Annotated in this window: 41 protein-coding genes, 2 tRNA genes and 2 pseudogenes; 24 read left to right on the top strand and 21 right to left on the bottom strand. The window is 63.3% G+C overall.

Translation table 11 applies throughout. The features are described from left to right. Positions 1–234: 234 nt before the first annotated feature. The 3 genes and pseudogenes from ACSVIK_RS22375 to ACSVIK_RS22365 form a co-directional block, all read right to left on the bottom strand. A pseudogene (locus ACSVIK_RS22375) lies at positions 235–375 on the bottom strand (LysE family translocator); the annotation flags it as partial. A 43-nt stretch (positions 376–418) separates the two neighbouring features. Next, complete coding sequence (locus ACSVIK_RS22370; RefSeq protein ID WP_442446358.1) at positions 419–787, bottom strand: DUF5064 family protein; 369 nt, start codon at positions 785–787, stop codon at positions 419–421. 79 nt (positions 788–866) lie between these two features. Further along, positions 867–1184: a DUF2288 domain-containing protein gene (locus tag ACSVIK_RS22365; protein ID WP_442446357.1), complete on the bottom strand. Its 318-nt coding sequence runs from the start codon at positions 1182–1184 to the stop codon at positions 867–869. 292 nt (positions 1185–1476) lie between these two features. On the opposite strand from ACSVIK_RS22365, the gene ACSVIK_RS22360 reads away from it, so the two are divergent. From ACSVIK_RS22360 to ACSVIK_RS22340, 5 genes are all read left to right on the top strand, one after another. Then, positions 1477–2598 (top strand): branched-chain amino acid ABC transporter substrate-binding protein, encoded by a 1122-nt coding sequence (locus ACSVIK_RS22360; RefSeq protein ID WP_442446356.1) that lies wholly within the window; start codon positions 1477–1479, stop codon positions 2596–2598. A gap of 120 nt (positions 2599–2718) precedes the next feature. Next, complete coding sequence (gene livH / locus ACSVIK_RS22355; protein WP_442446355.1) at positions 2719–3642, top strand: high-affinity branched-chain amino acid ABC transporter permease LivH; 924 nt, start codon at positions 2719–2721, stop codon at positions 3640–3642. After that, positions 3639–4898, top strand: a complete 1260-nt coding sequence (locus tag ACSVIK_RS22350; RefSeq protein ID WP_442446354.1) for a high-affinity branched-chain amino acid ABC transporter permease LivM — start codon at positions 3639–3641, stop codon at positions 4896–4898. The genes livH and ACSVIK_RS22350 overlap by 4 nt, the downstream gene beginning before the upstream one ends. Next, positions 4895–5662 (top strand): high-affinity branched-chain amino acid ABC transporter ATP-binding protein LivG, encoded by a 768-nt coding sequence (livG, locus tag ACSVIK_RS22345; protein WP_442446353.1) that lies wholly within the window; start codon positions 4895–4897, stop codon positions 5660–5662. The genes ACSVIK_RS22350 and livG overlap by 4 nt, the downstream gene beginning before the upstream one ends. Positions 5663–5665: 3 nt before the next feature. Next, positions 5666–6367: an ABC transporter ATP-binding protein gene (locus tag ACSVIK_RS22340; protein WP_442446352.1), complete on the top strand. Its 702-nt coding sequence runs from the start codon at positions 5666–5668 to the stop codon at positions 6365–6367. Positions 6368–6524: 157 nt separating this feature from the next. Here the strand turns inward: ACSVIK_RS22340 and ACSVIK_RS22335 are convergent, their stop codons facing one another. Continuing rightward, positions 6525–7241, bottom strand: a complete 717-nt coding sequence (locus tag ACSVIK_RS22335; RefSeq protein ID WP_442446351.1) for a UTRA domain-containing protein — start codon at positions 7239–7241, stop codon at positions 6525–6527. A 305-nt stretch (positions 7242–7546) separates the two neighbouring features. On the opposite strand from ACSVIK_RS22335, the gene ACSVIK_RS22330 reads away from it, so the two are divergent. The 6 genes from ACSVIK_RS22330 (at position 7547) to ACSVIK_RS22305 (ending at position 12853) form a co-directional block, all read left to right on the top strand. Then, positions 7547–8605, top strand: coding sequence for an ABC transporter substrate-binding protein (locus ACSVIK_RS22330; RefSeq protein WP_442446350.1), 1059 nt, complete (start codon positions 7547–7549; stop codon positions 8603–8605). Positions 8606–8793: 188 nt separating this feature from the next. Continuing rightward, a complete protein-coding gene (locus ACSVIK_RS22325) occupies positions 8794–9600 on the top strand; it encodes an alkaline phosphatase family protein (RefSeq protein WP_442446349.1) in 807 nt (268 codons plus the stop codon). Then, positions 9597–10442 carry an ABC transporter permease gene (locus tag ACSVIK_RS22320; RefSeq protein WP_442446348.1) on the top strand — a complete coding sequence of 282 codons (846 nt, stop codon included), beginning with the start codon at positions 9597–9599 and terminating at the stop codon, positions 10440–10442. The genes ACSVIK_RS22325 and ACSVIK_RS22320 overlap by 4 nt, the downstream gene beginning before the upstream one ends. Continuing rightward, the gene (locus ACSVIK_RS22315) at positions 10429–11217 is read left to right on the top strand and encodes an ABC transporter permease (protein ID WP_442446347.1); all 789 of its coding nucleotides are present in this window, start codon (positions 10429–10431) and stop codon (positions 11215–11217) included. The genes ACSVIK_RS22320 and ACSVIK_RS22315 overlap by 14 nt, the downstream gene beginning before the upstream one ends. Further along, on the top strand, positions 11214–12200 hold the full coding sequence (locus tag ACSVIK_RS22310) for an ABC transporter ATP-binding protein (RefSeq protein ID WP_442446346.1): 987 nt from the start codon (positions 11214–11216) through the stop codon (positions 12198–12200). Before ACSVIK_RS22315 ends, ACSVIK_RS22310 begins: the two co-directional genes overlap by 4 nt. Then, complete coding sequence (locus ACSVIK_RS22305) at positions 12200–12853, top strand: HAD family hydrolase (protein WP_442446345.1); 654 nt, start codon at positions 12200–12202, stop codon at positions 12851–12853. Before ACSVIK_RS22310 ends, ACSVIK_RS22305 begins: the two co-directional genes overlap by 1 nt. Positions 12854–13923: 1070 nt before the next feature. On the opposite strand, the gene ACSVIK_RS22300 is transcribed toward ACSVIK_RS22305, so the two are convergent. After that, positions 13924–14778, bottom strand: a complete 855-nt coding sequence (locus ACSVIK_RS22300; protein WP_442446360.1) for a LysR substrate-binding domain-containing protein — start codon at positions 14776–14778, stop codon at positions 13924–13926. A gap of 140 nt (positions 14779–14918) precedes the next feature. Between ACSVIK_RS22300 and ACSVIK_RS22295 the strand changes: the two genes are divergently transcribed. After that, positions 14919–15761: a bifunctional allantoicase/(S)-ureidoglycine aminohydrolase gene (locus ACSVIK_RS22295; RefSeq protein WP_442446344.1), complete on the top strand. Its 843-nt coding sequence runs from the start codon at positions 14919–14921 to the stop codon at positions 15759–15761. A gap of 168 nt (positions 15762–15929) precedes the next feature. Here ACSVIK_RS22295 and ahpF read toward each other — a convergent pair whose 3' ends face one another. The 3 genes from ahpF to ACSVIK_RS22280 form a co-directional block, all read right to left on the bottom strand. Beyond that, positions 15930–17486, bottom strand: a complete 1557-nt coding sequence (gene ahpF, locus ACSVIK_RS22290) for an alkyl hydroperoxide reductase subunit F (protein ID WP_442446343.1) — start codon at positions 17484–17486, stop codon at positions 15930–15932. A 246-nt stretch (positions 17487–17732) separates the two neighbouring features. Further along, entirely contained in the window at positions 17733–18296 is a 564-nt protein-coding gene (gene ahpC, locus ACSVIK_RS22285; RefSeq protein WP_442446342.1) for an alkyl hydroperoxide reductase subunit C, read from the bottom strand. Positions 18297–18588: 292 nt separating this feature from the next. Beyond that, positions 18589–19554: an NAD(P)H-quinone oxidoreductase gene (locus ACSVIK_RS22280; RefSeq protein WP_442446341.1), complete on the bottom strand. Its 966-nt coding sequence runs from the start codon at positions 19552–19554 to the stop codon at positions 18589–18591. A gap of 104 nt (positions 19555–19658) precedes the next feature. Between ACSVIK_RS22280 and ACSVIK_RS22275 the strand changes: the two genes are divergently transcribed. Both ACSVIK_RS22275 and ACSVIK_RS22270 read left to right on the top strand, forming a co-directional pair. Continuing rightward, the gene (locus ACSVIK_RS22275) at positions 19659–21737 is read left to right on the top strand and encodes a carboxy terminal-processing peptidase (protein WP_442446340.1); all 2079 of its coding nucleotides are present in this window, start codon (positions 19659–19661) and stop codon (positions 21735–21737) included. Positions 21738–21841: 104 nt separating this feature from the next. Continuing rightward, positions 21842–23599, top strand: a complete 1758-nt coding sequence (locus tag ACSVIK_RS22270; protein ID WP_442446339.1) for a bifunctional diguanylate cyclase/phosphodiesterase — start codon at positions 21842–21844, stop codon at positions 23597–23599. On the opposite strand, the gene ACSVIK_RS22265 is transcribed toward ACSVIK_RS22270, so the two are convergent. The 7 genes from ACSVIK_RS22265 to ACSVIK_RS22235 all read right to left on the bottom strand — a co-directional run bounded on the left by ACSVIK_RS22265 (position 23587) and on the right by ACSVIK_RS22235 (position 26720). Continuing rightward, complete coding sequence (locus tag ACSVIK_RS22265; RefSeq protein ID WP_442446338.1) at positions 23587–24060, bottom strand: sel1 repeat family protein; 474 nt, start codon at positions 24058–24060, stop codon at positions 23587–23589. The two genes, ACSVIK_RS22270 and ACSVIK_RS22265, sit on opposite strands and share 13 nt — an antisense overlap. Beyond that, positions 24053–24418 (bottom strand): hypothetical protein, encoded by a 366-nt coding sequence (locus tag ACSVIK_RS22260; protein WP_442446337.1) that lies wholly within the window; start codon positions 24416–24418, stop codon positions 24053–24055. Before ACSVIK_RS22260 ends, ACSVIK_RS22265 begins: the two co-directional genes overlap by 8 nt. Continuing rightward, positions 24415–24741: a helix-turn-helix domain-containing protein gene (locus tag ACSVIK_RS22255; RefSeq protein WP_442446336.1), complete on the bottom strand. Its 327-nt coding sequence runs from the start codon at positions 24739–24741 to the stop codon at positions 24415–24417. Before ACSVIK_RS22255 ends, ACSVIK_RS22260 begins: the two co-directional genes overlap by 4 nt. A gap of 57 nt (positions 24742–24798) precedes the next feature. Then, positions 24799–25254, bottom strand: coding sequence for a YkvA family protein (locus ACSVIK_RS22250; RefSeq protein ID WP_442446335.1), 456 nt, complete (start codon positions 25252–25254; stop codon positions 24799–24801). Between the two features lie 340 nt (positions 25255–25594). Next, positions 25595–26317: an FKBP-type peptidyl-prolyl cis-trans isomerase gene (locus ACSVIK_RS22245; protein ID WP_442446334.1), complete on the bottom strand. Its 723-nt coding sequence runs from the start codon at positions 26315–26317 to the stop codon at positions 25595–25597. A gap of 235 nt (positions 26318–26552) precedes the next feature. Beyond that, a tRNA-Asp gene (locus ACSVIK_RS22240) sits at positions 26553–26629 on the bottom strand. A gap of 15 nt (positions 26630–26644) precedes the next feature. Continuing rightward, positions 26645–26720, bottom strand: a tRNA-Val gene (locus tag ACSVIK_RS22235). A 255-nt stretch (positions 26721–26975) separates the two neighbouring features. On the opposite strand from ACSVIK_RS22235, the gene rdgC reads away from it, so the two are divergent. The 3 genes and pseudogenes from rdgC to ACSVIK_RS22220 all read left to right on the top strand — a co-directional run bounded on the left by rdgC (position 26976) and on the right by ACSVIK_RS22220 (position 29775). Beyond that, the gene (rdgC, locus tag ACSVIK_RS22230) at positions 26976–27896 is read left to right on the top strand and encodes a recombination-associated protein RdgC (protein ID WP_442446333.1); all 921 of its coding nucleotides are present in this window, start codon (positions 26976–26978) and stop codon (positions 27894–27896) included. 244 nt (positions 27897–28140) lie between these two features. Continuing rightward, positions 28141–28653, top strand: a pseudogene (locus ACSVIK_RS22225) (MCP four helix bundle domain-containing protein); the annotation flags it as partial. Between the two features lie 66 nt (positions 28654–28719). Then, complete coding sequence (locus ACSVIK_RS22220; protein ID WP_442446359.1) at positions 28720–29775, top strand: methyl-accepting chemotaxis protein; 1056 nt, start codon at positions 28720–28722, stop codon at positions 29773–29775. 1061 nt (positions 29776–30836) lie between these two features. On the opposite strand, the gene arfB is transcribed toward ACSVIK_RS22220, so the two are convergent. Continuing rightward, entirely contained in the window at positions 30837–31250 is a 414-nt protein-coding gene (gene arfB, locus ACSVIK_RS22215; RefSeq protein ID WP_442446332.1) for an alternative ribosome rescue aminoacyl-tRNA hydrolase ArfB, read from the bottom strand. A 114-nt stretch (positions 31251–31364) separates the two neighbouring features. On the opposite strand from arfB, the gene ACSVIK_RS22210 reads away from it, so the two are divergent. Together ACSVIK_RS22210 and ACSVIK_RS22205 are read left to right on the top strand one after the other, a co-directional pair. Next, positions 31365–32429: a metal-dependent hydrolase gene (locus ACSVIK_RS22210; RefSeq protein ID WP_442446331.1), complete on the top strand. Its 1065-nt coding sequence runs from the start codon at positions 31365–31367 to the stop codon at positions 32427–32429. A 36-nt stretch (positions 32430–32465) separates the two neighbouring features. Beyond that, positions 32466–34301, top strand: coding sequence for an ABC transporter ATP-binding protein (locus tag ACSVIK_RS22205; RefSeq protein WP_442446330.1), 1836 nt, complete (start codon positions 32466–32468; stop codon positions 34299–34301). Positions 34302–34464: 163 nt separating this feature from the next. Here ACSVIK_RS22205 and ACSVIK_RS22200 read toward each other — a convergent pair whose 3' ends face one another. Next, positions 34465–35790 carry a DEAD/DEAH box helicase gene (locus tag ACSVIK_RS22200; RefSeq protein ID WP_442446329.1) on the bottom strand — a complete coding sequence of 442 codons (1326 nt, stop codon included), beginning with the start codon at positions 35788–35790 and terminating at the stop codon, positions 34465–34467. A gap of 175 nt (positions 35791–35965) precedes the next feature. Here ACSVIK_RS22200 and ACSVIK_RS22195 point away from each other — a divergent pair, with 175 nt between their 5' ends. Both ACSVIK_RS22195 and ACSVIK_RS22190 read left to right on the top strand, forming a co-directional pair. Continuing rightward, complete coding sequence (locus ACSVIK_RS22195) at positions 35966–36376, top strand: anti-virulence regulator CigR family protein (protein ID WP_442446328.1); 411 nt, start codon at positions 35966–35968, stop codon at positions 36374–36376. A 93-nt stretch (positions 36377–36469) separates the two neighbouring features. Continuing rightward, positions 36470–37048: a dihydrofolate reductase family protein gene (locus tag ACSVIK_RS22190; protein WP_442446327.1), complete on the top strand. Its 579-nt coding sequence runs from the start codon at positions 36470–36472 to the stop codon at positions 37046–37048. Here ACSVIK_RS22190 and rarD read toward each other — a convergent pair whose 3' ends face one another. The 4 genes from rarD to ACSVIK_RS22170 form a co-directional block, all read right to left on the bottom strand. Further along, positions 37049–37939, bottom strand: a complete 891-nt coding sequence (gene rarD / locus ACSVIK_RS22185) for an EamA family transporter RarD (RefSeq protein WP_442446326.1) — start codon at positions 37937–37939, stop codon at positions 37049–37051. Next, positions 37939–38811: a carboxylate/amino acid/amine transporter gene (locus tag ACSVIK_RS22180; RefSeq protein WP_442446325.1), complete on the bottom strand. Its 873-nt coding sequence runs from the start codon at positions 38809–38811 to the stop codon at positions 37939–37941. The genes rarD and ACSVIK_RS22180 overlap by 1 nt, the downstream gene beginning before the upstream one ends. A gap of 271 nt (positions 38812–39082) precedes the next feature. After that, the gene (locus ACSVIK_RS22175) at positions 39083–39682 is read right to left on the bottom strand and encodes an FMN-dependent NADH-azoreductase (protein WP_442446324.1); all 600 of its coding nucleotides are present in this window, start codon (positions 39680–39682) and stop codon (positions 39083–39085) included. Positions 39683–39817: 135 nt separating this feature from the next. Next, positions 39818–40135, bottom strand: coding sequence for a 3-phosphoglycerate kinase (locus tag ACSVIK_RS22170; protein ID WP_277372550.1), 318 nt, complete (start codon positions 40133–40135; stop codon positions 39818–39820). A gap of 209 nt (positions 40136–40344) precedes the next feature. Between ACSVIK_RS22170 and ACSVIK_RS22165 the strand changes: the two genes are divergently transcribed. From ACSVIK_RS22165 to ACSVIK_RS22155, 3 genes are read left to right on the top strand one after another with little or no spacing between them, the layout of a single operon-like run. Then, on the top strand, positions 40345–41271 hold the full coding sequence (locus tag ACSVIK_RS22165; RefSeq protein ID WP_442446323.1) for a LysR family transcriptional regulator: 927 nt from the start codon (positions 40345–40347) through the stop codon (positions 41269–41271). Positions 41272–41279: 8 nt separating this feature from the next. Beyond that, positions 41280–42086: an alpha/beta fold hydrolase gene (locus ACSVIK_RS22160; protein WP_442446322.1), complete on the top strand. Its 807-nt coding sequence runs from the start codon at positions 41280–41282 to the stop codon at positions 42084–42086. 5 nt (positions 42087–42091) lie between these two features. Then, the gene (locus ACSVIK_RS22155; RefSeq protein WP_442446321.1) at positions 42092–42646 is read left to right on the top strand and encodes a peptidylprolyl isomerase; all 555 of its coding nucleotides are present in this window, start codon (positions 42092–42094) and stop codon (positions 42644–42646) included. The last annotated feature ends 290 nt before the right edge of the window (positions 42647–42936 follow it).

Genomic DNA, 42936 nt, shown 5'->3' with positions numbered 1-42936 from the left:
CTCTGGAGCGGCGATGGAGTGAGCGAACCCTCGCGTAGCGAGGGCCGGATGACCGGGCGGAGGGTTTTGGTTACTTTGCCCGCAAAGTGACTCGCCCGGGAGGGCGAAACGAGAGACATCAGCAGACGCCGATAAGCAGCTTGAGTACTTAAAACCACCGAGCACTCACACAAACTTGCCAGTCCGGTGTCAACCAAGCATTCCCCCCTAAAATGCGAAGAACCCAGGATAAAGCATGCCGGTGGCAGCACTCAGCGCCTGCGGCCGCCCCTCGATGGCAGCGGTGCGCAATACAAGCGCGGTGTCGATACCTGGCGTTAAGGTCATCAGGATGGCGGCCAGGGTGAAGGCGATGAGGAGTTCAGCAAAGGGCATGAGGCGCCTCGAAGACGATGCAAACGGACGGCAACCCTGCTGCTCAGAGGCCATCCTCTTCCAGGTGGTCGAAATTCACCGACTCTCCAGGCTTGGCGTGCAGCTTGGCGCGAATGTCCTCGAAGATCGCGTCGTACTCCTTGTGCTCGCGCATGATCGGGCTGTGGTTGGGATGCAGGCCATGCTTGGCGACCAGACGCGAGATCACGCTGGCGAAGTTGAAGGCAGTGTCGCGGTGCATCTCGAAGGTCTCCTCGAACGGCTTGCCCTCGATCTCGCCGACGAGGCGCCCGTGCAGCATCGGGCCCTCCTTGGCGTCCTGGCGCACCTCGTAATAGAAGTCGATGCGATATTCGGGCTGACCGGCGAGGCCTGGCAGATTGTCACGGTGCAAATGGCCGGGTTCGAACATGTACCCGCTCCTTCAGGTGTTCACGATTGCATGAGTCAAGCAGTCTAGAACGGGCATTTGCACCCTGCACTGCACCTCGTCAGTGCAGCGAAACGGCCTGCGCTCGTTCCTGCACCAGCACCCAGGGCGCCACCACCACGGCCCAGAGCTGCGGGTCACGCGCCAACAGATCCTCGGCCTGGCCATCTTCGAGCTTGCCCAGCACCCCCTGCGCCATCCACTGCGCGACCTTGGCCTGGTCATTACTGGCCACGGCCTCGGCCACCGCCACCAGATCCTGCCCGCCTTCGACCCAGAGCAATGCGCCACGGGCGAAGAAGGGTTGCAGCTCCTGCCAGGTGATGGCGGCGGTCTCGCCAAGCAGCTTGGCATAGAGGGTGCTAGTGTGTTCCGTCATGGCATGCCCTTTGTCGGTCGGCGTATGGAAGCGCGCAATGATAGCGCCGACCTACCCGCTGGCAAGCCGTGAGGTGCTCAGCGCCTGCAACGGGGCACGCCGTGTTTCTATACGTTCCTTGCAATTTAGCGACACCCCTCCTGCTGCCTCCAACTGCTGGCTTTTCAAGGCGCAAATTGGCGCTCTACACTGTTCCGGTACAGTTGCCGGTGGCCTGGACGGGTTTTCCAACCCGGTTCTGCTGCCAAGGCTGCAAGAACTAAAACAACGAAGATATAAAGAGTGGAGCACTATGAAAAAGGCTACTAAGCAGATTTCCAAGCTGTTCGCCGCAATGGCACTGGCTGGGGCGGCCAGCTATTCGATGGCAGCCGACACCATCAAGATCGCCCTCGCCGGCCCGGTCACCGGCGCCGTCGCGCAGTACGGTGAAATGCAGTTCATCGGCGCCAAGATGGCCATCGAGCAGATCAACAAGGCCGGCGGCGTCGACGGTGCCCAGCTCGAAGGCGTGGTCTACGACGACGCTTGCGATCCCAAGCAGGCCGTGGCCGTGGCCAACAAGATCGTCAACGACGGCGTCAAGTTCGTGGTCGGTCACCTGTGCTCCAGCTCCACTCAGCCGGCCTCCGACATCTACGAAGACGAAGGCATCCTGATGATCACCGCGGCCTCCACCAGCCCGGAAATCACTGCCCGTGGCTACAACCTGGTGTTCCGCACCATCGGTCTGGACAGCCTGCAAGGCCCGACCGCCGGTAACTTCATCGCCGACCACGTCAAGCCCAAGACCGTTGCCGTGATCCACGACAAGCAGCAGTACGGCGAAGGCATCGCCACTGCGGTCAAGCAGACCCTGGAAGCCAAGGGCGTCAAGGTCGCCATGTTCGAGGGCATCAACGCCGGCGACAAGGACTTCTCCGCCCTGATCGCCAAGCTCAACCAGGCCGGTGTCGACTTCGTCTACTACGGCGGCTACCACCCGGAACTGGGCCTGCTGCTGCGCCAGACCAAAGAGCGCGGCCTGAACATCAAGTTCATGGGCCCGGAAGGCGTGGGTAACAAGGAAATCTCCGCCATCGCCGGCCCGGCCTCCGAAGGCCTGCTGGTGACCCTGCCGAAGTCCTTCGACCAGGATCCCAAGAACAAGGCGCTGGTCGAGGCCTTCAAGGCCAAGAACGAAGACCCGAGCGGCCCGTTCGTGTTCCCGGCTTACGCCGCCGTACAGGTCATCGCCGAAGGCATCGAGAAAGCCGGCAGCACCGACACCGACAAAGTGGCCGCCGCCCTGCGCGCCAACAGCTTCGACACCCCCACCGGCACCCTGGCCTTCGACGAGAAGGGCGACCTGAAGAACTTCAGCTTCGTGGTATACGAGTGGCACCAGGACGGCACCAAGTCCGAAGCCAAGTAAGCGACCTGTCTGAACTCAAAGCCCACTGCGCTTCCCGCAGTGGGCTTTCGTCTATTGGAAGAATTCCGGCCTCGCGCTGCGCCACAAGCGCCGCTTTACGCGCTGCCCAGGAGTTAGGCTATGCCTGATCTTTATCATTACCTGCAACAGTTGCTCAATGGCCTGACCATTGGCAGCACCTATGCCCTGATCGCCATTGGCTACACCATGGTCTACGGCATCATCGGCATGATCAACTTCGCTCATGGCGAGGTGTACATGATCGGCGCGTACGTCGCCTTCATGGTCATCACAGGGCTTACCATGTTCGGCATCGATGCCGTGCCCGTGCTCATGATCGCCGCCTTCGTGATCACCATGATCGTTACCAGCGCCTATGGTTACAGCATCGAACGGGTGGCCTACCGCCCGCTGCGCGGCGGCAACCGCCTGATTCCGCTGATCTCCGCGATCGGCATGTCTTTGTTCCTGCAAAATGCCGTGCTGCTTTCCCAGGACTCCAAGGACAAGGCCATTCCCAACCTGCTGCCGGGCAACTTCGTGTTCGGTGAAAGCGCCGCCAATGGCGTGGTGATTTCCTACATGCAGGTGCTGATCTTCATCGTCACCTTCATCACCATGGTCGGCCTGACCCTGTTCATCTCCCGCTCGCGCCTGGGCCGCGCCTGCCGCGCCTGCGCCGAAGACCTGAAGATGGCCAACCTGCTGGGCATCAACACCAACAACATCATCGCCCTGACCTTCGTCATCGGTGCGGCCCTGGCGGCCATCGCCTCGGTGCTGCTGGGCATGAACTACGGCGTGATCAACCCGCATCTGGGCTTCCTCGCCGGCATCAAGGCCTTCACCGCTGCCGTGCTCGGCGGCATCGGCAGCATCCCCGGCGCCGTGCTCGGTGGCCTGGTACTGGGTGTGGCCGAAGCCTTCGGCGCCGACATCTTCGGCGATCAATACAAGGACGTGGTGGCGTTCAGCCTGCTGGTGCTGGTGCTGCTGTTCCGCCCCACCGGCATCCTTGGCCGTCCGGAGGTTGAAAAGGTATGACGCGCAATCTCAAACCCGCCATTCTCGGCGCCCTGCTGGTACTCCTCGTGGCGTACCCGCTACTCGGCCTGAAACTGACCACCGTCGGCATCAACCTGGAAATCCATGGCGCCACGCCGTTCGAGCTGTGGTGCATCGCCGGTGCAGCCGCGCTGGTGTTCGTCTGGCAACTGCTGCGTGATCAGCTCACCCCGGCCTGGGCCAAGCTGCCCAAACTACCGAGCGGTTCCGCCCAGCTCGGCAACTTCCTCACCCTGCCCTCCACCCAGCGCTGGATCATCCTGGCCATGGTCATGGTGGCGCTGGTCTGGCCATTCTTCGCCAGCCGCGGCGCAGTGGACATCGCCACGCTGATCCTGATCTACGTGATGCTCGGCCTCGGTCTGAACATCGTGGTCGGCCTGGCTGGCCTGCTCGACCTGGGTTATGTCGGCTTCTACGCGGTCGGCGCCTACAGCTATGCGATTCTCTCGCACTACTTCGGCCTGGGCTTCTGGATCTGCCTGCCGATCGCCGGGATGATGGCCGCGCTGTTCGGCTTCCTCCTGGGTTTCCCGGTGCTGCGCCTGCGTGGTGACTACCTGGCCATCGTCACCCTCGGCTTCGGCGAGATCATCCGCATTCTGCTACGCAACCTCACCGATCTCACCGGCGGGCCCAACGGCCTGAGCATCGCCAACGAATACAAGCCGACCCTGTTCGGCCTGTCCTTCGAGCGCCGCGTGCCGGCGGACATGCCCACCTTCCATGGCTTCTTCGACATTGCCTACAACTCGCAGTACAAGGTGATCTTCCTCTACCTGATCGCCCTGCTGCTGGTGCTGCTGACCCTGTTCCTGGTCAACCGTCTACTGCGCATGCCCATCGGTCGTGCCTGGGAAGCGCTGCGCGAAGACGAGATCGCTTGCCGCGCGCTGGGCCTGAACCCCACGGTGATCAAACTCTCGGCCTTCACCATCGGTGCCAGCCTGGCCGGTTTCGCCGGCAGCTTCTTCGCCGCGCGCCAGGGCCTGGTGACACCGGAGTCGTTCACCTTCTTCGAGTCGGCGATGATCCTCGCCATCGTGGTACTCGGCGGCATGGGCTCGCAGCTCGGCGTGATCCTCGCCGCCATCGCACTGGTAATGCTGCAGGAGATGCGTGAGCTGAGCGAGTACCGCATGCTGATCTTCGGTCTGGTCATGATCTATATGATGATCTGGCGCCCGCAAGGGTTCCTGCCGATGCAACGTCCCCACCTGGAGCTGAAACGATGAGCCGCACGATTCTCGAAGTAAGCGGCCTGACCATGCGTTTCGGCGGCCTCCTGGCCGTCAACGGGGTGGGCCTGAACGTCAAGGAAAAGCAGGTGGTGTCGATGATCGGCCCGAACGGCGCCGGCAAGACCACCGTGTTCAACTGCCTGACCGGTTTCTACCAACCGAGTTCGGGCAGCATCCGCCTCAATGGCGAGGCCATCGAGGGCCTGCCGGGGCACAAGATCGCCCGCAAGGGCGTGGTGCGGACCTTCCAGAACGTGCGTCTGTTCAAGGACATGACCGCGGTGGAAAACCTGCTGATCGCCCAGCACCGCCACCTCAACACCAGCTATCTGGCCGGCTTGTTCAAGACTCCCGCGTTCCGCCGCAGCGAGCGCGAGGCCATGGACTACGCCGCGCACTGGCTGGAGCAGGTCGACCTGCTGGAGTTCGCCAACCGTGAAGCGGGCACCCTGGCCTACGGTCAGCAACGCCGCCTGGAAATCGCCCGCTGCATGATGACCCGCCCGAGCATCCTCATGCTCGACGAGCCGGCCGCCGGCCTCAACCCGCGCGAAACCGAAGACCTCAAGGCGCTGATCGCCATGCTGCGTGACCAGCACGATGTCACCGTGCTGCTGATCGAGCACGACATGAAGCTGGTGATGAGCATTTCCGACCACATCTACGTGATCAACCAGGGCACGCCCCTGGCCGATGGCACGCCGGAGCAGATCCGCAACAACCCGGACGTGATCAAAGCCTATCTGGGGGAGGCGTAATCCATGCTCAGCTTCAACAACGTCTCCACCTTCTACGGCAAGATCCAGGCGCTACACGACGTCAGCATCGAAGTGCAGAAAGGCGAGATCGTCACCCTGATCGGCGCCAACGGCGCCGGCAAGTCCACCCTGCTCATGACCCTGTGCGGCAACCCGCGCGCCACCAGCGGCAGCATCCGTTACCTGGGTGAAGAGCTGGTGGGCATGGACACCCCGGAGATCATGCGCAAGAGCATCGCCATCGTGCCGGAAGGCCGTCGCGTGTTCGCCCGCCTGACAGTCGAGGAAAACCTGGCCATGGGTGGCTTCTTCGGTAACAAGGCGGACAACCAGGAGCAACTGGACAAGGTGCTGCACCTGTTCCCACGCCTCAAGGAACGCTTCGCCCAGCGCGCCGGCACCATGAGCGGCGGCGAGCAGCAGATGCTCGCCATCGGTCGCGCGCTGATGAGCAAGCCCAACCTGCTGCTGCTCGACGAGCCGTCGCTGGGTCTGGCGCCGATCATCATTCAGCAGATCTTCGACATCATCGAGCAACTGCGGCAGGACGGCGTGACCGTGTTCCTGGTCGAGCAGAACGCCAACCAGGCGCTCAAACTGGCCGACCGTGGCTATGTGCTGGAGAACGGCCATATCGTCATGCGCGGCAGTGGTGAAGAACTGCTCAACGACCCGAAAGTGCGCGACGCCTACCTCGGCGGTTGATCTACCCCATGCAACCGGCCAGCAATGACCGGACTCTCCTGCAGAGAGGAACCGTGGGAGGGGCTTTAGCCGCGACAAAAGCTCGCCGCTGAAGCGCCTCCCACGGTTATTTATCCTGCAACCGACATTCCCGGATTGCATCCGGGCTACAACTCTTCTACTCCGGCACCTCGACACTGACGTGAATGGCGTCGTGTCGCCAGAACTCCACATCGCAATCGATGATGCGCCCGTGCTGATCGCGGTTGACCCGGGTGATGCGCAAGGCCGGGCTGCCCGGCGCCACCCGCAGACTGGCCGCCGCCTCGACGTGCAGCGCGGTGGGCACCATATCGAAACGCACCCGGCCGTAATGAATGTCGTACTCGCTGGCATACAGATCGGTGAGCGAGCGGGTCAGGTCGAAGTCGAGAATCCCCGGAAAATACGCCGGATTCAGGTAGTGCTCGACGTACAGCACCAGGCGCCCGTCGATACGCCGTGCCCGGCACACCTGATAAACGCTGGACAGCGCCGGCAATTCGAGAATCTGGCAGACCTGCGCCGACGCCGGAATCAGCCGCGCACTCAGCACCTCGGTGGCCGGCACCCGCCCCTGCCCCGCCACCATGGCATGGAAATGGGTGCGCACTAGCGGGTTGTAGGCAATGCGCGTCGGTGACACGAACCAGCCACGGCGCTCCTCGCGGTAGACCAGCCCCTGCGCCTCCAACTGGCCCAGCGCCTCACGCAGGGTGATGCGGGTGGTGTCGAACAATTCACTGAGTTTGCGCTCGGCGGGCAACTTGCTGCCCGAGGGCAACAGGCCGCGGTCGATCTGTTCCTGCAAGGCACGGCAGATGGTGGTGACGGCACGCGGCGCTTCTATACGCATCAATTTTTCCCTTTTGGACTAGTCCAGCCTCATTACAGGGCAAGGACTTGCAGCTCATGCTTGTGACAAGCCTAGGCAAAGTAGATGACCAAGCGATGACAGCGAAGCTACAAGCATCGCCCATGCCAGGCTTCACCCCAGATAAATCAAGGGTCTGGCCATGGTCTACGCTTGCTGGGCACACCTCGCTGGCGACACTCGACATCCGCTCACGAGGCCCGGACACAAAACTGTCATCGAAGACGCCTAAATTGGCTCAGGTATTGCTGATCTAGACCAACACTCACACCGCAAAGGAGTTTCCAATGAAACAACTGCTGCTGGCTTCTCTGATGGGCTCGGCCATTGCCCTGGCCACTTCCGCCATGGCCGCAGGCCCCGACCTGCAGGCTCTGGAAAAGGCCGCACGCGCCGAAGGCACGGTGAACAGCGTGGGCATGCCCGACAGTTGGGCCAACTGGAAGGACACCTGGAACGACCTGAGTACCAAGTACGGGCTCAAGCACAGCGACACCGACATGAGTTCGGCGCAGGAAATCGCCAAGTTCGCTGCCGAGAAGGACAATGCCACCGCCGATATCGGCGACGTCGGCGCCGCCTTCGGCCCCATCGCCGTGCAGCAGGGCGTAACCCAGCCCTACAAGCCGAGCACCTGGGAGCAGATTCCGGACTGGGCCAAGGACAAGGATGGCCACTGGATGCTGGCTTACACCGGCTCAATCGCCTTCATCGTCAACAAGCAACTGGTCAAGGACATCCCGCACTCCTGGGCTGACCTGAAGAAGGGCAAGTACCGCGTCGCCATCGGTGACGTCAGCGCCGCCGCCCAGGCGGTCAATGGCGTGCTGGCCGCCGCCATCGCCAATGGTGGCGACGAGAAGAACATCCAGCCGGGCCTGGACTTCTTCGCCACTATCGCCGAGCAGGGCCGCCTGTCGCTGTCCAACCCGACCATCCAGACCCTGGAGAAGGGTGAAGTGGAAGTTGGCATCGTCTGGGACTTCAACGGTCTGTCCTACCGCGACCAGATCGACCCGAGCCGCTTCGAGGTGCTGATCCCGTCCGACGGTTCGGTGATCTCCGGCTACACCACCATCATCAACAAGTACGCCAAGCACCCCAACGCGGCCAAGCTGGCGCGTGAATACATCCTCTCCGACGCCGGCCAGATCAACCTGGCCAAGGGCAATGCCCGGCCGATCCGCGCCGAGCACCTGACCCTGCCGGCCGAGGTACAGGCCAAGCTGCTGCCCAACGAGCAGTACGCCAAGGTGCAACCGATCAAGGACGCCGCAGCCTGGGAAGCCACCTCCAAGGCCCTGCCGCAACTGTGGCAGGAGAACGTGATTATCAATATGGAATAACCCACGCTCGGTGGGAGGCGCTGCAGCAGCGACAGTCGCGGCTGAAGCCCCTCCCACAAGCCGTAGGAGCGCGTAGGGTGGATCGGGGCGCGTAGCTGACGCTTCACTCGTCCACCTTGCCGTTTTGGCATTTGCCCATGTGGTGGATCGATGAAGCGCGATCCACCCTACGCTTTTCAGGATTCCCCATGCCTTCCAAGGTCATCCTCGTCGTGCTCGACGGCCTCAGCCACTCGGTGGCGCAACACGCCATGGGCCATCTGCATGCCTGGTGCGACGCCGGGCGTGCCGCTTTCTACCGTCTCGACTGCGAGCTGCCGGCGCTGTCGCGCCCGCTGTACGAGGCCATCCTCACCGGCGTGCGCCCCATCGACAGCGGCATCGTGCATAACGATGTCTCGCGCCTGTCGCGCGAGCGCAGCATTTTTCACTGCGCCCGCGACGCCGGCCTGAGCACCGCCGCCGCGGCCTATCACTGGGTCAGCGAGCTGTACAACCGCTCGCCCTTCGTCGCCGTGCGCGACCGCCATACCTGCGATGAGTCGCTGCCGATCCAGTACGGCCACTTCTATTACGCCGACCACTACCCGGACTCGCACCTGTTCGTCGACGCCGAGAGCCTGCGCCTGCAGCACGCCCCCGACCTGTTGCTGGTGCACCCGATGAACGTCGACGACGCCGGGCACAAGCACGGCCTGGACAGCGCGCAATACCGCAACAGCGCGCGCATGGCCGACGTGCTGCTGGCCGACCACCTGCAGAACTGGGTCGATGCCGGCTATCAGGTGCTGGTCACCGCCGACCACGGCATGAATGTCGACCGCTCGCACAATGGTCTGCTGCCGGAAGAGCGTCAGGTGCCGCTGTTCGTCATCGGCGACGCCTTCAGCCTCGATGCCAACGCGCAGCCACGCCAGCTCGAACTGTGCGGCAGCATCTGCCAGTTGCTCGGCGTGCCCCACGACAAACCCCATTGCGCGGAGTTGCTGAAATGAGCACGCCCTCCTCCCTGCGGCGCTGGCTGCCGCTGCTGTTCGTGCTGCCCTTCGCTGCGTTCTTCCTGGTGTTTCAGGTGGCGCCGCTGGTGTGGGTGGCGATCAACAGCCTGAACAGCCCCACTGGCTGGGGCCTGGGCAATTTCGAGAAGATCTTCGCCTCGCGCTTCTACCGGCAGGCGATCCAGCACAGCCTGGAAATCGCCTTCTGGTCGAGCCTGTTCGGCATGACCATCGCCATCCTCGGCAGCTACTCGCTGCGCCAGGTGGACTCCAAGCTGCGCGACTTCGTCATCGCCTTCTCCAACATGACCAGCAACTTCTCCGGGGTGCCGCTGGCCTTCGCCTTCATCATTCTGCTCGGCTTCAACGGCGCACTGACCCTGCTGCTGATCCAGCTTGGCCTGATCGAGAGCTTCAACCTCTACTCGAAGAATGGCCTGATCGTGCTCTACACCTACTTCCAGATCCCCCTCGGTGTGCTCCTGCTCTACCCCGCCTTCGACGCCCTGCGTCAGGACTGGCGCGAGTCTGCCGCGCTGCTCGGCGCCGGCACCTGGGACTTCTGGCGGCATATCGGCCTGCCGGTGCTGACCCCGGCGCTGCTCGGCACCTTCGTCATCCTCCTGGCCAACGCCCTGGGCGCCTACGCCACGGTGTACTACCTGACCACCGGCAACTTCAACGTCATGCCCATTCGCATCGCGGCACTGGTTTCCGGTGACATCTCGCTGGATCCGAACCTGGCCAGCGCCCTGTCGATGGTTCTGGTCGGGCTGATGGTGCTGATCACCGTCGTCCACCAGTTGCTGCTGAAAAGGAGCCAGCATGTCACGCGCTGATGTCAGCCTCTACCACCGCATCGTGGTCTGGTTGCTGTTTCTCATCCTGCTGCTGCCCCTGGCCGGCACCCTGCTCTACTCGCTGGCCACCACCTGGTCGGCGACCATCCTGCCGGAGGGTCTGACGCTCAAGTGGTACGCCGCGCTGTGGAGCGACGAGCGCTTCCTGCGCGCCTTCGCCCAGTCGCTGCTGGTGTGCTTCGGCGCCCTGGCGCTGTCGGTGGTGCTGATCCTGCCGCTGATGTTCGTGGTGCACTACCACTTCCCCAGACTCGACGCGCTGATGAACGTGCTGATCCTGCTGCCGTTCGCCGTGCCGCCGGTGGTGTCCTCGGTGGGCCTGTTACAGCTCTATGGCTCCGGGCCGCTGGCGATGACCGGCACGCCGTGGATTCTGCTCGGCTGCTACTTCACCATCGCCCTGCCGTTCATGTACCGCGCCATCGCCAACAACCTGCAGGCGATCAACCTGCGCGACCTGATGGACGCCGCCCACCTGCTCGGCGCCAGCACCTGGAAGGCGGCTTTGCTGGTGGTGCTGCCGAACCTGCGCAAGGGCCTGATGGTGTCGCTGTTCCTGTCGTTCAGCTTCCTGTTCGGCGAATTCGTCTTCGCCAACATGCTGGTGGGCACCCGCTACGAGACGTTGCAGGTGTACCTGAACAACATGCGCAACAGCAGCGGCCACTTCAACAGTGCGCTGGTGATCTCCTACTTCTTCTTCGTCCTGGTGTTCACCTGGGCGGCCAACCGTTTGAACAGGGACAAGGCATGAGCTTCCTGAGCATCCAGAACCTGCACAAGAGCTACGGCGACACCCGTATCTTCAGCGACATCAACTGCGAGATCGACCAGGGCGAGTTCGTCACCCTGCTCGGCCCCTCCGGCTGCGGCAAGTCCACCCTGCTGCGCTGCATCGCCGGCCTGACCGGGGTCGACGGCGGACGCATCATCCTCGGCGGCGAAGATCTGGTGCCGCTGTCACCGCAAAAACGCGGCATCGGCATGGTGTTTCAGAGCTACGCCCTGTTCCCCAACATGAGCGTGGCGCAGAACGTCGCCTTCGGCCTGCGCATGCAGAAAGTGGCCAAGGCCGAGAGCGAGCAGCGTGTGCGCGAGGCGCTGGAGATGGTCGAGCTGGGCGAGTTCGCCACGCGCTACCCGCATCAGCTCTCCGGCGGCCAGTGCCAGCGCGTGGCCCTGGCCCGCTCGCTGGTCACCCGCCCGCGCCTGCTGCTGCTCGACGAACCGTTGTCGGCCCTCGATGCCCGTATCCGCAAGCACCTGCGCGAACAGATCCGCGCCATCCAGCAGGAGCTGAATCTGACCACCATCTTCGTCACTCACGACCAGGAAGAGGCGCTGACCATGAGCGACCGTATATTCCTGATGAATGCCGGCCAGATCGTCCAGAGCGGCGATGCCGAAACCCTCTACACCGCGCCGGTGGACGCCTTCGCCGCCGGTTTCATCGGCAACTACAACCTGCTCGAGGCCGACGCCGCCAGCCGCCTGCTCGGCCAGCCGCTGACCTCGCGCGTGGCCATCCGCCCGGAGGCCATCGCCTTCGCCGATAGCGGCATCGCCGCGCGAATACTTGGCCACAGCCTGCTCGGCAACGTCATCCGCTACCGCGTCGAGGCGCAGGGCAGCCAGTTGCTGGTGGACGTGCTCAACCGCTCGGCGGCCGATCTGCATGGCAACGGCCAGACGGTCAATCTGCGGATCGACGCAGCGGCGATCCGGGAGGTGGCGTGATGGCGCTGGCGATCTTCGATCTCGACGAAACCCTGATCCATGGCGACTGCGCCAGCCTGTGGACGGAGGAAATGGTCAAGATCGGCTGGGCCGATGGCGAGTCCTTCATCGCTCAGGAGCAGGAGCTGATGCGCCAGTACGCCGCCGGCACCCTGGCCATGGAGGACTACATGGCCTTCACCCTGTCGCCGCTGGTCGGCCGCACGCCAGAGGAAGTCGCCCATGTGGTCGAGCCCTTCGTCGAAGACGTGATCGAGCCGATCTTCTACAGCGACGCCAGCCGCTGCCTGGCCGCGCACCGCCAGGCCGGCGACCGTCTGCTGGTGATCTCCGCCTCGGCGCATTTTCTGGTCAGCGCCATTGCCGAGCGCTTCGGCATCAGTGATGTGCTGGCCATCGACCTGCAGGTGCAGCACGGGTTCTACAGTGGGCGTACCCAAGGGGTGCTGACCTACCGCGAGGGCAAGGTGACGCGCCTCGATGCCTGGCTCGCCGAACAGGGCGAAAACCTGGCCGGCGCCAGCTTCTACTCCGACTCGCGTAACGACCTGCCGTTGCTGCAGGTGGTGGACAGGCCGTTCACGGTCAACCCGGATCCGGTATTGCGCGCTCATGCCGAGCAGGCTGGCTGGCCGATCCTGCATTGGCGCTGAGGCGCGGCACGGTTCGGTGGCCATGCTGCAGGATCCTTGCGGTTGCATCTCGTAGCCCGGATGCAATCCGGGGGAGCCGGGCATGACCATCCAGCCTGCCGCCAGCCATGGTGCGCGCAGCGCACCCTACAGGGCTGAGGCACGGTTTAGTCTTCAGGTTATTTGAGGAGTGCCGGGGAAAGTCAGCGTGATACCGGACTGGCAAGTTTGTGCCTTGGAGAGTTGGCTTATTGATGTTCTGGACGCCGCCTTGGGTGTGCCCGGATATTCCGGGTTTCGCCCCCTCGGGCGACTTACTTTTCTTTGAAATGCGCAAAGAAAAGTAAGCAAAAGAAACGCACCCCCGCCATCCGGCCCCGGCTGCGCCGGGGTTCGTTCGCTCCATCGCTGCTCCGAGGGCCCGCCGCGAAGGGCCATCCCTGGCCAGTCGCGGCTCTCGCGGCATCCATGCCGCTCAACCCTCTACACAACGATTCCACTCACCCTCCTGAAGGGGGAATTTCGCGCGCCTGAACGAACCGGCACTCCATAGGTTGCTCGGCGTGTTCTGGTGGTTGTCAAATGGCGACTAGGCCGTGGAGTTAAACCAAAACTTTCATTCGCGCAGTTTCATTCGCCTGGATAGCTTGCCGGCTTTCAGCCGGCATCCCGGTCAGCCCTAAGGCTGACCCATGTTCAAGCACTCCACGCTAATTCTGGGTTACCTCGGGCTCAGGCGCGTGCAGAGCCCGCCCAGGAGGGCGAACGGAGTCGTCGTGGAAGAGGTTGAGCGACATGGATGTCGCGAGAGCCGCGATGGGCCAGGGATGGCCCACCGCGGCGGGCCTCTGGAACGGCGATGGAGTGAGCGAACCCTGGCGCAGCCAGGGCCGGATGAAAGGGCGGAGGGTTTTGGTTACTTTTGCCCCAAAAGTGACTCGCCCGGGAGGGCGAAACTGGAGATACCAGCTAAACGCCGATAAGCAGCTTGAACACCGAAAACAATCGAAACCAGCACAAACTGCCAGTCCGATCTCAAGCAATGTCGCAGGTCAGCCATGCTCTTCCAGCCGTGGTGCGCGCAGCGCACCCTACAGCGCCATGATCCTTTCGCAGGCCTGGGTCAACGCCGTGGCCAGTTCGCGGGCGGGGCCGGGCAACTGGGCACGGGCATGCAGGGCCACCTCCACCGGGGCCACGGTGGGAAACCCCTCTGCCTCGCCCAACTCGCGATGCGCCGGGGTGATCAATCGGCGCGGCAACAGGGTCAGGCCCAGACCGCCTTCAGCCGCGGCACTGACGCCGGGCAGGCTGCTGCTGACATAGGCGATACGCCAGGGCTTGCCCATGGCATCCAGCGCATGGGTCATCTCCAGGCGGTACAGGCCATTGGGCGGGAACACCGCCAGCGGCACCGGATTACGCGCCAGCACCGGGCGCTCACGGCTGTCCAGCCAGGCCAGCGGTTCGGCCCAACTGGCCAGGCCCTTGACGCTGCCGGCGCGCTGCTTGATCAGCGCCAGATCCAGCTCCCCGGCATTGAAGGCACGCCACACGTCATTGCTGAGGCCACTGGTGATCTCCAGGCGAATGCCCGGGTAGGCGTCGGCGAAGTCGGCCAGATAAGGCGTCAGGCTGCTGGCGGCGAAGTCGTCCGGTACGCCCAGGCGCACCTCGCCCTCTTCCGCGCTGCGTCCCAACGCCTGCTGCGCCTCGTCCATCAGGGCGACTATGCGCTGGGCATAGCCAAGCAGGCGTTCACCCTCGGTGGTGGTGACCACATAACGCCCGCTGCGGTCGAGCAGCTCGGCGCCGAGCTGCGCCTCCAGGCGGCGGATCTGCTGACTGATGGTGGACTGGGTCAGGTGCAGGCTGGCGGCGGCGCGAGTGAAGCCGCCGGTCTGCACCACGGCGAGAAAGCTGCGCAGTAGAACCGGGTCGAGCATGGATACACCCATCATGAAAGCCACTGCCAGGCATTCTACTATTTAATTTCCGAATCCAGCCGCTGCTTCCTTATAGTCTGCACATCCGTTCCCCGCCGGGCGCCCGCCCGACGCTTCACCATCGCCGAGGCCTCTTCTCGATGAGCAAAACCCCCTTCTACTACGCCCCGCATGGCGGCCATCCCGGTCAGGAGCAACTGCTGACCGACCGCGCCATGTTTACCGAAGCCTACGCCGTGATCCCCAAAGGCGTGATGCGTGACATCGTCACCAGCCATCTGCCGTTCTGGGACAACATGCGCATGTGGGTCATCGCCCGCCCGCTGACCGGCTTCGCCGAAACCTTTTCGCAGTACATCGTCGAAGTCGGCCCCAACGGCGGCAGCGACAAGCCGGAGCTGGATCCGACTGCCGAAGGCGTGATCTTCGTCGTCGAAGGCACCTGTGATCTGACCCTGAACGGCAGCGAGCATGCCCTGCGTCCGGGCAGCTACGCCTTCATCCCGCCGCAGAGCGACTGGTCGCTGCGCAACAAGGGCAGCGAAGCGGTGCGTTTCCACTGGCTGCGCAAGGCCTATCAGGCTGTTGACGGCGTGCCCTACCCGGAAGCCTTCGTCACCCACGAGCAGGACATCGAGCCCATCGTCATGCCGGGCACCGAAGGCCGCTGGAGCACCACGCGCTTCGTCGACATCAGCGACATGCGCCATGACATGCACGTCAATATCGTCAATTTCGAGCCGGGTGGCGTGATCCCCTTCGCCGAAACCCACGTCATGGAGCACGGCCTCTACGTGCTGGAAGGCAAGGCGGTGTATCGCCTCAACCAGGACTGGGTCGAAGTGGAAGCCGGCGACTTCATGTGGCTGCGCGCCTTCTGCCCGCAGGCCTGCTACGCCGGCGGCCCGAGCCGCTTCCGCTACCTGCTGTACAAGGACGTGAACCGCCACATGCCGCTGACTCTGGGTGGCCTGAAGCGCTGAGGGTCGAAGAGCTTGTGGGAGGGGCTTTAGCCGCGAAGCTGTCGCCGCTACGACTGCATGGAAGCAGGAGGTAGAGCGCAGCAGGATGCCCGAGCCGAAAGCGCATCCCACAGATACACCAACGACAAAGGCCACCCGAAGGTGGCCTTTGTCGTTCTAGCGCACTGATCAGTTATGACGGATCAGGTGATCGAAGGCACTCAGCGAAGCCTTGGCACCCTCGCCCACGGCGATGACGATCTGCTTGTACGGCACAGTGGTGACGTCACCGGCGGCGAAGATCCCTGGCAGCGAGGTCTGGCCGCGGGCATCGACGATGATCTCGCCGCGCGGGCTCAGCTCCACCGTACCCTTGAGCCAGTCGCTGTTGGGCAGCAGGCCGATCTGCACGAAGATGCCTTCCAGTTCGAGGGAGTGGAACTCGCTGGAATTACGATCCTTGTAGACCAGGCCGTTGACCTTCTGGCCGTCGCCGGTCACTTCGCTGGTCAGGGCGCTGGTGATCACGTCGACGTTCGGCAGGCTGTAGAGCTTCTTCTGCAGCACGGCATCGGCACGCAACTGGCTGTCGTACTCCAGCAGGGTAACGTGGGCGACGATGCCGGCCAGGTCGATGGCTGCCTCGACGCCGGAGTTGCCGCCACCGATCACCGCCACGCGCTTGCCCTTGAACAGCGGGCCGTCGCAGTGCGGGCAGAAGCACACGCCCTTGGCCTTGTACTCCTGCTCACCGGGCACGCCCATTTCGCGCCAGCGCGCGCCGGTCGACAGGATCACGGTCTTGGCCTTGAGCGAGGCGCCGTTATCGAACTGCACTTCGTGCAGGCCACCTTCCTTGCTGGCCGGTACCAGCGCGGTGGCGCGCTGCAGGTTCATCACATCGACTTCGTATTCCTTGACGTGCTCTTCCAGGGCGCGCACCAGTTTCGGGCCTTCGGTTTCCTTCACCGAAATGAAGTTCTCGATGGCCATGGTGTCCAGTACCTGACCGCCGAAACGCTCGGCGGCAATGGCCGTGCGGATGCCTTTACGGGCAGCGTAGATGGCTGCGGAAGCGCCAGCCGGGCCACCGCCCACGACCAGCACGTCGAAGGCCTCCTTGGCGCTCATCTTCTCGGCGTCGCGGCTGGAGGCGCCGGTGTCGATCTTGGCGAGGATTTCCTTCACGTCCATGCGGCCGGAAGCGAATGCCTCACCGTTGAGGTAGACGCTCGGCACAGCCATGATCTGGCGGCGCTCGACCTCTTCCTGGAACAGCGCGCCGTCGATGGAGACGTTACGGATGTTGGGGTTGAGCACCGCCATCAGGTTCAGTGCCTGCACCACGTCCGGGCAGTTCTGGCAGGACAGCGAGAAATAGGTCTCGAACTCGAATTTGCCTTCGATGCTCTTGATCTGCTCGAGGGTCTCGGCGTCGAGCTTGGACGGATGGCCGCCCACCTGCAGCAACGCCAGCACCAGCGAGGTGAATTCGTGGCCCATGGGGATGCCGGCGAAGGTCAGGCCGATATCCGCGCCAGGGCGGTTGAGGGAGAACGACGGACGACGGGCGTCGTTGCCATCGGTCTTGAGGGTGATCTTGTCGGTCAGGCCGACGATGTCTTCGAGCAGCCCGAGCAGTTCCTTGGACTTCTCGCCGTCATCCAGGGACGCGACGATCTCGAACGGCTGGGTGACCTTTTCCAGGTAGGCCTTCAACTGGGTTTGCAGATTGGCGTCCAACATGACGGGAATCCTCTAGAAGTAGCGAATTACGGGCGAAAAAACGCCCGGACGGATCGCGCCCGGGCGTTCGGGCACCTTTAAAGGCCTTTTAGACCTTGTCAGGCGAAAATGGGATGAAGAGCGTCGCGAGCGACGGTAGTGCAAGGCGAAAATCAGGCGAGGGCGCGGAGTTTACGAGCTGTAAATGAGCAGTCCGAGCCTGATTTCAACGCAGCAATACCTAGCGCAGCAGCTCTGCGCCCATTTTTAGATCTTGCCGACCAGATCCAGGGAAGGAGCCAGGGTCTTCTCGCCTTCTTTCCACTTCGCCGGGCAGACTTCGCCCGGGTGAGCGGCGGTGTACTGGGCAGCTTTCAGCTTGCGCAGGGTCTCGCCGACATCACGAGCGATCTCGTTGGAGTGGATTTCAACGGTCTTGATCACGCCTTCCGGGTTGATCACGAAGGTGCCACGCAGGGCCAGGCCTTCTTCGGCGATGTGCACGCCGAAAGCGTTGGTCAGCTGGTGAGTCGGGTCACCGATCAGCGGGAACTGAGCCTTGCCAACGGCCGGCGAGGTTTCGTGCCAGACCTTGTGCGAGAAGTGGGTGTCGGTGGTGACGATGTACACCTCGGCACCGGCCTTCTGGAACTCGGCGTAGTTGTTGGCGGCGTCTTCGATCTCGGTCGGGCAGTTGAAGGTGAAGGCAGCCGGCATGAAGATCAGCACGGACCACTTGCCCTTGAGGCTCTCCTCGGTCACTTCGATGAACTTGCCGTTGTGGAAGGCGTTGACCTTGAACGGTTGCACTTGAGTGTTGATGAGGGACATCTCTGACTCCTTGTTGAGTTTCACTGAGGGTTGATAACTTCGATGGGGCGTATATTAGCCCCCTACCGAAAAAAAGCTTATTGATTACACCCATGGTATCGATTGAATGTGGCAATCGCAGCATTCATTCAATCGGTGAGCGGAGGCTCTACTGGGCGCCTCTAAAAACGTAGGCGAGGCAGCCAGCGCAAGGCAAAAACAGGCGAAAAAGCGCAGTTTACGCGCTGTAAATGAGCATTTTGAGCCTGGTTTTAACGCCGCGATGGCAACGCAGGTAGTTTTTAGAGGTGCCCTATTGCGCCAGCTCGGGGTCAATCAGCAGTACCACCTTGCCATTAACCTGATTGCTGGCCAGCGTCTCGAAAGCGGCCTCACTGTCTTTGAGTGCAAAAGTGCGCTCCAGTTGCGGCTTGATGCGTCCTTCACCGAACAATGGCCATACCTGCTGCTGCAGATCGTGCAACAGCTCGGCCTTGAAGCGGTCGTCGCGGTTGCGCAGCGTCGAACCGATCAACTGGATGCGCTTGCCCAGCACCTGAGCCAGATCCAGCTTGGCCTCGCGCCCACCCATCAGGCCTATGTTGACCCAGCGGCCATCCTGCGCAAGCAACTCCAGATTGAGCGCCGCATACTGGCCGCCCACCGGGTCGAGAATCACGTCGAACGGGCCGAAATCGCGCAGGGCCTGCAAATCCTCACCACGCAGCACACCGCCCTGAGCGCCGAGCGCCTCGCAATAGGCCAGCCGCTCGGCCGAGCCGACGCTGACCCAGCAGGGGTTGCCAAAGGCCTTGCACAGTTGGATGGCCGCCGAGCCGACACCACTGGCACCAGCGTGCAGCAATACCTTCTCCCCTGGTTTGAGGCCTGCGAGCTGGAATAGATTGAGCCAGGCGGTGGCGTAGACTTCCGGCACGGCTGCCGCCTCGGCCAGGCTGAGGCCCTCCGGCAGCGGCAGCGCATGGCGCGCATCGACCACCACCTCCTCGGCCATGCCGCCTCCGGCCAACAGGCAGCACACGCGATCACCCACTGCCCAGGCGCTGCCAGGGCCAACCTCGACCACCACCCCGGCACACTCCAGGCCCAATGCCTGGCTGGCTCCGGGCGGCGGCGGATAGAGCCCAGCACGCTGCAGCAGATCGGCCCGATTGAGCCCGGCTGCCGCCACTTTCACCCGAATCTGCCCCACGTCACAGGCCTGTGCGGGTTGCTCGAGCCACTCGGCCCGCCCTTCGACGCCTTGCAATGCCTTCATGCTGCCTCCATAGTGCAAGCGAAACCTAGCTCAGCGCCAACGGAACCTGGCGCCCTCATATACGGCCTAATATGCGTTATCACCTGCCACTACGTCGAATCAGCATGAAGCGCTCACTCGCAAGTACCGCCCTCGCAATCGCCCTCGGCTTCAGCGCCTTGCCGCTGGCGGCCAAGCCTGCCAGCACCGACTGGCAATACCTGCAGCCGGATCGCGATCAGGTGGTCGCCAGCCTCAACGTGGTGGAACTGCTGCGCCGTCATCACTACAACAAGCCGCCGCTCAATGACGAACGCTCGATCAAGATCTATGACAACTACCTCAAGTTGCTCGATCCCACGCGCAGTTACTTCACGGCCGCCGATATCGCCGAATTCGACAAGTGGCGCACCAAGTTCGACGACCTGCTGAAAAGCGGTGATCTGGAACCCGGCTTCGTCATCTACCGCCGCCACCTGCAGCGCCTGCAGGAGCGCCTGGACTATGCCCTGGCCATGCTCGACAAAGGTGTGGACAAGATCGACTTCACCGTCGACGAGAGCCTGCAGGTCGATCGCGAGAATGCGCCCTGGGCCAAGAACAGCGCCGAACTCGACGAACTCTGGCGCAAGCGCGTGAAGGACGAAGTGCTGCGCCTGAAGATCGCCGGCAAGGACACCAAGGCCATCCAGGAGCTGCTGACCAAGCGCTACAAGAACCAGTTGGCGCGCCTCAAGCAAACCCGTAGCGAGGACGTGTTCCAGGCCTACATCAATGCCTTCGCCACCACCTACGACCCGCACACCACCTACCTGTCGCCGGATAACGCGGAAAACTTCGACATCAACATGAGCCTGTCGCTCGAAGGCATCGGTGCGGTGCTGCAGAACGACAACGATTACGTCAAGGTGGTGCGCCTGGTGCCGGCCGGTCCGGCGGAAAAGAGCAAGCAGATCGCTCCGGCCGACAAGATCATCGGCGTCGCCCAGGGCAATGACGAGATGGTCGACGTGATCGGCTGGCGCCTGGACGAAGTGGTCAAGCTGATCCGTGGCCCGAAAGGCTCCACCGTGCGCCTGGAAGTCATCCCGGCGAGCAACCCACCGAGCGACCAGACCAGCAAGGTGGTCACCATCACCCGCGAAGCGGTCAAGCTGGAAGAACAGGCCGCGAAGAAGAAGGTGCTGCACCTGACCCAGGACGGCCATGACTACAAGCTCGGGGTGATCGAACTGCCGGCCTTCTACCTGGACTTCAAGGCCTTCCGTGCCGGCGATCCGGACTACAAGAGCACCACGCGCGACGTGAAGCGCCTGATCGACGAGTTGCAGAAGGAGAAAGTCGACGGCCTGGTGATCGATCTGCGCAACAACGGCGGCGGCTCGCTGCAGGAAGCCACCGAGCTGACCAGTCTGTTCATCGATCAAGGCCCGACCGTACTGGTACGCAACTCGGACGGTCGCGTCGATGTACTGGCCGATGAGCACAAGGGCGCCTATTACAAAGGCCCGATGGCCGTGCTGGTCAACCGCCTGTCCGCCTCCGCCTCGGAGATCTTCGCCGGTGCCATGCAGGACTACCATCGCGCCCTGATCCTCGGCGGCCAGACCTTCGGCAAGGGCACGGTGCAAACCATCCAGCCACTCAATCACGGCGAGCTGAAGCTGACCCTGGCCAAGTTCTATCGTGTTTCCGGGCAGAGCACCCAGCACCAGGGCGTGCTTCCGGACATCGCCTACCCGGACGTGATGCACACCAAGGACATCGGCGAGAGCGCCCTGCCGGCCGCCATGCCCTGGGACAGCATCCGCCCGGCGATCAAGCCGGAGCTGGACCCGATCAAGCCGTTCCTCAAGCAACTGCAGAGCAAGCACGATCAGCGCACCGCGCATGACCCGGACTTCCTCTTCACCCGCGCCAGCATCGACCTGTCGAAACAGTTGATGGCCGAAACCACCGTCAGCCTCAACGAGGCCAAGCGCCGCGCCAGGCAGGCCGATATCGAGGCCAAACAGCTCAAGCTGGAGAACGATCGGCGCGTGGCCAAAGGCGAGGAGCCATTGAAGGAACTGGCCAAGCAAGACGAAGACGCCCTGCCCGTCGAGGACGACAAGAGCAAGCCGGAAGACGATGCCTACCTGGCCGAGTCCGGGCACATCCTCATCGACTACCTGAACCTCAATCCGGCATTGGCGCAACATTGATGAAAGGCGTCGCAACCCGTCATCAAATAGTCATCAAACTGTCGTGAAATACAGGGGCCGATCATTGATCGGCCTTTTTCGTTTCCAGGCATAACGAGACCATCATGACCGTCACCGAGCAGTTGAGCGCCCTGGGTAACATCCTCGCTCACGGCGACCTCAACAGCCTGTTCCAGCCCATCGTATCCCTCTCGGAGCAGCGCATCCTCGGCTACGAGGCGCTGACCCGCGGGCCGTCCAACAGCCCACTGCACTCGCCGCTGACCCTCTTCGCCGTGGCTCGCCATGCCGGTCGCCTCAGCGACCTGGAAATGCTCTGCCGCAAGAGTGCCTGCAAGCGCTTCAGCAACCTGGGGCTGGAAGGCAAGCTGTTCCTCAACGTCTCCCCCGAATCCCTGCTCGAAGCCAGCCATCAGCCAGGCCGTACGCTCAAGCTGTTGCAGGCCTTCGGCATTCCACCGAGCCAGGTGGTCATTGAACTTACTGAGCAATCCCCGACCGAAGACTTCGCCCTGCTCGACAACGCCCTGCATCACTACCGCGCCATGGGCTTCTCCATCGCCCTGGACGACCTCGGCGCCGGCTACTCCAGCCTGCGCCTGTGGTCGGAGCTGCGCCCGGACTACGTGAAGATCGACCGTCACTTCATCGATGGCATCCATCAGGACGCGGTCAAGCGCGAGTTCGTCGGCTCCATCCTGAAGATGGCCCAGGCCTCGCGCGCCCAGGTGATCGCCGAGGGCATCGAGCGCGTGGAGGAATTCACCGTGCTGGCCGAAATGGGTGTGGATCTGATGCAAGGCTACCTGCTCGGTCGCCCAGAGGAGCGCCCGCCGCGCGAGGTACGCCAGCAGCTCACCAGCCTGCAGGACAACCAGGCCGTGCTCAATGACGACCACCATGACCTGACTCCGCTGCTCAACGAGCTGCCTGCGGTAAACCAGCACACAGCCACCGCCGAAGTGCTGGAAATGTTCCGCGCGCAGCCGAACCTGAACTCCCTGGCCGTGCTCGACGAAGCCCAGCAGCCCATCGGCATCGTCCACCGCCATTCGCTGTCGGAGGCCCTGCTCAAGCCCTTCGCCACCGACCTGTTCGCGCGCAAGCCGATCAGCCGCCTGATGAGTCAGGACTTTCTCGCCGTGGAGCTGTACCAGTCGCTGCAGAAGGTCAGCCGCCTGCTCACCAGCCGCGCCCGCCAGCGTATCGAAGAAGACTTCATCATCACCCTGCAGGGTAGCTATCGCGGCCTGGGCCGCGTCATCGACGTGCTCAAGCTGATCACCGAGCAGAAGCTGCAGCAGGCCCGCCATGCCAACCCGCTGACCCTGCTGCCCGGCAACGTGCCGATCCAGCAATGCCTGACCCGCCTGCTGCAACAGCAACGTGCGGCAGCGGTGTGCTACGTCGACATCGACAGCTTCAAACCCTTCAATGACCTCTATGGCTATGCCAAGGGCGACGAAGTGCTGCTGTGCCTGGCCCAGTGCCTGAACGAGCGTGTCGACCCGGCACGGGACTTCGTCGGCCATATCGGCGGCGACGACTTCATGCTGGTGCTGGGCAGCGAGGACTGGCGACAGAAGCTCAGCCGCCTGCTGGACGACTTCCAGAACCAGTGCCGACGCTTCTACCGTGAGGAGCATCTGCAGGCGGGCTGCTTCGTCGCCCACAACCGCCAGGGCCAGCGCCAGGAATACCCGCTGCTGTCACTCTCGGTGGGCGTGGTGCAGTTGCAGGGGCAGGACTGCACGCACCTGGACGCCGCCCTGCTCGCCGAGATGGCCTCCGATGCCAAGCGCGGCGCCAAGGCCATGCCGGGTTACAGCGTGCATATCATCGAGGCGGCTCAGCGCTCCTGAGCATCGAGACGAGCGTAGTGCTCGGCCTGCGCGGGGTCGACCGCCAGCCCTGGCGCGCCCTCGCGATACAGCAGGGCCAGGCGCCCTGCCGCCAACGGATGCCCCGCTGCCAGCGCCATGCCCCACCAGCGCGCGGCCTCCTGGCCGTCGGGCGGTTGCCGGGTGTCGCCCTTGAGCGCCAGTTGCCCGAGCTGATAGGCCGCCTTGCCATCACCGGCCTGCGCCGCCAGGCGCAGCAGGCGCATGCCCTCCTCCCGCGCGCCAAGACCCTGACCACGAAACAACAGGATATGGCCATAGAAGCTCTGCGCAGCGCGATCACCCAGATTGGCCATGCGCCCGTACTGCCCCTGCATCCATTGCCAGGCACGCGGTTGACGCATTACCCAGGGCCAATGGAACAGGCGCCGCGCCAGCCAATAGCCCAGACGCGCGCGTAACTGCCAGAGCCACCTAGACATCCTCGGGGTACTCGAACTCGAAGACACGGGTCACTTCGGCAGCGTGCCAGGACGCCGCCGCGACGCCATCGGGCGCGCCGCTGAAGCGTGCCAGGCGGGCCACGCAGTCGAAGAAACCGGTTCTGGGCAGTCGGCTGGCACCCTGGCTGATCACCAGCGCGCTGCGCAATGGGCGATCGGCACGCGCATCCAGCGCCGCGAGATGTTCCAGCGCCGCCGTGAGCGTCTGCATGGCCGGGCTGGGCAGCTCCAGACGCTCGATCAGGGCACGGTAGGTAAGCAGGTGGCGTTGACGGCGGGCATCATCCAGTTCGGCGAGCAACGCCTGCCAGTGTTGACGGCTGATACGCACACTCAAGACCAGCCCTCCAGACCGAGCTGCCAGGCCAGTGAGCGGAGGATGGCGGCATCGGGTTGACGCTCGCCACGTTCGATCATCGCCAGGTAGTGCGGGCTGATACCGACGCTACGCGCCAGCTCCTCGGCGGCCAGGCCCTTGGCCTCACGCAGTCGCTGCAACTGGCTCAAGGGCGGGCGCGTGGCGTTGCCCTGCGCCCGCGTATCCTGCATCGCAGGGGTCTGCGCGCTCTGCCCGGCGGCCTGCAGCAAGGCCTGGTAATCGGCCCAGGGCAGCACGGCGTATTCCGGCTCGCCGTCGCGGGCAATGATTTGCACTGTCATCGTCTCTCCAGAAAAATGCGCAACCGAAGGCTCGGGGCATCTTAACAGGCGGCCGACTCAGATGTTCGCCTGAGGCGAAACGTCCTTGGCATCGCTCGGTGCAGGCAGCGCTTCGATGACGGCAAGCCGCTCTGGCGACTGCTGCTCGCGCCAGAGGCGAAACGCCTGCAGCTCGTCCCTCCAGGTATTGAGTACCCAGGCCAGTACGGCCAGGTCATCGACGAAACCCAAGCCCACCAACCAATCGGGTATGGCATCGAGCGGTGTGACGAAGTAGAGCAGCGCCGCCACGGCCATCAGCAAGGCCTGCTTGCTGACCTGCCGATATTCGCCCTTGAACCAGGCCAGGCACAGCGAACGCAACAGTTGCACGTCCTCTCTGAGCGCGGCGAAGCGAGCACCAGCCGGGCTCTTCTTGTCGGCAAGCTGGCGCAACAGTTCGGGCAGCTTGCCGTCACGCACGAAGCGCGCCGCAAGCGGAAGGTAACGCGCCAGTTTCCAGGGAGTTTTCATCATCGCTCCTTGGCAGCCCAGTGACTGCCTGGGGTTGCCGGTTTATCCACCGAAGCTGTGGATAAACCTGTGCAAAGACTTTCGACAAGCTTACCAAAGCCCCGTGCTATGCGGCCTTCAGTCAGATCGGGCATTTTTTGCCCAGCCTACAAAACCCAATGAAATCAATAAGTTGTGAGTTGACGAAAACGTCATTCAAGTGTAACGAAGGTCACTTGGGAGCAATTCGCACAATGTGCATAAGCGTAACATCAGGATCAACTCGCGCCGGTCAGGTCAAGCGCTAAAACGCAAACGCCCCATCAAGAGACGGGGCGTTTTTTTCAGATGCAGCAGGTTGTTACTGGGCTGCGTCCTGATCCTTGGCGTTCTTGTCCTTGATGCCGATCAGCTCCAGATCGAACACCAGCACCGAGTTGGCCGGAATGGCCGGCGACGGGCTCTGCTCGCCATAAGCCAGCTCGCTGGGGATGTACAGCTTGTACTTCTCGCCCACGTGCATCAGTTGCAGACCTTCGACCCAACCCGGGATCACACCGCTGACCGGCAGATCGATGGGGGTGCCACGGGCGACCGAGCTATCGAAGACGCTGCCATCGGTCAACTTGCCTTCGTAGTGAACGGTGACTACGTCGTCAGGCTTGGGCTGAGCGCCATCGGTCTTCTTGATCACTTCGTACTGCAGGCCCGAGGCGGTGGTCACCACGCCTTCACGCTTGCCATTCTCTTCGAGGAACTTCTTGCCGGCCTCAGCGGTTTCCTTGCTCAGCTTGACCATGCGCTCCTGGGCACGGTTCTGCAGGAAGGTGAAGGCCTCGACCATCTCCTCATCCTTGATGCGTGGCTCCTTCTTCGCGATCGCATCTTCGATGCCCTGGGCGACGGCCTTGGAGTCCAGATCGTCCATGCCTTCCTCGGAGAGGCTGCGACCCATGTTCAGGCCGATGCCGTAGGAGGCTTTCTGCGCCGGGCTCTTGAGTTCGACTTCGCTGGTCTGCGAATCACAACCGGTGAGTACCAGACCCACCAGGGCAACCGCCGCCGCCAAACGATGCTGTTTCATGCTTGTTCCTTTGTTGATACGCCCGAAGGCCGTCGTGTGAAAGCGCGAGCTTAGGGTCTGTTAGCGCCTCGACGCAAGCAGACATCACAGGATCGAGGCCTGCGAAGCAGCACGCTGCTGGCTACGGCATTAGGAGCCCGGCAAAGCGCACAAGTTCAGGACTGCAAAGGATTTATTGGCTGTTTCGACGAATGCCGAAGAAGTGTCACAGGAGGGGATGAAGCGAGGAGAAGAATGGCGCAGCGGACGGGACTCGAACCCGCGACCCCCGGCGTGACAGGCCGGTATTCTAACCGACTGAACTACCGCTGCGCGTAACTGCGAGATTGGTGGGTGGTGACGGGATCGAACCGCCGACCCTCTGCTTGTAAGGCAGATGCTCTCCCGGCTGAGCTAACCACCCCATTCACTCTCGAAGTGGGGCGCATTCTAGAGAGCGTTCATGACCTTGGCAAGCCCCGATGTGAAAAAAATTTATCGAAGTAGCAAGAACTTAGCGTCGCCCGGGGAATTTTCCAGGCGGCTGCTTGCCAATGGTTGGCCTGAACGCCGAGGCCGACAATAATGCGCGCTTCGCATCGGCAGCCTGGCTGCCGCGTTCGCTGTCGCACCGCTTTGCCGGTCCACACCCCTTACGCCAATGGAGAGTCATCCGCACATGTGGTTCCGTAACCTGCTGGTCTATCGCCTTACCCAGGACATCCCTTTCGACGCCGACGCACTGGAAACCGCTCTGGCCAGCAAGCCGGCACGTCCCTGCGCCAGCCAGGAGCTGACCACCTATGGTTTCACCGCCCCCTTCGGCAAGGGTGCCGATGCCCCGCTGGTGCATGTCAGCGGCGACTTCCTGCTGATCGGCGCACGCAAGGAAGAGCGCATCCTGCCTGGCTCGGTGGTGCGTGATGCGCTGAAGGAGAAGGTCGACGAAATCGAGAACACCCAGATGCGCAAGGTCTACAAGAAGGAGCGCGACCAGCTCAAGGACGAGATCGTCCAGGCCTTCCTGCCACGCGCCTTCATTCGCAAGTCCGGCACCTTCGCCGCCATCGCGCCGAAACAGGGCCTGATCCTGGTGGACAGCGCCAGCGCCAAGAAGGCCGAAGACCTGCTCTCCACCCTGCGCGAGGCCATCGGTTCGCTGCCGGTGCGCCCGCTGTCGGTAAAGATCGCCCCGACTGCCACCCTCACCGACTGGCTGAAGAATCAGAGCGCGGCCGAAGGCTTTTTCGTCCTCGACGAATGCGAGCTGCGCGACACCCATGAGGACGGCGGCGTGGTGCGCTGCAAGCGCCAGGATCTGACCAGCGAGGAAATCCAGCTGCACCTGTCCACCGGCAAGCAGGTCACACAACTGTCGCTGGCCTGGCAGGACAAGCTGTCCTTCGTGCTGGACGACAAGCTGACCATCAAGCGCCTGCGCTTCGAGGACATCCTCCAGGAGCAGGCCGAGCAGGACGGCGGCGACGACGCCCTGGCCCAGCAGGATGCCAGCTTCACCCTGATGATGATGACCCTGGTGGAGTTCCTGCCCGAGCTGTTCAGCGCCCTCGGCGGCGAAGAGATTCCGCAGGGCATCTGAGCCCTGACCGCTGTGCGGCGGGGCGCCAGGCGCGCCCCGCCACACACTGCACGAGCGTCCTGCCGCAGACGCAGAAAACTGGCCAGCGCAAGGCTGCCAGCAGCATCACCGACCACTCACTCCCGCCGTTCGACAGATGCATAATGGCTATTGGCCATGTAGCCATTATTCACTGTAGTGCCGCCGTGGCGGTCCCTAGAATCCCCCTCATCTCTTCGTCTGTGCGCTCATAGGAGCATCGTCCATGCACGCCCCACTCAGCATTGCCCAACGCCTGGGCCTGGGCTTCGGCCTGATCCTGTCCCTGATGCTGCTGATCAGCCTGATCGGTGTGCAGCGGGTTGGTTTCATCGACTCCACTCTCACCGAGGTCAACGAAGGCGCTGCCCTCAAGCAGCGTTACGCGATCAACTTTCGTGGCAGCGTGCATGACCGTGCCATCGCCATTCGCGACGCCGTACTGGTGGACGACAATGCCCTGAATGCCTACCTGCAGACCATCGAGCGCCTGCGCGGCGACTATCAGAAATCGGCCACGCTGATGCAGCAACTGCTCGCCAGCCAACCGGCCACGGCCGAGGAACAACGGCTGCTCGACGCCATCCAGGCCATCGAAAAGCGCACCCTGCAACTGACCGAGCAGTTGCTGAATCTGCGCCGCCAGGATGATCGCGCCGCAGCGCAGGCCTTGCTGCTCAAGGAGGTATCGCCGGCCTACAGCCAATGGTTGAAGGACATCAATGCCTACATCGACTTCCAGGAGCGGCAGATTGCCCAGCACATCGATGCCGTGCGTGCCACCGCCGGCAGCTTCCAGTGGCTGATGCTGCTGGCCACCGCCGTGGCCATCCTGCTCGGCATCGGCATTTCCCTTGTCATCATTCAGCGGCTGAAGTCCACACTCGGCGCCGAGCCGCACGAAGTTGCCGAGGCCATCGGGCGCCTGGCCGAAGGCCAGCTCGACCAGCGCATCGACACCCGCTACCCGCAGAGTGTGATGGCTGCCCTGGGCAACACCACCCGCCGCCTGGCCGATACCATCACCCAAGTGCGCAGCGCGGCGGCCGAGTTGCTGCAGGCCTCCGAGCAGTTGCTGCACACCTCGAGCAACAACAACCAGCAGATCCATCTGCAGGCCAGCGAAGCGGCGCAGGTCGCCAGCGCCATCCAACAGATGGCGGCGACGGTCAATGAAGTGGCCGGCTATGCCACCCAGGCGGCAGACGCCACGCAGAGCGCCGATGTCGAGGTGAGCAAGGGCAATGAGGTGGTGAGCAGCACTGCAGGTGCCATCCAGAACCTGGCCAATACCCTGGAAAGTGCCGCGCAGAGCGTGCTGCAGGTGGCACAGGACAGCGAGAACATCGAGAAGATCACCGATGTGATCACCGCCATCGCCGAGCAGACCAACCTGCTGGCGCTCAATGCCGCCATCGAGGCCGCCCGCGCCGGCGAGCATGGCCGTGGTTTCGCCGTGGTGGCCGACGAGGTGCGCTCCCTGGCCAACCGTACCCAGGAGTCGACCCGCGAGATTCGCGGCATGATCGCCACCTTGCAGGCAGGCACCAACAAGGCGGCCGAAGTGATGCAGGACAGCCGCGAGCTGGCGCAGCAGACGGTGGAGCAGACCCGCATCGCCGAAAGCTCGCTGGGCAAGATCCATCAGGAGGTCACAGCCATCAACAGCATGAACGCGCAGATCGCCAGCGCATCGCTGCAGCAGAGCAACGTTGCTGCGGATGTCAGCGCCAATATCGGGCGGATTCACCAGGCCACTCAGGAAACCTCGGCCGGCTCCGAGCAGGTAGCCGTGGCAAGCCGCGAACTGGCCAACCTGGCCACGCGCATGCAGGAGAAGGTGAGCTTCTTTAGGCTGTGAAACGCTAGGTTCTTCGTGGGGTCTTGGGAAAGTCGGTTTTGATACCGAGCTGGCAATAAGGTGTTGGTTATTCTGGTGTCTGTTCCGAATTGCCGCGTTTTTGCTGATGTTTTTGGTTTCGCCCTCCCGGGCGAGTCACTTTGCGGGCAAAGTAACCAAACCCCTCCGCCCGATCATCCGGCCCTGGCTGCGCCAGGGTTCGCTCACTCCATCGCCGCTCCAGAGGACCGCCACGGTGGGCCATCCCTGGCCCATCGTGGCTTTCGCGGCATCCATGCCGCTCAACCTCTTCCACGACGACTCCGTTCGCCCTCCTGGGCGGGCTCTGCACGCGCCTGAACCTGTGGTTACTCCATGGGACTCTCACGGGCTTAATGGGGGCAGCCGTAGGGCGGACTCAGGAGCGCCAACGAATAGTCCGCCGGGCCCTGCCGAGCTCGGCACCACGGCTCACGTTCAATACTCCTACCAACGGCGTACTGCTTCGCGAGTACGCCCTACGCGGAGGCAGCCACACGCAAACTGCGCGAATGAAACTATTGGTTTAATTCGACAGCCACGTCATGGTTCCACAGCTACCAGAGCATGCCGGGCATGACCGGAACTGATGTACGTTCAGGCGCGCTAACTCCCCCTTCAGGAGGCCGAACGCAGGCATTGCGCAGGGGGCGAGTGGCATGGATGCCACGAGATACCGATGGCGGCCCCGCGTAATGGGCCATGGATGGCCCATGTACGCCGACCCCGGAGCGATGCCGGAGTGAGGGGAGTCGAGCGCAGCATGACGGGGACGCCTAGTTCCGGATGGTGGGAGTGCGTTTCTTTTGCTTACTTTTCTTTGCACTGGGCGGCAATCCGATTTCAAAGAAAAGTGAGTCGCCCGAGGGGGCGAACGCCGGGATATCTGAATACACCGAAGCGGCGCCCAGAACACCAAACAACACACAAACCTGCCAGCCCAGTATCAACCAAACCCGCCCCCTAACATGCGAAAAACCAACCATCCGAGGCTGTCGCTGTTACGCGCACGGCCGCGCCGAAACGCCGACCGGCATAGACCCCTAGTAATCGACCCGCCCCCGCCCAGCCTTGATCGCCCCACGCTTGCTCTTGCCGTCCAGGCGGCGTGTCTGTGAGCCGCGGGTCGGTTTGGTCGGGCGGCGTTTCTTCTCGGTTTTGGCCACGTTGCGGATCAGCTCGGCCAGACGCTCCAGCGCATCGGCACGGTTCTGCTCCTGAGTGCGGTACTGCTGCGCCTTGATAATCACCACGCCACCCTCGGTAATGCGCGAGTCGCGCGCAGCCAGCAGGCGCTCCTTGTAGAACGGTGGCAACGACGAAGCCTGGCTGTCGAAGCGCAGATGTACGGCGCTGGACACCTTGTTGACGTTCTGCCCACCCGCCCCCTGGGCGCGAATGGCGGTCAGTTCGATCTCGCCCAGGGGCAGATGAACACTGTTGGAAAGGATCAACATGACGATAAACCCGGCTCAAACCCTGCCTACTGTAACCTTTGCTTGAAATTTCGCTACGGCAGCGGCGCTGCCGCTCCGCTAACGTAGCCACCTCGTCATTCATGGATCGACGCAATGGATTCGATTACCCAGGCCGTTCTCGGTGCCAGCATACAGGGCGCGTTGCTCGGTCGCTGGCAAGGGCGCAAGGCCCTACTCTATGGCGCCGCGCTGGCCACCCTGCCCGACCTCGACGTGGTCATCGACTACGGCGATGCGGTGGCCGAGATGACCTATCACCGCGGTTTCAGCCACTCGCTGTTCGTGCTCAGCGGCCTGGCCCTGTTGCTCACCTGGCTGATCCGGCGCTTTCGTCCTCATCCCGGTTATACGAGCAGGCGCCTGCTGCTCACCCTCTGGCTGGTATTGATCACTCACCCGCTGCTGGACGCCTTCACCAGCTACGGCACTCAGTTGTTCTGGCCCTTGATGCCGACACCCACGGCCTGGTCGAGCCTGTTCATCATCGACCCGTTATACAGCCTCCCCTTGCTGGTGGCGGTGATCGTCAGCCTGTTCACCGGGCTGCGCGAGCAGAGCTGGCGCGTACCGGCCGTGGCCCTGGCCATCTCGACCCTGTACATCGGCTTCAGCCTGGCCGGCAAGTTCATGGCCGAACAACGGGTGGAGCGTGAACTGGCCCGCCAGGGCATCCAGGCCGAGCAGTTGTTCGTCACCCCGACGCCGTTCAATACCCTGCTCTGGCGCGTCATCGTGCTCGACGGAGAGAACTATCACGAGGCGCTGACCGGCTGGTTCGATACTGCGCCACCGCAACTGCAACGCCTGCCCCGTGGTACCCACCTGCAGGCAACGCTGGCCGACTCGCCGATGCACCAGCGCCTGCGCTGGTTCACCAACGGCGTGCTGCGCTATGACCAGGTGGACGGGCATCTGATCGTCACCGATCTGCGCCTGGGCATGACCGGCTACCACCCCTTCCGCTTCGATTTCGCCCGTTGGCAAGAAGGCCGCTGGCAGCTCAACGAGCCTATCGAGCGCCTGCCCTTCGCCCGCGGCGAGCCCGAGCAACTGCTGCTGTTGCTGCGGCGCATCTGGCAACCGCAAACCGAAGTGCCACTACTGGCCTGGGCCAGCGAGCTGAAGAGAACGCTGCCACCTGAGACGGGTTCGCGTTAGGATCGGCGTTCGCTTTCCGGGCAGGATGCCGCCTCCATGTTGTTTCGCCGCTTCGAGTCGCTGATCGACGTCTTCAAACCCAGCCCCGATGTCGCCCCGCCGGCGGGGCTGCTGCCTTTCTACGGCCACTACCTGAAACAGGTGTGGCCACTGATGCTGAGCATACTGATCGTCGGTTTCTTCGCCGCCTTGATCGAGGTGGCGCTGTTTGCCTTCCTCGGCCAGTTGATCGACATGGCCCAGGCCAGCACCGATGCCAGCAGCTTCTTCGCCGAACATCGGGGCGACCTGCTGTGGATGCTGCTGGTGGCGCTGATCATCCGCCCGGTGGTGTTCGGCCTGCACAACCTCCTGGCGCATCAGGCCATCAACCCGGGGCTGAGCAACCTGATCCGCTGGCAGAACCATCGCTACGTGCTCAAGCAGAGCCTGAACTTCTTCCAGAACGACTTCGCCGGCCGTGTCGCCCAACGGGTGATGCAGACCGGCCCATCGCTGCGCGAATCGGCCATGCAGGTGATCGACGCGCTGTGGCACGTGGTGGTCTACGCCGGCAGCGCGCTGTATCTGTTCGCCGCCGCCGACCTGCGTCTGGTACTGCCGCTGGCGCTGTGGATCATTGGTTACAGCAGCGCGCTGTGGTACTTCGTGCCGCGCATCAAGGCACGCTCGGCGGCCGCTTCGGCCGCACGCTCGAAGGTCATGGGGCGGGTGGTGGACGGTTACAGCAACATTGCCACGCTCAAGCTGTTCGCCCACTCGCAGGAGGAGGAAAGCTACGCCCGCGAAGCCATGCAGGAACTGCTCGACAAGTTCCGCCTGCAGTCGCGCACCATCACCGCGCTGGACTTTCTCATCACCTGCATGAACGGCGTGCTGATCGTCGGCACCGGCGCCCTGGCCCTGTGGTTGTGGAGCCAGGCGCTGATCAGCACCGGCGCCATCGCCCTGGCGCTGGGCCTGGTGATCCGCATCAACAACATGTCGGAATGGATCATGTGGGTGGTCAACGGCATCTTCGAGAACGTCGGCACCGTGCAGGACGGCATGCAGACCATCGTCCAGCCGCGCCAGGTGCTCGACCGCGACGACGCCAAGCCACTGCAGGTAAACCGGGGTGAGGTGCGCTTCGAGGCCATCCACTTCCACTATGGCAAGCAAGGCGGGGTGATCGCCGGCCTCGACATCGCCATCCGCCCTGGCGAGAAGATCGGCCTGGTCGGCCCGTCCGGTGCCGGCAAGTCGACCCTGGTCAACCTGCTGCTGCGTCTCTACGACCTGGAGAGCGGGCGCATTCTGATCGATGGCCAGGACATCGCCACGGTCACCCAGGAAAGCCTGCGCGCGCATATCGGCGTGGTCACCCAGGACACCGCCCTGCTGCACCGCTCGATCCGCGACAACCTGCTCTACGGCAAGCCTGGCGCCAGCGACGAGGAGCTCTGGGAAGCCGTGCGCAAAGCACGTGCCGATACCTTCATCCCCAACCTCGACGACAACCAGGGCGGGCGCGGCATGGACGCGCAGGTGGGCGAACGCGGGGTCAAGCTCTCCGGTGGCCAGCGCCAACGCATCGCCATCGCCCGCGTGCTGCTCAAGGATGCGCCGATTCTGGTGCTGGACGAGGCCACCTCGGCGCTGGATTCGGAAGTGGAGGCGGCCATTCAGGAAAGCCTGGACAGCCTGATGCAAGGCAAGACGGTGATCGCCATTGCCCACCGCCTGTCCACCATCGCACGCATGGATCGCCTGGTGGTGATCGACCAGGGCCAGGTGATCGAAACCGGCAGTCACGCCGAGCTGATCGCCCGTGGCGGTCTGTATGCACGCCTGTGGCAGCACCAGACCGGTGGGTTCGTCGGGGTGGATTGAGACAGCTCCCCTCTCCCGCTTGCGGGAGAGGGGCCGGGGCAGAGGGTCTATCTGACAGATCCGAATGGCCTGAGCCACCCTCTCCCATAAATGGGAGAGGGGGCAGAGCCTGCATTACCAGAGCGGAGCGGTGGACGGATGAAGCGTCGTCCACCCTACGCCGTTACTCCGCCGCCGGCTTCTTGCGCTTGAGCGGTGCGCTGCCGTCGGCGCTGACCAGCGTGGAGGGCTTGCCGGCCGGGCGTGGGCCGCTCTTGCGCTTGGGTGCGGCGGCTTTCTTCGGGTCTTTCTTGTCGGCCTTTTTCTTCTTGCTGCCGGCGGCCTTGCCCGAGGCCTTGAGGTTCTTCGGCCCCTGGTAGGCGCCTTTCAGTTCCTTGATGGTGCGGCGCTCGAAACGCTGCTTGAGGTAGCGCTCGATGCTCGACATCAGGTTCCAGTCGGTGTGGCAGATCAGCGACACCGCCAGGCCTTCACCACCGGCGCGGCCGGTACGGCCGATGCGGTGCACGTACTCGTCGCCGGAGCGCGGCATGTCGAAATTGATCACCAGATCCAGGCCATCGACATCCAGCCCGCGCGCCGCCACGTCGGTGGCCACCAGCACCTTGACCGCGCCCTGGCGCAGGCGCTCGATGGCCAGCTTGCGATCCTTCTGATCCTTCTCGCCATGCAGGACGAAGGCCTTGACCCCGGCTGCCACCAGCTTGCCGTAGAGGCGGTCGGCCTGCACCCGGGTATTGGTGAAGACGATGGCCTTGTCATAGGTCTCGTTGGCCAGCAGCCAGTCGACCAGCTGTTCCTTGTGGTAGTTGTGATCGGCCGTGATGATCTGCTGGCGAGTGCCCTCGTTGAGCTGGCTGACGCTGTTGAGCATCAGGTGCTGCGGCTCCTTGAGCACCTTGGCGACCATCTCGCGCAGGCCATTGCCGCCGGTGGTGGCGGAGAACAGCAACGTCTGGTGCGGCCCGCAGGCCTCGGCCAGGCGCTGGGCGTCCTCGGCGAAGCCCATGTCGAGCATGCGGTCGGCTTCGTCGAACACCAGCACTTCGACCTCACCGAGCGGCAGGTTGCCAGCGTTGGCATGCTCGACCAGACGGCCCGGTGTGCCGATCAGGATGTCGATCTTGCGCATCATCGCCGCCTGCACCTTGAAGTCCTCGCCGCCGGTGACCAGGCCGGCCTTGAGGAAGGTGTACTGGGCGAAACGCTCGACTTCCTTGAGGGTCTGCTGCGCCAGCTCACGGGTCGGCAGCAGGATCAGCGCACGAATGCTCAGGCGCTGGCGGGAATTGCCATCACCAAGCAGACGATTGAGCAACGGCAGGACGAAGGCAGCGGTCTTGCCGCTGCCGGTCTGGGCAATCACACGTAGATCCTTGCCCTCCAGTGCCGGTGGAATGGCAGCCGCCTGCACTGGCGTCGGCTCGACGAAATTGAGCTCGGACACGGCTTTGAGCAGACGTTCATGCAGGGCGAATTGGGCAAACACGGCAACACTACCTCGAAGGATCGACAAAACGGTGCATAGCCTAACGGTTTCCGGCGTCCGGGCCGAGTTTCTTTGCACTCGCCCCCGATCAGCAGCGCGATCAAGGCTAACCTTCACAGGAACCGAAACCGCATACCGAGCGTCGAATTGACATCACCCCAAGGGAGCGTCCCTCATGTCTAATAAATCTCACGCGGCTCTATGCCTTGGCCTGTGCACCTTGCTGGCGGCCTCCCCACTGCTCGCGGCTCCACCGCCAGGCAAGGGCAATCCGCACAAGGGCGGTCACGACGACGTGCAGTTCGACATGCGCGGCCCCAGCGTGGACATCGGCCAGGTGCGTATCGTGCTGGGCAAAAATCGCCAACTGATCGGTCCGAGCCCATCCCTGCCGCCCGGCATCGCCAAGAACCTGGCCCGCGGCAAGCCTCTGCCACCCGGTATTGCCAAGAACTTCGACAGCCGCCTGTCGGCACGCTTGCCCCACTACGAGGGTTACGAGTGGAAGCAGGTAGGCAGCGACGTGGTGCTGGTGGCGGTGGCCACGGGCATCGTCTACGAGATTCTGCGCAACGTGCTGAACTGAAAGGCTGCTCCTGCCGACCAGTGGTAGGCAGCGCGTCGAACTTGTCTTCGGCGCGCAGCTCCAACGCCAATACCCGCCCATTGCGGAGGCAGGATGCAGCCCTCACTGATCTACCACGTCACCTCCAGCCTGGACGGCTACATCGCGCGCCCGGACGGCAGCCTCGACTGGCTGGAGAGCGAACGCCAGGCGGACGAGGAAAACTGCTTCCAGCACTTCTACGCCGGGATCGACTCGCTGCTGATGGGGCGCATGGCCTATGAGGCGCTGCTGGCCAAGGGCGGCCCCTGGCCCTACCCTGGCAAGCCCTGCGTGGTGCTGACCCGCTCGGCCCTGCCGCGGCCCTGCGCAGAGGTGCAACTGACCCACTGCACCCCGAGCCAGGCCATGGCGGTATTGCGCGAGGCAGGCCTGCAGCGCACCTGGCTGCTGGGCGGCAGCACCCTGGCGGGCAACTGTCACGCTGCCGGGCTGATCGACGAGGTACTGCTCAATCTCAGGCCCTGCCTGCTCGGTGCCGGCATACGCCTGTTCGCCACCGGCCTGGAACGCAACCTGGAACTGTGCGAACAGCGCCGTTTCAACAGCGGCGTCATCCAGTTGCACTACCGGGTGAACAACCCCTACAGCCAACTCATGCCGCTGGCCGAAGCCAGCCACAGTGCCGCCTGATCAGCCCGCACCCTGCTTGCGCAGCAAGCGCGCACTGTCCCAGCCCACCAGCAAGACCGCCAGCCAGATCGGCAGGTAGGTCAGCCACTGCGCGGCATCGAAGCGCTCTCCCAGTACCAGCAGCGCCACGGCGAACAGCAGCACCGGCTCGACGTAGCTGAGAATGCCGAACAGCCCCATGGGCAACAGTCGGCTAGAGGCCATCATCGAAGCGAAGGCCAGGGTGCCGATCAACGCCATGCCCGGCACCAGCCACCAGAGTTCAGGCTTGTTGGCGAAGGCATTGGCCGGGCCATGGGCGACGATCAGCCAGATGGCCAGCGGCGCCAGTATGAGCATCTCCAGCACGAAGCCGGACAGCGCATCCAGGCGCATCCAGCGGCGCAGCATCATGTAGGGCGGGTAACCCAGCGCGGTGATCAGCGTCAGCCAGGAAAACGCCTGAGTACGCCACAGTTCGTGCAGCACGCCGAGCACGGCGCAGAGCACGGCCAGGCGCTGCAAGGGGCGCAAGCGCTCGCCGTAGAACAACCGGCCAGTGAGCACCAGTGCCAACGGCAACAGGAAGTAGCCCATGGACACGTCCAGCATCTTCCCCGCCAGCGGCGCCCAGAGAAACAGCCCCCACTGCACGCCGATCAACGCGGCGGCCAATGGGCAGGCCGCCAGCAGCAGCGGCTCGCGGCGCAAACGGCCGAAGGTTTCGCGCAGCAGTGCGCCCTGCCGCGTCAACACCACCAGCAACAGCACCAGGGGAATCGACCAGAGCACGCGCTGGGCGAAGATCTGGATACCATCGAGCGGCGCCAGCCAGGGCACATAGCCCGGCAGCATGGCAAACAGCACCGAGGCGCCTACCGACAGCGCCACACCGCGCCCGGATAATTGCATCAGGCGACACTCCCACGCTCGCTGGCAGCTCGTCCAAGCCGGGCCAGCGGCAGCGAGGCGGCGATCACCAGCCCGCCCAGGGCCAGGCGCAGCAGGTCGGCGTCATGGTTCCAGATCAGCAGGTTGACCAGCAGCCCGGCCGGCACCAGGGCATTGTTCATCACCGCCAGGGTACCGGCATCGACCAGGCTGGCGCCCTTGTTCCACCAGTACAGCCCCAGCCCGGACGCCATCACGCCGAGCCAGCCGAGCACGCTCCACTGCAGTGCCGTCGTCGGTAGGCGCTCAGCATTGCCCAGCAGCAGGAAGGCCGGCAAGGCCACCAGCAATGCGCCCAGATAGAAGAAGCCAAAGCGACGGTACTGCGGCTCGTCACTGGGATGGCGCAGCAGCAGATGCTTGTACAGCACCTGGCCGGCGGCGAAGGTGAAGTTGGCCAGTTGCAGCAGCAGGAAGCCGAACAGGAAACCCGGACTGATGCCGTCGTAACGGATGATGCCTGCGCCGAGCACCGCCACCAGCGCTGCGACCAGGGCCCAGGGGTTGAAGCGCCGGTTCAGGGCATCTTCGATCAGGGTCACGTGCAGAGGGGTGAGGATGGTGAACAGCAACACCTCCGGCACGCTGAGCACGGCGAAGCTCAGGTACAGGCAGACGTAGGTGATGCCGAACTGCAGGGCCCCGATCAGCAGCATGCCGCGCACGAAGGCCGGTACCTGGCCGCGCCAGCGCGTCAGCGGCACGAACAGCAGGCCAGCGATAACAATGCGGGTGAGCACGGCGAAATAGCTGTCGACCCGGCCGGCCAGATATTCACCGATCAGGCTGAAGGAAAAGGCCCACAGCAGGGTCACAATCGACAGGTATCGCACGGGCCACCTCCAGAAGAAGGCGGCGAACATAGCGCGTTCGGCAAAGGCGGACAATCCACAGTTGCGCAGCTTATGCAGGCGATAGACTCGCCAACCGTGTAGCCCGGATGCAATCCGGGACGGCCAGGCGCAGTCTTGCGCCCTGGTGCGCACAGCGCACCCTACAGGGCTGCCACCGCACCTGTGCGAAGCAACAACAAAAAGCCGGCCATCTCAGGGAAATGACCGGCAGCAATACCCGCAAGCGGGCACTCAGGAGAGTCGAACGGAATCAGGCCACTTCGGCCAGCTTGGCCTTGGCCTGGGCCAGGCCCTTCTCCACGAACTCGCCGCCCATGTTCATGCCTTCGGCATGGATGAACTGCACGTCGTGGATGCCGATGAAAGCCAGTACCTGACGCAGGTAGGGTTCCTGGTGATCCAGGGCGCTGCCGGCATAGATGCCGCCACGGGCGGTGAGCACGATGGCGCGCTTGCCGGTCAGCAGGCCTTGCGGGCCGGTTTCGGTGTACTTGAAGGTCACCCCGGCGCGCAGCACGTGATCGAGCCAGGTCTTGAGGGTGCTGGGAATGGCGAAGTTGTACATAGGTGCAGCCAGCACCAGCACGTCAGCGGCCAGCAGTTCCTCGGTCAGCTCGTTGGAGCGTGCCAGCGCGGCCTTCTCTGCCTCGCTCTGCTGCTCGGCCGGGGTCATCCAGCCACCCAGCAGGGTCAGATCCAGGTGCGGCAGCGGCTTGGCCGCCACGTCACGTACCTGAACCTGGTCGGCCGGGTTGGCGGCCTGCCACTGGGCGATGAACTGTTGGGTCAGCTCGCGGGACACCGAGCCTTGTTGACGGGCACTGCTTTCGATAACCAGAACGCGGGACATGATAAGGACTCCATCGAAGTGGGTGGGTGTCGATGGAGCGCAGGTTACGCCCAGACCTATCGATGAAAAAGAGCAAATATCCGCTTACATATATCGATAAAGTTGATTTGATCAACAAGCAGCGCTAGCCTCGACTTACTTGGGCTTGCAGGTCAGATCCACCCGCAGACGGATGACGCTACGGCTGAATCTGACCACCAGGTTGTTGTTGGCTCCGGGTGCCAGACTGGCCTGACGGATACGCGGCGCCTCCGGGCCGTTGCGGAACACGGCCTTGCACTCGGCGTCGCGCTGGCCGTAGTTGTAGAGCATCAACCCCGCGATGTTGTGGTCGATGTCCTGGGTGGTGGCCGATACCTCGGCGCCATTGAGCTGCTTCTCCAGTTCGATGGGATAAGCATGGGCACCCAGTGGCAAGCCCATGAGCAACAGCAGACAACCTAGTTTTTTCATGCGCTGTTCTCCGACAGAAGAGTGCCAGTTTAACTGGCAATGACCGCCAATGGGCGCCTCTAAAAACGTAAGCGAGGCAGTCAGCGCAAGGCGAAAACGGGCGAAAAAGCGGAGTTTACGAGCTGTAAATGAGCATTTTGAGCCTGTTTTTAACGCAGCGATGACAACGCAGGTAGCTTTTAGAGGTGCCCCAACAGCAGGATGAGGTGATGAAGGTACCCCGAGTAACCCTGGATCAATGGCGAACCCTGCAGGCCGTGGTGGATCAGGGCGGCTTCGCCCAGGCCGCCGAAGTGCTGCACCGTTCTCAGTCCTCGGTCAGCTACACCGTGGCGCGCATGCAGGAGCAGCTTGGCGTGCCGCTGCTGCGCATCGACGGGCGCAAGGCGGTGCTCACCGAGGCCGGTGACGTGCTGTTGCGCCGCTCGCGGCATCTGGTCAAGCAGGCCAGCCAGCTCGAGGAACTGGCCCACCACATGGAGCAGGGCTGGGAAGCCGAAGTGCGCCTGGTGGTGGATGCCGCCTACCCCACGGCCAATCTGGTGCGCGCCCTGTCGGCCTTCATGCCGCAAAGCCGCGGCTGCCGCGTGCGCCTGCGCGAGGAGGTGCTTTCGGGGGTCGAGGAGGTGCTGCTCGAAGGCACCGCCGACCTGGCCATCAGCGCTTTGAACATCACCGGCCACCTGGGCATCGAGCTGAGCGAGGTGGAATTCGTCGCCGTGGCCCACCCGGAGCACCCGCTGCATCGCCTGCAACGCGAACTGAGCTTCCAGGATCTGGAAGGCCAGATGCAGGTCGTCACCCGTGACAGTGGCCGCCTGCAACCGCGTGATGCCGGCTGGCTAGGCGCGGAACAGCGCTGGACGGTAGGCAGCCTGCCGACCGCGCGCACCTTCGTCAGCAGCGGCCTGGGCTTTGCCTGGCTGCCGCGCCATCTGATCACCCGTGAATTGCAGGAAGGCTTGCTCAAGCCCCTGCCCCTGAGCCAGGGCGGCGTGCGCAAGCCACGCTTTTTCCTCTATAACAACAAGGATCGTGCGCTCGGCCCGGCCACGCAGATCCTCATCGAGCTGATCAAGAACTTCGACTGCGCGCCACTCGATGCCCCCTTCGCCGCACCGCAGTCGAGCACCTGAGGCGCCCCATGCCCTACTTCGACAATGATGGCTGCCAGCTCCACTACGAGGATCGTGGCCACGGCACACCCGTGCTGCTGGTGCACGGCCTGGGCTCCAGCACCCTGGACTGGGAAGCGCAGATTCCCGTGCTGAGTGCTCATTACCGCGTACTGGCCCTGGACGTGCGCGGCCATGGCCGCTCCGACAAACCGCACGAGCGCTATCGCATGCTCGACTTCGCCGACGATGTCGCGGCACTGATCGAACATCTGCAACTGCCGCCGGTGCACCTGGTGGGCATTTCCATGGGTGGCATGATCGGCTTTCAGCTCGGTGTCGATCAGCCGCATCTGCTGCGCAGCCTGACCATCGTCAACAGCGCTCCGGAAGTGAAGCCGCACAACCTGCGCGAGCGCCTGGAAATCGCCAAACGCTGGCTGCTGGCTCGTTTGCTGCCACTGGACACCATCGCCAAAGGCCTGGGCAAACTGCTGTTCCCGCTGCCGGAACAAACCGAACTACGGCGCAAGGTGGAGCAGCGTTGGCCGCAGAACGACAAACGTGCCTATCTCGCCAGCCTCGACGCCATCATCGGCTGGGGCGTGCGGGAACGGCTGCAACGCATCACCTGTCCTACTCTGGTGATCAGCGCCGATCGCGACTACACCCCGATCGAACTCAAGCAGGCCTATGTGAAGGAGCTCCCCGACGCGCGCCTGCAGGCCATCGAGAATTCACGCCACGCCACACCGCTGGATCAACCGCAACGCTTCAACACCGTCCTGCTCGACTTCCTCGCCGAAGTCGACGGCTCTGCCAACAAGGAAAACTGACCATCATGCTCAAGCAACTCGCGCTCGCTGCCTGTACCCTGCTGCTGTCCTCCAGCCTGCTGGCGGCAGAAAACCCCAAGGTGCTGCTGACCACCAGCCTGGGGCAAATCGAAGTGGAGCTGGACGCCGACAAGGCGCCGATCAGCACGCAGAACTTTCTCAAGTACGTCGACAGCGGCTTCTACAACGGCACCCAGTTCCATCGCGTGATGCCCGGTTTCATGATCCAGGGCGGCGGCTTCGATGCCGACATGCGCCAGAAGGACACCGACGCCCCGATCAGGAACGAGGCCGACAACGGCCTGCACAACGTCCGTGGCACCCTGGCCATGGCCCGCACCCAGGTGCGCGACTCGGCCACCAGCCAGTTCTTCATCAACCAGAAGGACAACGCCTTCCTCGACCACGGCTCACGCGACTTCGGTTATGCCGTGTTCGGCAAGGTGATCCATGGCATGGACGTGGTGGACAAGATCGCCCAGGTGCCCACCGGCAACCGTGGCATGCACCAGAACGTACCGCGCGAGCCGGTGCTGATCCTCGACGCCAAGCGTCTGTAAAACCGTAGGGTGCGCCGTGCGCACCGCCCCCCAACGAGCAATCCCCGCTGCGTGCACCCTACAACTGAAACGACAAAGCCGCCGATTGGCGGCTTTGTCGTTGAGCGGAAACGCTTATTTTTGGTTCATCGCATTTTCAGGGGGAATATCTGATTGACACCGGACTGGCAAGTTTGTGTGTTGGCTTGCTGGTTGTTCTTGTGTCTGTTCCAGATTGCCGCGTTTTTGCTGATGTTTTTGGTTTCGCCCTCCCGGGCGAGTCACTTTGCGGGCAAAGTAACCAAAACCTT

Origin of the sequence: Pseudomonas sp. NCHU5216, assembly GCF_052156495.1 — a bacterium.
GTDB lineage: Bacteria > Pseudomonadota > Gammaproteobacteria > Pseudomonadales > Pseudomonadaceae > Aquipseudomonas.
This window is presented reverse-complemented; position numbering and strand designations above follow the sequence as displayed.

What these genes read in the sequence shown, in the direction of transcription:
- ACSVIK_RS22370 (WP_442446358.1), bottom strand. Translation starts at nt 787, where the DNA reads ATGTTCGAACCCGGCCATTTGCACCGTGACAATCTGCCAGGCCTCGCC.
- ACSVIK_RS22365 (WP_442446357.1), bottom strand. Translation starts at nt 1,184, where the DNA reads ATGACGGAACACACTAGCACCCTCTATGCCAAGCTGCTTGGCGAGACC.
- ACSVIK_RS22360 (WP_442446356.1), top strand. Translation starts at nt 1,477, where the DNA reads ATGAAAAAGGCTACTAAGCAGATTTCCAAGCTGTTCGCCGCAATGGCA.
- livH (WP_442446355.1), top strand. Translation starts at nt 2,719, where the DNA reads ATGCCTGATCTTTATCATTACCTGCAACAGTTGCTCAATGGCCTGACC.
- ACSVIK_RS22350 (WP_442446354.1), top strand. Translation starts at nt 3,639, where the DNA reads ATGACGCGCAATCTCAAACCCGCCATTCTCGGCGCCCTGCTGGTACTC.
- livG (WP_442446353.1), top strand. Translation starts at nt 4,895, where the DNA reads ATGAGCCGCACGATTCTCGAAGTAAGCGGCCTGACCATGCGTTTCGGC.
- ACSVIK_RS22340 (WP_442446352.1), top strand. Translation starts at nt 5,666, where the DNA reads ATGCTCAGCTTCAACAACGTCTCCACCTTCTACGGCAAGATCCAGGCG.
- ACSVIK_RS22335 (WP_442446351.1), bottom strand. Translation starts at nt 7,241, where the DNA reads ATGCGTATAGAAGCGCCGCGTGCCGTCACCACCATCTGCCGTGCCTTG.
- ACSVIK_RS22330 (WP_442446350.1), top strand. Translation starts at nt 7,547, where the DNA reads ATGAAACAACTGCTGCTGGCTTCTCTGATGGGCTCGGCCATTGCCCTG.
- ACSVIK_RS22325 (WP_442446349.1), top strand. Translation starts at nt 8,794, where the DNA reads ATGCCTTCCAAGGTCATCCTCGTCGTGCTCGACGGCCTCAGCCACTCG.
- ACSVIK_RS22320 (WP_442446348.1), top strand. Translation starts at nt 9,597, where the DNA reads ATGAGCACGCCCTCCTCCCTGCGGCGCTGGCTGCCGCTGCTGTTCGTG.
- ACSVIK_RS22315 (WP_442446347.1), top strand. Translation starts at nt 10,429, where the DNA reads ATGTCACGCGCTGATGTCAGCCTCTACCACCGCATCGTGGTCTGGTTG.
- ACSVIK_RS22310 (WP_442446346.1), top strand. Translation starts at nt 11,214, where the DNA reads ATGAGCTTCCTGAGCATCCAGAACCTGCACAAGAGCTACGGCGACACC.
- ACSVIK_RS22305 (WP_442446345.1), top strand. Translation starts at nt 12,200, where the DNA reads ATGGCGCTGGCGATCTTCGATCTCGACGAAACCCTGATCCATGGCGAC.
- ACSVIK_RS22300 (WP_442446360.1), bottom strand. Translation starts at nt 14,778, where the DNA reads ATGCTCGACCCGGTTCTACTGCGCAGCTTTCTCGCCGTGGTGCAGACC.
- ACSVIK_RS22295 (WP_442446344.1), top strand. Translation starts at nt 14,919, where the DNA reads ATGAGCAAAACCCCCTTCTACTACGCCCCGCATGGCGGCCATCCCGGT.
- ahpF (WP_442446343.1), bottom strand. Translation starts at nt 17,486, where the DNA reads ATGTTGGACGCCAATCTGCAAACCCAGTTGAAGGCCTACCTGGAAAAG.
- ahpC (WP_442446342.1), bottom strand. Translation starts at nt 18,296, where the DNA reads ATGTCCCTCATCAACACTCAAGTGCAACCGTTCAAGGTCAACGCCTTC.
- ACSVIK_RS22280 (WP_442446341.1), bottom strand. Translation starts at nt 19,554, where the DNA reads ATGAAGGCATTGCAAGGCGTCGAAGGGCGGGCCGAGTGGCTCGAGCAA.
- ACSVIK_RS22275 (WP_442446340.1), top strand. Translation starts at nt 19,659, where the DNA reads ATGAAGCGCTCACTCGCAAGTACCGCCCTCGCAATCGCCCTCGGCTTC.
- ACSVIK_RS22270 (WP_442446339.1), top strand. Translation starts at nt 21,842, where the DNA reads ATGACCGTCACCGAGCAGTTGAGCGCCCTGGGTAACATCCTCGCTCAC.
- ACSVIK_RS22265 (WP_442446338.1), bottom strand. Translation starts at nt 24,060, where the DNA reads ATGTCTAGGTGGCTCTGGCAGTTACGCGCGCGTCTGGGCTATTGGCTG.
- ACSVIK_RS22255 (WP_442446336.1), bottom strand. Translation starts at nt 24,741, where the DNA reads ATGACAGTGCAAATCATTGCCCGCGACGGCGAGCCGGAATACGCCGTG.
- ACSVIK_RS22250 (WP_442446335.1), bottom strand. Translation starts at nt 25,254, where the DNA reads ATGAAAACTCCCTGGAAACTGGCGCGTTACCTTCCGCTTGCGGCGCGC.
- ACSVIK_RS22245 (WP_442446334.1), bottom strand. Translation starts at nt 26,317, where the DNA reads ATGAAACAGCATCGTTTGGCGGCGGCGGTTGCCCTGGTGGGTCTGGTA.
- rdgC (WP_442446333.1), top strand. Translation starts at nt 26,976, where the DNA reads ATGTGGTTCCGTAACCTGCTGGTCTATCGCCTTACCCAGGACATCCCT.
- ACSVIK_RS22220 (WP_442446359.1), top strand. Translation starts at nt 28,720, where the DNA reads ATGCTGCTGGCCACCGCCGTGGCCATCCTGCTCGGCATCGGCATTTCC.
- arfB (WP_442446332.1), bottom strand. Translation starts at nt 31,250, where the DNA reads ATGTTGATCCTTTCCAACAGTGTTCATCTGCCCCTGGGCGAGATCGAA.
- ACSVIK_RS22210 (WP_442446331.1), top strand. Translation starts at nt 31,365, where the DNA reads ATGGATTCGATTACCCAGGCCGTTCTCGGTGCCAGCATACAGGGCGCG.
- ACSVIK_RS22205 (WP_442446330.1), top strand. Translation starts at nt 32,466, where the DNA reads ATGTTGTTTCGCCGCTTCGAGTCGCTGATCGACGTCTTCAAACCCAGC.
- ACSVIK_RS22195 (WP_442446328.1), top strand. Translation starts at nt 35,966, where the DNA reads ATGTCTAATAAATCTCACGCGGCTCTATGCCTTGGCCTGTGCACCTTG.
- ACSVIK_RS22190 (WP_442446327.1), top strand. Translation starts at nt 36,470, where the DNA reads ATGCAGCCCTCACTGATCTACCACGTCACCTCCAGCCTGGACGGCTAC.
- rarD (WP_442446326.1), bottom strand. Translation starts at nt 37,939, where the DNA reads ATGCAATTATCCGGGCGCGGTGTGGCGCTGTCGGTAGGCGCCTCGGTG.
- ACSVIK_RS22175 (WP_442446324.1), bottom strand. Translation starts at nt 39,682, where the DNA reads ATGTCCCGCGTTCTGGTTATCGAAAGCAGTGCCCGTCAACAAGGCTCG.
- ACSVIK_RS22170 (WP_277372550.1), bottom strand. Translation starts at nt 40,135, where the DNA reads ATGAAAAAACTAGGTTGTCTGCTGTTGCTCATGGGCTTGCCACTGGGT.
- ACSVIK_RS22165 (WP_442446323.1), top strand. Translation starts at nt 40,345, where the DNA reads ATGAAGGTACCCCGAGTAACCCTGGATCAATGGCGAACCCTGCAGGCC.
- ACSVIK_RS22160 (WP_442446322.1), top strand. Translation starts at nt 41,280, where the DNA reads ATGCCCTACTTCGACAATGATGGCTGCCAGCTCCACTACGAGGATCGT.
- ACSVIK_RS22155 (WP_442446321.1), top strand. Translation starts at nt 42,092, where the DNA reads ATGCTCAAGCAACTCGCGCTCGCTGCCTGTACCCTGCTGCTGTCCTCC.